63 protein-coding genes, 1 tRNA gene, 2 pseudogenes and 1 riboswitch (1 of these 67 only partly in view) are annotated in these 54,453 nt (G+C 60.8%); of the genes and pseudogenes, 33 read left to right on the top strand and 33 right to left on the bottom strand.

Going from position 1 to position 54,453, the window contains the following annotated elements; all coding sequences use genetic code 11:
• Positions 1-589: TetR/AcrR family transcriptional regulator (locus ELH03_RS03610; RefSeq protein WP_130806789.1), on the bottom strand; the 589-nt coding region annotated here is incomplete at its 3' end.
• A gap of 111 nt (positions 590-700) precedes the next feature.
• On the opposite strand from ELH03_RS03610, the gene ELH03_RS03615 reads away from it, so the two are divergent.
• The 3 genes from ELH03_RS03615 (at position 701) to ELH03_RS03625 (ending at position 5,211) form a co-directional block, all read left to right on the top strand.
• The gene (locus ELH03_RS03615) at positions 701-1,387 is read left to right on the top strand and encodes a PspA/IM30 family protein (RefSeq protein WP_128403150.1); all 687 of its coding nucleotides are present in this window, start codon (positions 701-703) and stop codon (positions 1,385-1,387) included.
• A 53-nt stretch (positions 1,388-1,440) separates the two neighbouring features.
• Entirely contained in the window at positions 1,441-1,722 is a 282-nt protein-coding gene (locus ELH03_RS03620) for a YiaA/YiaB family inner membrane protein (RefSeq protein WP_003546080.1), read from the top strand.
• 93 nt (positions 1,723-1,815) lie between these two features.
• Positions 1,816-5,211 carry an acyl-[ACP]--phospholipid O-acyltransferase gene (locus ELH03_RS03625; protein WP_130766033.1) on the top strand — a complete coding sequence of 1,132 codons (3,396 nt, stop codon included), beginning with the start codon at positions 1,816-1,818 and terminating at the stop codon, positions 5,209-5,211.
• A gap of 220 nt (positions 5,212-5,431) precedes the next feature.
• Here ELH03_RS03625 and ELH03_RS03635 read toward each other — a convergent pair whose 3' ends face one another.
• Complete coding sequence (locus ELH03_RS03635; RefSeq protein ID WP_018495286.1) at positions 5,432-5,839, bottom strand: hypothetical protein; 408 nt, start codon at positions 5,837-5,839, stop codon at positions 5,432-5,434.
• A 261-nt stretch (positions 5,840-6,100) separates the two neighbouring features.
• Between ELH03_RS03635 and ELH03_RS03640 the strand changes: the two genes are divergently transcribed.
• Together ELH03_RS03640 and ELH03_RS03650 are read left to right on the top strand one after the other, a co-directional pair.
• Positions 6,101-6,177, top strand: a tRNA-Pro gene (locus ELH03_RS03640).
• 865 nt (positions 6,178-7,042) lie between these two features.
• Positions 7,043-7,120: riboswitch (ZMP/ZTP riboswitch) on the top strand.
• A 21-nt stretch (positions 7,121-7,141) separates the two neighbouring features.
• On the top strand, positions 7,142-8,443 hold the full coding sequence (locus tag ELH03_RS03650) for a bifunctional folylpolyglutamate synthase/dihydrofolate synthase (RefSeq protein WP_130766034.1): 1,302 nt from the start codon (positions 7,142-7,144) through the stop codon (positions 8,441-8,443).
• 105 nt (positions 8,444-8,548) lie between these two features.
• On the opposite strand, the pseudogene ELH03_RS37830 reads toward ELH03_RS03650, so the two are convergent.
• Positions 8,549-8,756, bottom strand: a pseudogene (locus ELH03_RS37830) (helix-turn-helix transcriptional regulator); the annotation flags it as partial.
• A gap of 414 nt (positions 8,757-9,170) precedes the next feature.
• Between ELH03_RS37830 and ELH03_RS03660 the strand changes: the two are divergent.
• Positions 9,171-9,542 carry a COG4315 family predicted lipoprotein gene (locus ELH03_RS03660; RefSeq protein ID WP_018069172.1) on the top strand — a complete coding sequence of 124 codons (372 nt, stop codon included), beginning with the start codon at positions 9,171-9,173 and terminating at the stop codon, positions 9,540-9,542.
• A gap of 267 nt (positions 9,543-9,809) precedes the next feature.
• Here the strand turns inward: ELH03_RS03660 and ELH03_RS03665 are convergent, their stop codons facing one another.
• The 5 genes from ELH03_RS03665 to ELH03_RS03685 form a co-directional block, all read right to left on the bottom strand.
• Positions 9,810-11,396, bottom strand: coding sequence for a hypothetical protein (locus tag ELH03_RS03665; protein ID WP_128403154.1), 1,587 nt, complete (start codon positions 11,394-11,396; stop codon positions 9,810-9,812).
• A 218-nt stretch (positions 11,397-11,614) separates the two neighbouring features.
• Positions 11,615-12,064 (bottom strand): type II toxin-antitoxin system VapC family toxin, encoded by a 450-nt coding sequence (locus tag ELH03_RS03670; protein WP_130766035.1) that lies wholly within the window; start codon positions 12,062-12,064, stop codon positions 11,615-11,617.
• Positions 12,061-12,312, bottom strand: coding sequence for a type II toxin-antitoxin system Phd/YefM family antitoxin (locus ELH03_RS03675; RefSeq protein ID WP_003546085.1), 252 nt, complete (start codon positions 12,310-12,312; stop codon positions 12,061-12,063). Before ELH03_RS03675 ends, ELH03_RS03670 begins: the two co-directional genes overlap by 4 nt.
• Positions 12,313-12,460: 148 nt before the next feature.
• Positions 12,461-13,483, bottom strand: coding sequence for a LuxR family transcriptional regulator (locus tag ELH03_RS03680; protein ID WP_128403156.1), 1,023 nt, complete (start codon positions 13,481-13,483; stop codon positions 12,461-12,463).
• 9 nt (positions 13,484-13,492) lie between these two features.
• Entirely contained in the window at positions 13,493-13,681 is a 189-nt protein-coding gene (locus ELH03_RS03685) for a hypothetical protein (protein ID WP_128403157.1), read from the bottom strand.
• Positions 13,682-13,863: 182 nt separating this feature from the next.
• Between ELH03_RS03685 and ELH03_RS03690 the strand changes: the two genes are divergently transcribed.
• Complete coding sequence (locus ELH03_RS03690; protein ID WP_018069182.1) at positions 13,864-14,103, top strand: DUF982 domain-containing protein; 240 nt, start codon at positions 13,864-13,866, stop codon at positions 14,101-14,103.
• Between the two features lie 26 nt (positions 14,104-14,129).
• Here ELH03_RS03690 and ELH03_RS03695 read toward each other — a convergent pair whose 3' ends face one another.
• Genes ELH03_RS03695 through ELH03_RS03705 form a run of 3 tightly spaced genes read right to left on the bottom strand, consistent with a single transcriptional unit; the run spans position 14,130 to position 14,859 of the window.
• Positions 14,130-14,354, bottom strand: a complete 225-nt coding sequence (locus ELH03_RS03695) for a hypothetical protein (protein WP_130658515.1) — start codon at positions 14,352-14,354, stop codon at positions 14,130-14,132.
• Entirely contained in the window at positions 14,351-14,584 is a 234-nt protein-coding gene (locus tag ELH03_RS03700) for a hypothetical protein (protein ID WP_128412538.1), read from the bottom strand. The genes ELH03_RS03695 and ELH03_RS03700 overlap by 4 nt, the downstream gene beginning before the upstream one ends.
• A gap of 11 nt (positions 14,585-14,595) precedes the next feature.
• Entirely contained in the window at positions 14,596-14,859 is a 264-nt protein-coding gene (locus ELH03_RS03705) for a hypothetical protein (RefSeq protein ID WP_033181197.1), read from the bottom strand.
• Positions 14,860-15,312: 453 nt separating this feature from the next.
• Between ELH03_RS03705 and ELH03_RS03710 the strand changes: the two genes are divergently transcribed.
• Positions 15,313-15,531, top strand: a complete 219-nt coding sequence (locus ELH03_RS03710; RefSeq protein WP_128403161.1) for a hypothetical protein — start codon at positions 15,313-15,315, stop codon at positions 15,529-15,531.
• A gap of 203 nt (positions 15,532-15,734) precedes the next feature.
• On the opposite strand, the gene ELH03_RS03715 is transcribed toward ELH03_RS03710, so the two are convergent.
• On the bottom strand, positions 15,735-16,382 hold the full coding sequence (locus ELH03_RS03715; RefSeq protein WP_007627142.1) for a S24 family peptidase: 648 nt from the start codon (positions 16,380-16,382) through the stop codon (positions 15,735-15,737).
• A 187-nt stretch (positions 16,383-16,569) separates the two neighbouring features.
• Between ELH03_RS03715 and ELH03_RS03720 the strand changes: the two genes are divergently transcribed.
• The 9 genes from ELH03_RS03720 (at position 16,570) to ELH03_RS03760 (ending at position 19,899) form a co-directional block, all read left to right on the top strand.
• A complete protein-coding gene (locus ELH03_RS03720) occupies positions 16,570-16,761 on the top strand; it encodes a hypothetical protein (RefSeq protein ID WP_028742847.1) in 192 nt (63 codons plus the stop codon).
• A complete protein-coding gene (locus ELH03_RS03725) occupies positions 16,758-16,976 on the top strand; it encodes a hypothetical protein (protein ID WP_128412540.1) in 219 nt (72 codons plus the stop codon). The genes ELH03_RS03720 and ELH03_RS03725 overlap by 4 nt, the downstream gene beginning before the upstream one ends.
• A 239-nt stretch (positions 16,977-17,215) precedes the next feature.
• Positions 17,216-17,494 (top strand): sigma-70 family RNA polymerase sigma factor, encoded by a 279-nt coding sequence (locus ELH03_RS03730; protein WP_128403163.1) that lies wholly within the window; start codon positions 17,216-17,218, stop codon positions 17,492-17,494.
• Between the two features lie 32 nt (positions 17,495-17,526).
• Complete coding sequence (locus tag ELH03_RS03735; RefSeq protein ID WP_128403164.1) at positions 17,527-17,892, top strand: hypothetical protein; 366 nt, start codon at positions 17,527-17,529, stop codon at positions 17,890-17,892.
• On the top strand, positions 17,858-18,253 hold the full coding sequence (locus tag ELH03_RS03740; RefSeq protein ID WP_128403257.1) for a hypothetical protein: 396 nt from the start codon (positions 17,858-17,860) through the stop codon (positions 18,251-18,253). Before ELH03_RS03735 ends, ELH03_RS03740 begins: the two co-directional genes overlap by 35 nt.
• Complete coding sequence (locus ELH03_RS03745) at positions 18,250-18,549, top strand: GcrA cell cycle regulator (protein ID WP_128403165.1); 300 nt, start codon at positions 18,250-18,252, stop codon at positions 18,547-18,549. Before ELH03_RS03740 ends, ELH03_RS03745 begins: the two co-directional genes overlap by 4 nt.
• Positions 18,546-18,743: a response regulator transcription factor gene (locus tag ELH03_RS03750; protein WP_128403166.1), complete on the top strand. Its 198-nt coding sequence runs from the start codon at positions 18,546-18,548 to the stop codon at positions 18,741-18,743. The genes ELH03_RS03745 and ELH03_RS03750 overlap by 4 nt, the downstream gene beginning before the upstream one ends.
• 13 nt (positions 18,744-18,756) lie before the next feature.
• Positions 18,757-19,350, top strand: a complete 594-nt coding sequence (locus ELH03_RS03755; RefSeq protein ID WP_128403167.1) for a hypothetical protein — start codon at positions 18,757-18,759, stop codon at positions 19,348-19,350.
• A gap of 222 nt (positions 19,351-19,572) precedes the next feature.
• Positions 19,573-19,899: an NIPSNAP family protein gene (locus tag ELH03_RS03760; RefSeq protein ID WP_128403168.1), complete on the top strand. Its 327-nt coding sequence runs from the start codon at positions 19,573-19,575 to the stop codon at positions 19,897-19,899.
• Positions 19,900-20,194: 295 nt separating this feature from the next.
• On the opposite strand, the gene ELH03_RS03765 is transcribed toward ELH03_RS03760, so the two are convergent.
• The 3 genes from ELH03_RS03765 to ELH03_RS03775 all read right to left on the bottom strand — a co-directional run bounded on the left by ELH03_RS03765 (position 20,195) and on the right by ELH03_RS03775 (position 23,695).
• Entirely contained in the window at positions 20,195-21,016 is an 822-nt protein-coding gene (locus ELH03_RS03765; protein ID WP_128403169.1) for an aminoglycoside phosphotransferase family protein, read from the bottom strand.
• A 55-nt stretch (positions 21,017-21,071) separates the two neighbouring features.
• Complete coding sequence (locus ELH03_RS03770; protein ID WP_197729977.1) at positions 21,072-22,499, bottom strand: DUF1254 domain-containing protein; 1,428 nt, start codon at positions 22,497-22,499, stop codon at positions 21,072-21,074.
• A gap of 677 nt (positions 22,500-23,176) precedes the next feature.
• A complete protein-coding gene (locus tag ELH03_RS03775) occupies positions 23,177-23,695 on the bottom strand; it encodes a P-loop nucleotide/nucleoside kinase family protein (RefSeq protein WP_326891174.1) in 519 nt (172 codons plus the stop codon).
• A gap of 330 nt (positions 23,696-24,025) precedes the next feature.
• Here ELH03_RS03775 and ELH03_RS03780 point away from each other — a divergent pair, with 330 nt between their 5' ends.
• Positions 24,026-24,790 carry a class I SAM-dependent methyltransferase gene (locus ELH03_RS03780; protein WP_245461722.1) on the top strand — a complete coding sequence of 255 codons (765 nt, stop codon included), beginning with the start codon at positions 24,026-24,028 and terminating at the stop codon, positions 24,788-24,790.
• Between the two features lie 145 nt (positions 24,791-24,935).
• On the opposite strand, the gene ELH03_RS03785 is transcribed toward ELH03_RS03780, so the two are convergent.
• Positions 24,936-25,169, bottom strand: a complete 234-nt coding sequence (locus ELH03_RS03785; protein ID WP_128403173.1) for a hypothetical protein — start codon at positions 25,167-25,169, stop codon at positions 24,936-24,938.
• Positions 25,170-25,519: 350 nt separating this feature from the next.
• On the opposite strand from ELH03_RS03785, the gene ELH03_RS03790 reads away from it, so the two are divergent.
• On the top strand, positions 25,520-26,182 hold the full coding sequence (locus ELH03_RS03790) for a hypothetical protein (RefSeq protein WP_130766037.1): 663 nt from the start codon (positions 25,520-25,522) through the stop codon (positions 26,180-26,182).
• A gap of 22 nt (positions 26,183-26,204) precedes the next feature.
• On the opposite strand, the pseudogene ELH03_RS03795 reads toward ELH03_RS03790, so the two are convergent.
• Both ELH03_RS03795 and ELH03_RS03800 read right to left on the bottom strand, forming a co-directional pair.
• Positions 26,205-26,420: pseudogene (locus tag ELH03_RS03795) on the bottom strand (P-loop nucleotide/nucleoside kinase family protein); the annotation flags it as partial.
• Between the two features lie 329 nt (positions 26,421-26,749).
• The gene (locus tag ELH03_RS03800) at positions 26,750-27,307 is read right to left on the bottom strand and encodes a dihydrofolate reductase family protein (protein ID WP_197729781.1); all 558 of its coding nucleotides are present in this window, start codon (positions 27,305-27,307) and stop codon (positions 26,750-26,752) included.
• A 753-nt stretch (positions 27,308-28,060) separates the two neighbouring features.
• Here ELH03_RS03800 and ELH03_RS03810 point away from each other — a divergent pair.
• A complete protein-coding gene (locus ELH03_RS03810; RefSeq protein WP_130766705.1) occupies positions 28,061-29,635 on the top strand; it encodes a carboxylesterase/lipase family protein in 1,575 nt (524 codons plus the stop codon).
• Positions 29,636-29,706: 71 nt separating this feature from the next.
• Here ELH03_RS03810 and ELH03_RS03815 read toward each other — a convergent pair whose 3' ends face one another.
• Positions 29,707-30,414, bottom strand: a complete 708-nt coding sequence (locus ELH03_RS03815; RefSeq protein WP_130766039.1) for a class I SAM-dependent methyltransferase — start codon at positions 30,412-30,414, stop codon at positions 29,707-29,709.
• Between the two features lie 557 nt (positions 30,415-30,971).
• The gene (locus ELH03_RS03825; RefSeq protein ID WP_130766040.1) at positions 30,972-31,409 is read right to left on the bottom strand and encodes a copper resistance protein; all 438 of its coding nucleotides are present in this window, start codon (positions 31,407-31,409) and stop codon (positions 30,972-30,974) included.
• Positions 31,410-31,747: 338 nt separating this feature from the next.
• On the opposite strand from ELH03_RS03825, the gene ELH03_RS03830 reads away from it, so the two are divergent.
• Entirely contained in the window at positions 31,748-32,551 is an 804-nt protein-coding gene (locus tag ELH03_RS03830; RefSeq protein ID WP_130766041.1) for a glycosyltransferase family 25 protein, read from the top strand.
• Positions 32,552-32,555: 4 nt separating this feature from the next.
• Here the strand turns inward: ELH03_RS03830 and ELH03_RS03835 are convergent, their stop codons facing one another.
• The 4 genes from ELH03_RS03835 to ELH03_RS03855 all read right to left on the bottom strand — a co-directional run bounded on the left by ELH03_RS03835 (position 32,556) and on the right by ELH03_RS03855 (position 37,143).
• A complete protein-coding gene (locus ELH03_RS03835) occupies positions 32,556-33,947 on the bottom strand; it encodes a sensor histidine kinase (protein WP_130766042.1) in 1,392 nt (463 codons plus the stop codon).
• A 59-nt stretch (positions 33,948-34,006) separates the two neighbouring features.
• Entirely contained in the window at positions 34,007-34,690 is a 684-nt protein-coding gene (locus ELH03_RS03845) for a winged helix-turn-helix domain-containing protein (protein ID WP_130766044.1), read from the bottom strand.
• Between the two features lie 61 nt (positions 34,691-34,751).
• Positions 34,752-36,686, bottom strand: coding sequence for an adenylate/guanylate cyclase domain-containing protein (locus ELH03_RS03850; RefSeq protein ID WP_130766045.1), 1,935 nt, complete (start codon positions 36,684-36,686; stop codon positions 34,752-34,754).
• A gap of 100 nt (positions 36,687-36,786) precedes the next feature.
• Complete coding sequence (locus ELH03_RS03855; RefSeq protein WP_164902549.1) at positions 36,787-37,143, bottom strand: antibiotic biosynthesis monooxygenase; 357 nt, start codon at positions 37,141-37,143, stop codon at positions 36,787-36,789.
• A 126-nt stretch (positions 37,144-37,269) separates the two neighbouring features.
• Here ELH03_RS03855 and ELH03_RS03860 point away from each other — a divergent pair, with 126 nt between their 5' ends.
• The 4 genes from ELH03_RS03860 to ELH03_RS03875 all read left to right on the top strand — a co-directional run bounded on the left by ELH03_RS03860 (position 37,270) and on the right by ELH03_RS03875 (position 39,679).
• The gene (locus ELH03_RS03860; RefSeq protein WP_130766046.1) at positions 37,270-38,157 is read left to right on the top strand and encodes a LysR family transcriptional regulator; all 888 of its coding nucleotides are present in this window, start codon (positions 37,270-37,272) and stop codon (positions 38,155-38,157) included.
• Positions 38,158-38,346: 189 nt separating this feature from the next.
• Entirely contained in the window at positions 38,347-38,661 is a 315-nt protein-coding gene (locus ELH03_RS03865; RefSeq protein WP_026188300.1) for an ArsR/SmtB family transcription factor, read from the top strand.
• Complete coding sequence (locus tag ELH03_RS03870; protein WP_130766047.1) at positions 38,658-39,017, top strand: SRPBCC family protein; 360 nt, start codon at positions 38,658-38,660, stop codon at positions 39,015-39,017. Before ELH03_RS03865 ends, ELH03_RS03870 begins: the two co-directional genes overlap by 4 nt.
• 44 nt (positions 39,018-39,061) lie before the next feature.
• On the top strand, positions 39,062-39,679 hold the full coding sequence (locus ELH03_RS03875; RefSeq protein WP_128403185.1) for an ATP-dependent Clp protease proteolytic subunit: 618 nt from the start codon (positions 39,062-39,064) through the stop codon (positions 39,677-39,679).
• Between the two features lie 116 nt (positions 39,680-39,795).
• On the opposite strand, the gene ELH03_RS38460 is transcribed toward ELH03_RS03875, so the two are convergent.
• Together ELH03_RS38460 and ELH03_RS03885 are read right to left on the bottom strand one after the other, a co-directional pair.
• A complete protein-coding gene (locus tag ELH03_RS38460; RefSeq protein WP_281035096.1) occupies positions 39,796-39,924 on the bottom strand; it encodes a hypothetical protein in 129 nt (42 codons plus the stop codon).
• Positions 39,925-40,026: 102 nt separating this feature from the next.
• Positions 40,027-40,818 (bottom strand): SDR family NAD(P)-dependent oxidoreductase, encoded by a 792-nt coding sequence (locus ELH03_RS03885; protein ID WP_130766048.1) that lies wholly within the window; start codon positions 40,816-40,818, stop codon positions 40,027-40,029.
• A 258-nt stretch (positions 40,819-41,076) separates the two neighbouring features.
• Between ELH03_RS03885 and ELH03_RS03890 the strand changes: the two genes are divergently transcribed.
• Together ELH03_RS03890 and ELH03_RS03895 are read left to right on the top strand one after the other, a co-directional pair.
• On the top strand, positions 41,077-41,982 hold the full coding sequence (locus ELH03_RS03890; protein ID WP_127431939.1) for a tyrosine-type recombinase/integrase: 906 nt from the start codon (positions 41,077-41,079) through the stop codon (positions 41,980-41,982).
• Between the two features lie 3 nt (positions 41,983-41,985).
• The gene (locus tag ELH03_RS03895) at positions 41,986-43,179 is read left to right on the top strand and encodes an IS91 family transposase (RefSeq protein ID WP_130766052.1); all 1,194 of its coding nucleotides are present in this window, start codon (positions 41,986-41,988) and stop codon (positions 43,177-43,179) included.
• 408 nt (positions 43,180-43,587) lie between these two features.
• On the opposite strand, the gene ELH03_RS03900 is transcribed toward ELH03_RS03895, so the two are convergent.
• Positions 43,588-44,697 carry a sulfite oxidase gene (locus tag ELH03_RS03900; protein ID WP_130658524.1) on the bottom strand — a complete coding sequence of 370 codons (1,110 nt, stop codon included), beginning with the start codon at positions 44,695-44,697 and terminating at the stop codon, positions 43,588-43,590.
• A 203-nt stretch (positions 44,698-44,900) separates the two neighbouring features.
• On the bottom strand, positions 44,901-45,572 hold the full coding sequence (locus tag ELH03_RS03905; protein WP_130766051.1) for a DUF938 domain-containing protein: 672 nt from the start codon (positions 45,570-45,572) through the stop codon (positions 44,901-44,903).
• A gap of 381 nt (positions 45,573-45,953) precedes the next feature.
• On the opposite strand from ELH03_RS03905, the gene ELH03_RS03910 reads away from it, so the two are divergent.
• The gene (locus tag ELH03_RS03910) at positions 45,954-46,859 is read left to right on the top strand and encodes a tyrosine-type recombinase/integrase (protein WP_130806653.1); all 906 of its coding nucleotides are present in this window, start codon (positions 45,954-45,956) and stop codon (positions 46,857-46,859) included.
• Positions 46,860-46,862: 3 nt separating this feature from the next.
• Positions 46,863-48,056, top strand: a complete 1,194-nt coding sequence (locus ELH03_RS03915) for an IS91 family transposase (protein WP_130766052.1) — start codon at positions 46,863-46,865, stop codon at positions 48,054-48,056.
• A 374-nt stretch (positions 48,057-48,430) separates the two neighbouring features.
• On the opposite strand, the gene ELH03_RS03920 is transcribed toward ELH03_RS03915, so the two are convergent.
• Positions 48,431-48,934, bottom strand: coding sequence for an SRPBCC family protein (locus tag ELH03_RS03920; RefSeq protein ID WP_130766053.1), 504 nt, complete (start codon positions 48,932-48,934; stop codon positions 48,431-48,433).
• On the bottom strand, positions 48,918-49,274 hold the full coding sequence (locus ELH03_RS03925; RefSeq protein WP_128403190.1) for an ArsR/SmtB family transcription factor: 357 nt from the start codon (positions 49,272-49,274) through the stop codon (positions 48,918-48,920). The genes ELH03_RS03920 and ELH03_RS03925 overlap by 17 nt, the downstream gene beginning before the upstream one ends.
• A 267-nt stretch (positions 49,275-49,541) precedes the next feature.
• Between ELH03_RS03925 and ELH03_RS03930 the strand changes: the two genes are divergently transcribed.
• The 3 genes from ELH03_RS03930 to ELH03_RS03940 all read left to right on the top strand — a co-directional run bounded on the left by ELH03_RS03930 (position 49,542) and on the right by ELH03_RS03940 (position 52,276).
• On the top strand, positions 49,542-50,465 hold the full coding sequence (locus ELH03_RS03930) for a helix-turn-helix transcriptional regulator (RefSeq protein ID WP_197729978.1): 924 nt from the start codon (positions 49,542-49,544) through the stop codon (positions 50,463-50,465).
• 201 nt (positions 50,466-50,666) lie between these two features.
• Positions 50,667-51,353, top strand: coding sequence for an alpha/beta fold hydrolase (locus ELH03_RS03935; protein ID WP_130766054.1), 687 nt, complete (start codon positions 50,667-50,669; stop codon positions 51,351-51,353).
• 230 nt (positions 51,354-51,583) lie between these two features.
• Complete coding sequence (locus ELH03_RS03940; protein ID WP_128403192.1) at positions 51,584-52,276, top strand: alpha/beta fold hydrolase; 693 nt, start codon at positions 51,584-51,586, stop codon at positions 52,274-52,276.
• Between the two features lie 214 nt (positions 52,277-52,490).
• Here the strand turns inward: ELH03_RS03940 and ELH03_RS03945 are convergent, their stop codons facing one another.
• From ELH03_RS03945 to ELH03_RS03955, 3 genes are all read right to left on the bottom strand, one after another.
• The gene (locus ELH03_RS03945; RefSeq protein ID WP_128403193.1) at positions 52,491-53,087 is read right to left on the bottom strand and encodes a general stress protein; all 597 of its coding nucleotides are present in this window, start codon (positions 53,085-53,087) and stop codon (positions 52,491-52,493) included.
• A gap of 16 nt (positions 53,088-53,103) precedes the next feature.
• Complete coding sequence (locus ELH03_RS03950; RefSeq protein ID WP_128409869.1) at positions 53,104-53,421, bottom strand: PepSY domain-containing protein; 318 nt, start codon at positions 53,419-53,421, stop codon at positions 53,104-53,106.
• 320 nt (positions 53,422-53,741) lie between these two features.
• Positions 53,742-54,131, bottom strand: a complete 390-nt coding sequence (locus ELH03_RS03955; protein ID WP_128403195.1) for a RidA family protein — start codon at positions 54,129-54,131, stop codon at positions 53,742-53,744.
• 156 nt (positions 54,132-54,287) lie between these two features.
• On the opposite strand from ELH03_RS03955, the gene ELH03_RS03960 reads away from it, so the two are divergent.
• A protein-coding gene (locus tag ELH03_RS03960; protein ID WP_128409868.1) for a TetR/AcrR family transcriptional regulator crosses the window boundary here: on the top strand, positions 54,288-54,453 show its 5' end (the start). The gene runs 428 nt beyond the window's last position; 166 of the gene's 594 nt are visible here — the first part of the coding sequence; the start codon lies at positions 54,288-54,290; its stop codon lies off the right edge, out of view.

A 54,453-nucleotide genomic window follows, 5' to 3' on the forward strand; every position in this document is an offset into this window, starting at 1 on the left:
CCCCCGCCGCGATCGTCTGCACCAGCTCATCCACCTCCCGCGCCAGCCGCTCCAGCGGCAGGCCGACGAAGCGGCCTTCGAGGCTGATGCTGACGACGCCGTGCACGGCGCCGAACAAGGTGCGGGCGCGGATGGCGCGGTCTTCGGGGGGCATGTGGGGCTGCAGTTCGGCCAGCGGTTCGGCGATCACGTCCATCAGGAAGAGGTGCTCGTTCAGATGCCATTGCGGCGTCGGGCTCGATTCCGGCGGGAAGTGCTCGAACAGCGCCTTCCAGAGGTTCCGGTGTTCGACGGCGAAGCTTAGGTATCCCTGCGCCAGGTTGCGCAGCCGGTCGGTCGGGGGCCGGTCCTTGGCCTTATCAAGGGTGAGCCTCGCCTCCAGCGCCTTCAGCGTGGCGGAATTGACGTGGATGACGAGCTCGGCGAGGTCTGCAAAGACCGTATAGAGGCCGCCAAGCGCGCAGCCGGCATCCTGGGTGATGTCGCGGGCTCTGAGATTTGCCAGCCCGTCCCGGGCGATCCGCTCGCGCGCCGCCTCGATCAGCCGGGCCTTCAGGTCTTCGCGTTTTTCTTCTCGTCTGCCGGCCATTAACCATTCCACTTCGATTTTTTGAACGTCGTTCAAAATTTATCTTGAACGACGTTCATGATTCTGGCATAACACCTCTCGTGAACAACGTTCATAAACCGGAGGAAGGAAATGTTCAAACTGATTTCCATTTTGTTGCGGGGCAGGGCGCATGATGCCGAACAGGCTTTCGCCGACTGCCACGCCGTGCCGCTGCTTTCCCAGCAGATCCGCGATGCCGCCCAGTCGATCCAGTCGGCCCGCCGCAGTGTCGCGGTCGCCATCGCCCAGAACGAACAGGAGAAGGTGCAGCACGCGACGATCGTTGCCCGCATCACCGATCTCGAAATCCGCGCTTCCGCGGCGCTGACCAAGGGCAATGAGGGCCTGGCCCGCGAGGCTGCCGAGGCGATCGCCTATCTCGAAGCCGAGCGTGATGCATCGGAAAAGGCGCAAGCCCAGTTCACAGGGGCGATCGACAAGCTGAAGGGCATCGTCCGTGCCTCCGAGGCGCGGCTGCAGGAGCTGCAGCGTGGCGAGCGGCTGGCCCGTGCCACGCAGGAGGCGCAGAAGCTTGATGTTGTCGTTGCCGGCCCGGGCCTGGCGACGCTCGACGATGCCGAAGAGACCCTGGCGCGCCTTCGCCTGCGCCAGAGCCAGAATGAGCTGACGGCCGCCGCCCTGAAGGACATGGAAGGCGCCATCCGCCCGGCCGGTATCATCGAAAAGCTTGCCAATGCCGGCTTCGGCGCGCCGCTGCGCTCATCCGCCGATGATGTGCTGGCGCGGCTGAAGAGCCGCATCACGCCTGCAGCTTAAAATTACATCCATCCATCCAACCATCCATCCATCGAACCATAGGGACCACTGATATGAACGACAGTTTCCAGAAACATTCCGCAAGCTGGGTCAGCTTCTCCTACATCTCCTTCGGCTCGGCCGCCTTCATGCTGGCGCTCGGCCTCTACATGATGCCGCTCGATCTCTGGGGCAAAGGCTATCTCGCCATGGGCATTCTGATGCTGGTGCAGACTACGGTGAATATCACCAAGACGCTGCGCGACAATGCCGAATCCGAGAAGCTGATCCGCAAGGTCGAGGATGCCCGCACCGAGAAACTCCTGGTCAAGTTCAATCGTAACGATGAAGATTGATCTTCGTTAACCGCACTGCAGAGTTGTTACGACACTCAACTTTTGCGTAACAACTCTGTGGCCTTCTCTGCCTGCCGAAAGAGGAACGAGCCCGTGCAACACAATCTGATGACCTCCAGGAAATTCGCGCCGCTGTTCTGGACCCAGTTCCTGACTGCCTTCAACGACAATTTCCTCAAGAACACCCTGGTGTTCCTCATTCTCTTCAAGATGTCGGCGAGTGAAGGTGCCGCCCTGGTGACGCTTGCCGGCGTTATCCTGATCGTACCCTTCCTGCTGCTCTCGGCGCTCGGCGGCGAACTCGCCGACAAGCACGACAAGGCCAAGATCGCCGAGCTGCTGAAGCGCTGCGAGATCGCGGTCGCCGCCCTTGCCGTCGTTGGCCTCGCCTTTTCCTCCATCTTCGTGCTGATGGCGGCGCTGTTCGGCTTCGGTGTCGTCTCAGCACTGTTCGGGCCGATCAAATACGGCATCCTGCCCGATCATCTCGAACGCCGCGACCTGCCGAAGGCCAATGCCTGGATCGAGGGCGGCACCTTCATCGCCATCCTCGCCGGCACGATCATCGCCGCCTTCGCCTTCTCAGGCGGCGACAATGTGCTGATCTTCGGCACGATGATGATGGGGCTTTCGGTGCTCTGCTGGCTGGCCAGCCGGATGATCCCGCCCACCGGCTCCAAGGCGCCGGATCTCGAAATCGACCGCAATGTCATCCGCTCCAGCTACACCCTCGTCGTGGAAATCCGCGCCGATAAACGGCTGTGGCGTTCGGCGCTGATGAACTGCTGGTTCTGGCTGGTCGGCGCCTTCGTTCTCTCCATCCTGCCGACCATGGTGACCGAGCTGCTCGGCGGCTCCGAGCTCGTCGTGCCGGCCTATCTCACCGTCTTTGCCATCGCCGTCGCCGTCGGTTCGGCGATTGCCGCCTGGATGTCCTCCGGCCGCATCGTGCTGCTGCCGGCCCCGGTCGGCACGGCGCTGCTTGGCCTCTTCAGCCTCGATCTCGCCTGGAACCTCTGGGGCTTGGCTTCGGTGAGCCATGCGACGACGATCGCCACCTTCTTCGCCGGAGAGAATACCATCCGCGTCGCTATCGATCTCGCCGGCATGGCGATAGCAGGCGCCTTCATCGCCGTGCCGACCTTCGCCGCGCTGCAGACCTGGGCGCATGAGGATCGCCGCGCCCGCGTCATCGGCGCCGCCAATGTGCTGTCCGCCCTGTTCATCACCGTCGGCCTCGGCCTCGTTGCCGCCGTCCAGGCGATGGGCGCTTCCATTCCTCAGATTCTGATCGGCCTCGGCATCATCAATTTCGCCGTTGCATGGCTGATGCTGAAGACGCTGCCGACCAATCCCTTCCGCGATTTCATCTCGATCCTGTTCCGCGCCTTCATGCGCCTCGAGGTCGAGGGGCTGGAGAATATCAAGAAGGCCGGCCGCGCGCCGATCATCGCGCTGAACCATGTCAGCCTGCTCGACGGCGCCTTGGCGCTTGCCATCACCGAGGAAGAGCCCACCTTCGCCGTCGATTACAAGATCGCCCAGGCCTGGTGGGTGCGCCCCTTCCTGAAAATGTGCAAATTCCTGCCGCTCGACCCGACAAAGCCGATGGCGACGCGCTCGCTGATCAAGGTGGTGCAGGACGGCAACTCGATCGGCATCTTCCCCGAGGGCCGCCTGACGGTGACCGGCACGCTGATGAAGGTCTATGACGGTGCCGCCATGGTCGCCGACAAAACAGGCTCGATGGTCGTGCCGGTGAAGATCGATGGGCTGGAGAAGAGCTATCTCTCCTATCTCGATAACGGCAAGATCCGCCGCCGGCTGTTCCCCAAGGTCAAGGTCACCATTCTCGAGCCGGTGAAGCTCGAAGTGCCGCCAGAGCTGAAAGGCCGCAAGCGCCGCACGGCGGCGGGGGCAGCACTTTATCAGGTGATGTCGAACCTGCTGTTCCAGACCGCCGATACCTCGTCGACCGTGCTCGACCGCGTCATCCAGGCCGGCCACGAATTCGGCATGGGCAAGCTTGCCGTCGAAGATCCGGTCACCGGCCGGCTGACCTATGGCAAGCTCCTGACCGGGGCTGCCGTGCTCGGCGCCAAATTCCGCGCCCGCTTCCCGGAACAGAACCTCGGCGTCATGCTGCCGAATGCCAATGGTGCCGCCGCCACGCTTCTCGGCGTGATGAGCGCGGGCAAGGTGCCGGCGATGCTGAACTTCACCGCTGGTGCCGCCAATATCCTCTCCGCCTGCAAGGCCGCCGAAGTCAAGCATGTGCTGACCTCGCGCGCCTTCGTCACCCAGGCTAAGCTCGGTGCCGTGATCGAGGAGATGGAAAAGCAGGTGACGATCGTCTGGCTCGATGATCTCAGGGCCGAAATCTCACTCAAGGACAAGATCCTTGGGTTTCTCAGGAAGGCGCGGCCGCTGGTGAAGCGTAAGCCGGATGATCCGGCGGTGATCCTCTTCACCTCAGGCTCCGAGGGCACGCCGAAGGGCGTGGTGCTCACCCACCGCAACATCCTGTCGAACGCCGCCCAGGCCGCTGCCCGCATCGATTTCCACAGCGGCGACAAGGTGTTCAACATCCTGCCGGTGTTCCATTCCTTCGGGCTGACGGCCGGCACCGTGCTGCCGCTGATCTCCGGCGTGCCGGTCTATTTCTATCCGTCGCCGCTGCATTACCGCATCGTGCCGGAGCTGATCTATGTCTCCAACGCCACGATCATCTTCGGCACCGATACCTTCCTCAACGGCTATTCGAGGACGGCGCATCCTTACGACTTCCGCTCGATCCGCTATATCTTCTCCGGCGCCGAGCCGGTGAAGGCCTCGACCCGCCAGACCTATATGGAAAAATTCGGCCTGCGCATCTTGGAAGGTTACGGCGTCACCGAGACTGCGCCGGTCATTTCCATCAATACGCCGATGTACAACAAGTCGGGCACGGTCGGCAAAATCCTGCCGGGCATGGAATGGAAGCTCGAACCGGTGCCCGGCATCGATGAGGGCGGCCGGCTGCATGTGCGCGGCGCCAATGTCATGGCCGGCTACCTCCGCGCCGAAAAGCCGGGCGTGCTCGAGCCGCTGGTCGACGGCTGGCACGATACCGGCGACATCGTCACCATCGACGAGGACGGTTTCGTCAAGATCCGCGGCCGCGCCAAACGCTTCGCCAAGATCGGCGGCGAAATGATCTCGCTCGCCGCAGTCGAGACGCTCGCTGCCGAGCTCTGGCCGGGCGCGCTCTCGGTCGTCTCCTCGCTGCCCGACGCCAAGAAGGGCGAGCGCCTGGTGCTCCTTACCGACGCGCCCACCGCCACCCGCACCGAATTCCTCGCCTTCGCCAAATCCAAGGGCGCCATGGACATGATGGTGCCGGCCGAGGTCAATATCGGCAAGGTGCCGGTGCTCGGCTCCGGCAAGGTGGATTTCGTCGCGGCGCGGAAGCTGGCGGAGACTGCGGTGCAGGCGGGGGAGGCGGCGTGAGCGTCGGCCGCCTATGAGATCGCGAACTGCCCCTCATCCGGCTGCCGCCACCTTCTCCCCGCAGGCGGGGAGAAGGGACATGCCGCGCCGGCTTTCCCCAACCTCGACGCCGCGTTTGGCACGTCCCCTCGCCCCGTTTACGGGGAGAGGGCTAGGGTGAGGGGCAGCGCCCGGCACAAACCGGACAGCATCGGCCCCCGCATCTCAAACAAACCGTCCGTTACTTCTGTTCGGGCGCCAAAAACTCGGCGCAATAGGAAGGACCGTCCACGCCCGGGATGTCGGCGACGGTGCGGATGTCGCGGATGGTGTAGTCGGAGCTGGTGGTGATTTCGGCCTGGCAGCGCAGATAGGCGGTGCGGGCGGAGGAAATCTGCTTGCCGCGCTTGCCGTCGGCGCCTTCGGCATATTTCGCCGGAATGCGCACGGTCTTGTAGCCGCCGCGCCAGGTATAGACGGTGGTCGAGCCTTGCTCGCTGTCGCTGATCGGCGGCCCGTAGGCGGCAAAGAAGATGCCGGCCGATTTGCCGACCCAGCGGGCCTCGATCGGATTGCCGGCGGAAGGAATGGTCGTGCATCCGGCAAGCGCAATTGCAAGCCCGGCCGCGGTCATGGTGCGGAAATTCATCGTGTCGTCCCTGATCTCAAGCGCATTGGCTGCGAAGCCGCCGTCGCAGCGGTTTCGCCTGTCCCGTCTGCCCTTTAGCGCGGAACCTGGCAAAAGAAAATTGCTCCTTTGAGACTTCCGTTCGATTTGCGAGAGGTGTGGCTTTTTGCTGCAGCCGCTGACCTCCCGACCTGTCACAACCCCGTCAAAAAATCCGCCGGCTTTTTGGAATTTGGTGCTTGTGCAACCAGATAGGCTGTTCTATAGAAGCGCCGCTGGTCACGGAGTGTAGCGCAGTCTGGTAGCGCACCACGTTCGGGACGTGGGGGTCGAGTGTTCGAATCACTCCACTCCGACCAGCTAGAAACCCCGCTCCGGCGGGGTTTTTCGTTTGTGTCGCTGCTATGCCGATTTTTGCCTGCGACCAGCTCTCCCCGTAGTGAACGCCGCGCCAACGTTGGCTTGGTGATCCGGGTGGTGATGGCCATAGGTCTTCTCCAGCGTCTCCAGGGAAGTCAAGCAGGCTTTTTGGTCGGCGCCGGCCGGGTAGGGGCCATCGAATGGAACCAACCGCGGCCAGCGCCGTTGTACGCGAGGGAGTCCCACCATGAGCAACGCCTGGCAGGCGCAAACGAGATGGTGATGGTCCTCCCAGGAGAACGCACATGGATCTCACAACCCTTCTCATCATCGTTGTGATACTTCTTTTGCTAGGCGGCGGCGGCTGGTACGGCCGGGGACGCTGGTATTAAACGACGGTCGACGTGGCACGCATCACTGGGTTGACGAGCGCTCCGGCTAACTGAGCGCGGCGGGACGGGCCCAATGCGGTTCGATTGCGGTACGGCAATGATTGGCAACGATTGAGCGAAACAGAACGTGTTTTAGCGTCACGTTCGAACGCGAAAAAGCCCGGCAGTGCAGGGGTTTTGAGATTGTTCTCGTTGTTTGGGACGTCGGAGTCGAGTGTTCGAAATCACTCCACTCCGACCAGCTAGAGACCCCGCTTTGGCGGGGTTTTTCGTTTCTGCTGATCTCAGCCAAAATTCCCCAGGATTTCACCGTAGCGAGTTCAACCGGCCGAAAGCCCATCCTTCCTCTGGTTATAATTTTTCTGCAGGAAAGTTATAACCGAGGCGCGGCTGGCGGAAGCTCGGTGCATCGGCATCGCATGAATCAAGTTCGAGCGCCGCTCTGGATTTCACCATCATCTATGTTAGCATCGACGGCCTGCGTGACTGGCGATGAAGGTGGATACCACCGGGGAGCGTGGGAGTTTGGCCGCTCGCCTGGGCATCTGGATCATGTTTGAGAAGGTGCCCCATGTCGTCCCATATCGAAAGTGAACGGCTTTCGAATTTTCTAGCCGAACTTGATCAACTCACGAATTGGGAGCGCCGACCGCGCGGCGATATGCGGGTCGATTTGGAGCCGATGCGCGATCTCGCTCGTCGGCTTGGCAATCCCCAGAACGGCTTCCGTATCGTCCATGTGGCAGGCACCAAGGGCAAAGGCTCAACTTGCGCCCTGATCGAAGCGGGTCTTGCGCAAGCGGGGTTTTCCGTCGGGCGATATGCCTCGCCGCATGTCATGCACATCACCGAGCGGGTCAGCATTGATGGCCGTTCGGTCGGCGAGGAGCGCCTGGCGGACGCGCTTGGGGCAGCGCTGGCGGCATTCAAAGACGCAAGGCGGGAGGCGACGGACGGGCAGAGAGCGACCTGGTTCGATATTCTGACGGTCTCGGCCTTGCTGATCTTCAGGTCTGAAGGGGTAGAGTGGGCCGTTCTCGAAACCGGACTTGGAGGGCGGTGGGACTCAACCAATATCGTTCAAAGCGATGTCGCGGTTATCACCAATATCGATCTTGAGCACACCGAAATTCTCGGCAAAACCCGCGCGGCCATTGCCTTCGAGAAGGCAGGAATCATAAAGCGCGGCGCGACTGTCGTCACACTCCTGCCGCAGGCGGACGAGGCAGGTGCTGTCGTATCCGCCCGGGCAGCAGAACTCGGCTGTGCCTTGCGACGCCCCACCGTGCCGGCCGATGCAACGATTGAGCAGCGGAATGTTGCCCTGGCGGGCGCGGTTCTGGATGTCCTCGGGAAAATGGGCGTGATGACAAAGGGCGCAAGCGCGATGTCGGAGCCTCTTGGAGAACAGCTCCTCAATCCCTCGACGATCGAAGCTGCCCGCCTGCCGGGACGGTTCGAAAAGTTGGCGGTCAACGTCACCATCGGCGGCGACAATGCCAAGGTCAATGTGGTGCTGGACGGCGCTCATGTTCCCTTCAACCTTGCTGCGGTTCTGCGTGACCTCTGGCATGAAGAAAAGTACCGCGCTCCTTGCATTGCCGTCATGTCAATCGCGGACGACAAGGACGCAGCAGGCTTGCTGTCGACGATGACGCGCCACGATATATCGATCATCTTCACCACCGTGGGCGCCAGATCGCTTTCGCCGGAACAGCTGAAGACGATTGCCGACACCCTTGGCCTGCTGAGCATCGTCATCCTCGACCCGCTCGAAGCCTATCAAGAAGCACTGGCAGGGGCCACGGAATCGGGCGCCTGGGTTCTCGTGACGGGATCGCTTTATCTCGTCGGCATCATCCGTGCGGCGTGAGCTTGATCGGGTGTGAATGACGCCATTCCGACCAGCTGGAAGCCCCGCTCCGGCGGGTGAGCACGGTCGAGTTAGCCCGGATGCCGCAGCACCTGGCGGTCGAGCCTATTGGCTCGGAGCCCCAGCGCTCAACAGCACCCGCACCAATGCCGCCTGGCTGCCGACGCCGGGTTTGTCGAAGATCCGCTGTAGCTGGGTGCGCAACGTGTTGATACAGACCCCGAGCAGTTCGGAGGCGGCTGCGAGGTCATGGCCATCGATGATCAGGCGCGCAAGCCGGGTCTGCCGGCGAGAGGCCGAAGACCTCCCGCGCGCGCGGCATCATCGCCAAACCCTGCCCGCGTCCCGGGCCGTCCTCGCGCGTTGCGCGCTATGGATCAAAAAGGAGCCCCGTAGGGTGAGAATATCCCGTTGTGCTCAAGTCTTGGAAGGGACATGAGGAACCCCCCGTATTGGGGCGAGAGCGCTTCGCTCTCAAGCAGCAACTCCCGGTTCAGTGGTGCCGACAAGTCACTCTATCCCTTCAGTTCAATCATGTAATGCAATTTAATGACGCGGAAGACTTTGCCGCTAATAACCGTCATTGGCGCTTCGCGGACGCGATAACCATTGCTGGTCTGTCGTGTTCGTCTCCCGTGGACGGAACTGCTTTCATAGTTGGGCGTTTTTGTCAGTTAGATCGGGTACTGCTGGCATTCCGCCGGCACTGCCGAATGGGAGAAAAATCATGAGAACGATATTGATCGCGATAGGTGCGTTAACTGCTTTAGCCGGGTCTGCTTTTGCGGCCGAGCCTGCCAAGACGGTGGACACGAAAATGGGCAAGGTCTTGGCGACTGAAAAGGGCATGGTCCTTTACACCTTCGACAAAGATACAAAAGGCAAATCCAACTGCGATAAGGATTGCCTGAAGAAGTGGCCGGCGTTCCACGCCGGAGCCAAGGCCAAGGCAGAAGGCGAATGGACTCTAGTCAAAGCTGCGGATGGCAAAGAGATGTGGGCCTATGAGGGCAAGCCGCTCTACACCTATGTCGAGGATAAGAAAGCCGGTGAAGCCAACGGCGATGGCGTTGGGGGAGTTTGGCACGCGGCCAAATAGCTGAACCGGCGACCGTTTGAACGGGCGGTCGTCGGATCGCCTTGAACCGCAAGACCGACCTCTGGAACTACATATCCCTTCTCTACGGCTTTCGCCGACATCCCCGGCCTCCGCCGAATGCTGCACCATTCCTTGCGACATCATCTACTAGATTCCAAATGCTGGTCAGAAGCAGGGATCGGGGACGCAGTGTCGGTAACAATCATCCGACCGGAACGCGGTGGAGAAGAAGCCGCGGCCGATGGAACGTGCGGTGCTGTGCTGCTCTCAGCCGCCGACTGTGATTTCACCATCCGCAACACGTTTGACAAATATCTTCAAACCTTCATGCCTGAGTTTCTTCCAACCGCCGTCGGAAACCATTGATTTAGCCAGATCGGCAAACCCCTTGGTGAGGTAGGGAACCTGCGATGCCGGTCGTTTGCCGAGCGCTTGAATCAAGCAGTCAGTTCTTGGCGGGGACGAGAACGTGTTTCCTGAACGTTGCATGCCGATCTCCACATGATCTGTGCCGTCTGGAAATCTGATCGTCCCATAGCCGCACTTGGCCGCCGCATTCACTTCGGTCTTGGAGAGCTTGTCTTGCAGAACAAATGACAGCTGGCTGAAACTGTTGTCGGTGTAGTCGAACTGACCCAGTATGATGAAGTCCAGCTCGTTCTGCCCCTTCTTGGCGCCCTTGATCTTGCCAAAGAAGTCGGAATTCACCTTGGTGTCTTTGCCTGTCGTCAGGGCGAGCATTTCGCCCAGCTTGATATAGGTCCTCGGTTTTGACGAAACGTCTTCGGTACCAGCCGCGGCGTTGCCCGAAGGCAGACTGGCGGCCTCCGGCTTGGCATAGGCGTCAGCGAAGGCTTGCAGTGTCGTCAGGTTGAGCGCTTGGGGAAGCGAACCGCTCTCGAACTTGCGGCAAGAGAGCGCGGCTTGCCGTGTTGCCTTGTCAGGCTTGCCCTCGACATTCCCTGGCTTGCAGCCCAAATGAGCCAGTTGCTGCTGCAACGTCTTGAGCAAAACTGCTTGTTCGGCGGAATAGTCGCCGACACCGCGGGTCACACTGACATTGCGGACATCGATGCCGATACCATCCGGCTGCACCACGTCAAACTGGGACGTATGATGGTCATAGTTCTTCCATTCATTGCCCCAACCCATCATCACCGGGCCGAGAATGAAGTTGAATGATTTTGGGTCGCGGTTTGATTGCGGCTCGCACTCGTTCGATTCCCAGCAATGCGGCGCCTGGTTGGTTGCTTCGCCTTCGGCGGCATAGATCACCTTGTTGTCGCAGCTTGCCGTAACCCATCCGCTCTCATCGTTTGCCCATCGGATTTTCAGCGAGAATCTCGCCCATTTGCCGAAATCTCCGGGTTTTTGGCACTGGCGGGCGAGAAAGTTCACGCCGTTGCGCGTGTCGGCTTTCAGCATGTAGATGAAATTGTGGATTGCCGGTCCTTCCCAGGACGCGAGACGCAAATGGCTGTCCCAGCCATCGGGATAAAAGCCATTTGCGGAGTTGTTTTGCCAGCCTTTGTAGGCAAAAGTCGGATCGAGCCGGAAATCAAACTTGTATTCGACGCTTTCGCCAACCCTCATGTCTCGCGTATAGCGAATCGTTGAGCGGACGTTGCCATTGCGACAATCATTTTCGCCGCGTCCATCTCCATAGTCGACATTGGAACACTGACGGTCGAATATCTCAAACCGGGTCACGCCGTCCTTGACCTCCGGTCTGACCGATCCGTTGAACTTGTGGCGCTCAAAACCTTTGGGAAGCGGATCGGCAGTCGCTGCTGCGTGGGGCACAAAAACCATAAGCGCGCCAACCGCCAGTCCAACGATGGGATTTTTCAGCATAGCTCCCCCTCCAAATCGGACTCCAACCATATCACGATCTCTTTTGGAGGGTCGGGTTTAGATCAGGTTCAGATCGGTGCGTGAGGCGCTGCGGCCACGAGCAGGCGCCGCGGTCAAAGCTGCCAAGGCTTGTGCTTCCGAGCAGGCGCGACGGGCGTTTATAACGGCAGCCAGGGCGAGCGACATCAAGTGCGGCTCGTCATCGGCGATGGTTCGGATCATTCCGACCGGAACGCGGCGGGAAGATCGACAGCGACGTCAAGCGGTTGGAAATGCCGCAAGTTTTCCGTAATAACAGTGAGGTCATAGGCGCGCGCGGTCGCCGCGATAATGAGATCGCCAAGGCCGGGATGACGGCCATGGCTCGCGGCTTCATCTTCGAGGGCGCCGACGATCCGCGCGACAACGGTATCCATCGGCAATATCCGATCCCCGAAACTGTCGGTGATCAAGTCCAGCCATGCCGAAAGGCGCTTTGCCCGCTCGATCCCGCCGCGACGGTGAAGGCTCCGCATTCCCTTCTCGATCTCAGCGACGGATAGAGCCGACAGAAACAGGCTATCGGCTTCGCCCTGCTCACGAAACCATGCCCGCACCGGATCGGACGGCGGCACCTTGCCCGGCGCGAACTTCGAAATGATGTTCGTGTCGAGAAGGTAGGCGGTCACAGATCGATATCGCGCATTTTCGATGGGTTCCGCTCCAGCTCGACCCCGCCGGGAAACGTCAACAGGAAATCCCCGAAATTCGGCCGTGGTTTCTTCAAAGCCCTTTTCGCCGCCTCGGCCGCTTCGACGGACACAAGCACGGCAGCCGGCTTTCCGTGCCGCGTGATCGTCACGAATTCCCCGTTTGCCGCTTCATCGACCAGACCGGCGAAACCGGCCTTTGCCTCTGCCACGCTGATTGTAGACATCGCTGCCCCGCTTTAAATGACCATATATGGTCAAAATAGACATTGGCGCCGACGGAATCAAGTGGAGGATTTTCCAAGGGTGCAGCGGCTCCGCATGGATCAAGTTCGAGCCTGAACGAATGGCCCAACCAGAGGCCGGCGGTCGCGCCTATTGGCTCGGAGCCCCGGCGCTCAACAGCGCCCGCACCAATGCCGCCTGGCTGCGCACGCCGGTTTTGTCGAAGATGCGCTGTAGCTGGGTGCGCAACGTGTTGACACTGACCCCGAGCAGATCGGCGGCGGCTGCGAGGTCGTGGCCATCGACGATCAGCCGAGCAAGCCGGGTCTGCGCCGGCGAGAGGCCGAAGACCTCCCGCGCGCTCGCGATCCGGCGCACCAGCGTCTCGGCGTCGTCGAAGGAGACCAGCGTCTTGCCGTCCTCGAGCAGAACCCAGCAGTGGAGCGGAATCCCCGCCGCGTCTTCGCCGAGCGCCACCGCCCAGGCCTGCTTCGGCGCGATGTTCAGCGGCCTCTGGCTCTGCAGCTCGCGGAACGCCAGGCGCACGGCCTCGCGCAGCGCAGGGTCGCGTTCGCGCTGCCGGGCACGCAGGCGGCCAGCGGCGACGGCGAGCCCGGGATGGTCATGCATCCGCTCCCGCGCCAGCCGGTTCGTCCAGAGAATCCGCGCGTCTGCGTCGACCTCGATCAGCGGGCAGTTCGCCTCCTCGACGCTGCTCTCCATCATCACCATGCAGCCGATCTTCCAGGCGCCGTCGATCCGGTGGAGGATCCGCAGCTGGCGCTTGCGATCCTCGCCGGTGTCGCTGCCGATCTGATCGAAGGTCATCCAGGCCATGTTGCCGTCGACGACGATGTTGACCTTTTCCCAGCGGACGCGCTCCGAAAAGGCGTGTTTCTCCGGGAATCGCTCGACGATCTTCTTGATCCGCGCGGCGATCGGGTCCCAGCCTTCGTCCACCCGGACGCCGAGCGAGGCGAAGTATTCCATCCGCCGGGTCTGCGGCGACTGCACCCAGTGGCTCGCCAGCGCCTCGAAGTCGCGCTGCAGCCAGGCCTCGGTTTCGGCGCGGATCACCGCCATGATCGCCGCCCGGTCAGCCTCGCTGTCGTCCATCGCGCGGTCCCCCGTGACAACGGATCGCAGCATAGCATGATCGGTCTGTCGGAGCATGGCGGCACCTCATGCCTTGATGACGCCGGCCAGAAGCAGCGTCACGCCGGCGGTTGTTGCGATCAGCCCGAGTAACCGAAGCCTCAGGCGCGGCAGGGTGATCTGATTTCGGTAGTATCGATCCTCGGCCGCGGCGCCCATCTGCGTCGGGCGGCGGCGGTTTAGCATGTGCGCGGCGACCAGACTCTGAAGGTCCATTGTGTTGCCTCCTGGTTCGGGCTTCATCTGCCGCATTCTCGCACGCATCCGAGCCGTGCTCTGTCATGCAGACGGAGGACATCGGGCTCGGCGCCCGGCTGGCGAACGAAGAATCATCTCAACCGGAACGAGTCCCGTCGTGATTCGTTGAGTCGCGTATTTCCAGCGTGAGGGGATGCATCATGAGCAGGCGACGAAGGTTCAAGCCGGTGAAGATCACCATCAATGGCAAGGTGAGGACGGTCTATAATGTCGTTCAGGCCGGCAACACTTTGCTGAACGACTGGCCCGAGCAGACGCCGGCGGCCAAGGCGGCCGAACGGCTTGTGCTTGACGTGTTCAACGATGCCGCCGGACCCGAGCAGGTGCGCCGCGCATTCATCACCGCGGCCAAGGCGAGCGACATCAAGTTCAGCTCCTGAGCGGCGGTGTTGGCAAAAGCCCTGGCTCACTTCCATGACACATGTTCCTGGTTTCGCAGATCCCGGGTTTTGAACTGCGCCTCCATCCAGCCGGCCGAGACGATCGCCGCGAGGAAGCCGAAGGTGAGGCAGGCGATTGCCTGGGTCCGCCACGAGACGAAGGTGACCGGCGCCGGGGTGGTGGACTTTTCCACGCATTCGCCTGGCGGGCAGGCGCAGCCGGAAAAGGCCTTGATCAGGCAATCGCTCATGCTGCGCCGCCTTTCACCGTGTCGATGGCGGCGAGGATCTTCTGGTGAAGCGGGCAGCCGTGATCGTCGCTGCCATCGAAAAAGCGTTCGGCCTCCACCAGCGCCTTCAGGAGATCGGGCGCCTCGGCGGTGAAGCGGGCCTTGGCGCGGGTCTTTTCGGCTGTCCCGGCCCGCCGGGCGGCAGGAAGGCTCTCCGTCGATGGTTCTGGTGCGGGATTGGCGGCAGACATCTCCGTTTCCCTCAGGCGTAAAGCTGATCGGTATCGGTGATGCCCATGATCTCGCGGGCATAGCGGTAATGCTCCGCGACGGAGGCGCTCGCACCGCGCAGCCAGGACGGGCCGCGGATTGAATGTTCGGGACGGCGGAGGAAGGCAAAGCCGAGGGCGCCCATGCGCTGGGCTTCGTTCGCCATATAGGCGCGGCAGTCGTGGGTCGTGCGCGCCGCATTCCAGCGGGCATCCCGCTTGCTCTCCTCGGTCTCGATATTGCGAATGTGCTGCATCGCCTGTCCTCTCGGGCCTCTGATCGGCTTGTGAGGGAAAGGTATATATAATACCTTATCGCGTCAACTACGAAAGGTATAAAAAATACCTCATAGATTGACGAGGTACGAATCATAGGCGTATGTCTTGATCAAGTGATTGGGCGACCGGGTGCAACTCCCGAGCTGACGAAGCCCAGCGGCGCGGGAAGCGAAAGTCCTTAAGTGCGCTGTCAGAAAATCAGGACGAGGGCGAAGCGAATGGCCCCTCTGGCACGTGTCCCATCCCGGCTCCGGCCTTCAGGACTTGGCCAATGCTCTCCCGGCTTCATGGGCTTTGCTCATGGGGTAGGGGGAAGCTTTGGCCGGAACCCTCCCTCACCAGCCTTCAGGAACCTTCTCCTCCTAAGCTGAAGAGAGAGGAATGAGAACTGAAGTTGGAGTATGATGCCACGAGAAAAAAGGAGGCCGGCGATGCGCAGCGAAATCGAAATCACCGACGAAGTGATCGAGGCAGGCCTGGATGCGATCACCGAATTCTACGATCCATGGGAGGAGAAGCTGCCGAAGGACATGTTCCCCGCGGCCATTCGGTCCATCCTGGTGGCGGTGTCGAGGGTGGTGCGCGAACGGCATCCGGAGCATCCGCAATTTGTGGTTTCAGAGGATGAATCCTCCCGATACCCCTCGTGATCCCAGGCTAGAGGATCGGCGAGCTCAGGAGCGAAATCCTACAGGCCGTACATCTCCCGCGCGGCACTGTAGGCCAGGAGCAGCACCGCTATCGTGACGATATAGAAATTCTCCCGGCGCGTGAGGAAGGGCGTATCATCCTGTTTTACCTATTGAAATATGATTGATTCGCGGCATTATTTCCGAGCCTTGAGCTCTCATCCCTACATCTCGATGATCGATCGGCGGACGCGGCCGACGATGGTGACGGCGCCCTGGAATTCCGGCGGCGGCACGTCCTCGTAGGACGCCGGCTGGAAGGGCGGGTTGTCGTTCGGGCGATAGCGCTTGTAGGTAGCGGCCCCCGTTTCGTCGGCGACGACATAAAGCGCGTTCGGCGCCAGGCGCTTGTCGCGCAGATTGACGAAGATGATCGAGCCGGGCGGCGAGATCTTGTTCATCGAATTGCCTTCGACCTCGAGCGCGATCCATTCGCCATCGGGAAGATCGAGGGCGGCGACCGTCGGGAATTCCGAGAAGTCGGTGATCGGCGCCTGCTCGCTCAGCTGGCCGGCGCTGACCCAGGAGATCTTCGGCACATCGGCGACGGAGACCGGCAGCTCATCCGGATCGAGCGCATTGCCGGTGCCGAACTGCAGCCAGTTGAGATTGACCTTGAAAGCGCGGGCATACTTCTTCGCGTCAGCTATGCCGAAGCCGTTGCGGCCGGATTCATGCGCCTTGTAGACATTCGCATTCCAGCCGAACCGATCGACGATCGCCTTCGGCCCGGCAAAGCCAGCATTCTTCCTGGCCATGACGAGGCGCTTTGCGCGTTCTTCGCGTTCAAATTGTTCCTGATCTTTCAACATGATATAAAAAATACCCTAAAATAAGGTACATGTCATGCCCTAATGTGCTTGACATAACGGGTATTAATTGTACCCTAATCGCCATGACAAACACCGACATCATCAACAACGGGCGAGCCTTTCGGATTTTACCGGCCTGCGCGCCGCGTCCCGCGGCGAGGGAGACCGCGGCGAGGGAGACCATGGCATGAGGTTCACCATCTCAAGCGAAGAGAAGCTCGCCATGGACGTCATGCCGACCGGCGTCGTCATTCACCGGCCGCAAGGCCCAAGGGGAGGGCGGATGTCTGCGATATCAGTTCGCAACGAGGATATCCCCTTCCTCGCCAAGGCCCTGCAGCAGGTGCTGAATGCCAACCGGGAGGTGGAGTCGCTATGACCATCTCCACCGCAACACCCGCCGGCGAGTTCCAGCGCCGCAGCGCCCGCTACACCGGCTGCCCGATCTGCGGCAAGGCGCTGTCGATTGCCGAGGTGATCGAGCGCCACTGCGAGAATTGCGATCGGCCGACGCGCCCGGAAGAGATCAGCGAGACCATGATCCCGCCCGGCGCTCTTGTGATCACCAACCCCGATAGCCCAGCCCCTCCCTGACGGCTATCGGTGGCTGGCGTCGCCGCCCTCCCTCGGCGACGCCAGCATCCCCGGGCGCGGCATGCCGTGCCCCCGGCACGACGATGTCGTGCCCGACCAGGCGGCGGCCTGGCAGACGACCGGAGCCTTTGCTCCCAGAGCCGGGGCTCCGGTCGTCATCCGTGAAAAATCAAAGACGTTGTTGGCACCCGCTTCGGCGGCAACGGCGGACCGCGTTCGCGGGAAAGAAGGATCAAGCGATGAGCATCCAGCTCAAGGCCGCCTCGGCGCAGCAAGGCACTGATATGAACGCGCTCGAGCTCTTCCGCACCGGCCGGGATTATATCGAAATCGCTGCCATCCTCGGGGTGTCTGTGCCGTCTGTCGAAACCGAGATCCACACGCTTCGAAGCGCCGAGAAGGGCGACACCGCCCAGCAGGACCATGCCGGCTCGGAGATCCGGCGGTTTCCCCGCCGCACCGCAAGGCCCGGCGCCCCGGTCAATTTTGCCGGCGGGCGACGGAGGCTGCGGGTTTGAAGAGGCCATCTCAACCGGGAAAGGGACATCGCATGGGTAAGGACACAGTGAGCCAGGAGATCATGGAGATCCTCAGCCCGGTGCTGGGGGAGGAGCTCGCGGCAGCGATCATCGAGCACCGCAAGCGCACGCTGAAGAAGCCGCTGACGGCTTATGCCGCCAGGATGCAGGCGAGGGAATATCTGCTGACCGGCGACCCGGTCGGCGCCGCCGAGATGCAGATCTTCCGCGGCTGGCAGGCGATCAAATGCGACTGGTACCTCAAGGAAAAGGCGAGGGAGGCCGGGTCGATCAACAGCAGCACGAGAAGGACGACCGTCGATGCCGCAAGAGATTTCCTCTCCGGTGAAGATCATAGCTGGGATGCTTTCGGGTTTCCCGGCCTCCGCAGGCACTGATCCCGACATGCAGATCCGCGCCTATCTCGTCGCGATCGAGGGCATCCCGCTGGAGGCGGTCTGGCAGGCCGCCAAACTCTTCATTTCGGGAAAGGTGAGGGATCATAACCGCGCCTTCGCCCCGAGCTCAGCCAGTTTTGCCGAGCAATGCCGCAATCAGCAGGCGGCGATCGAGGCGGAGAGCCGCCCGCGCATGGAGGCAGAGCCCGAGGCGCCGCAGCCGAAAGTCCCGGCCTACAAGATGCAGCTGCTGCGCGACGCAGCCAATGGAAGCCGCAGCGCCAAGCGGGAGCTGGCGAAGATGTTTCCCGACAACCCGATCATTGCAAGGGCCGCACGATACGAGGAGGCATTGAGATGACCATCACCTTTTGGACGGAAGACAAGATCGTCAAGGCGGAAAAGCTCTGGAAGGAAGGGCTGTCGGCAAGAGAGATCGCCAACCTCTTCGGCTCGAAGAAGAACACCGTCATCAACATGGCGTGCCGCAACCGCGACAGGTTTCCCTCGAGGCAGGACGCCTGGCATCCGCAGCCGAAGGCGGGCCCGCCCGTCCAGCCGATCCGCCACCCCGACCGCGTGACGCGTGTGACCGTGTCGGGCGCGCATGTGACGATGCCGCGCGTGCCGTGCATCGACGGGCCTGCAGAGCCATGAGCAAAGTCACCCCACGCGAAACCGAAATCATCCACTGGATGGCGGCAGGCAAGACGGCAGCCGAGATCGGCACCATTCTCGGCATCTCCCACATCACCGTGAATACGCACATTGCCAACGCCAAGGCGAGGCTCGGCGTCTTCAAGGATACGGCGCTGGTCGCCGCGGCACTCAGAAACGGCATCATTCGATAGAAGGACGATCAGCATGGGCGGCAAGGCCACCAAGGTGAAGACACAACGGGCAAACAAGGGCGCCGGCCGGCCGCGCAAGGAGAATGTCGAGCGGTTTCCCTGCGGCAAGATCAAGCCCTTCGAAACCGAGAAGGAGAATATCAGCGTGGCGATATCAGCCCGCCGCCGCATCCACGGCTTTGACAGGACGGTTGATGACGAGACGGTCAAGAGCCCCTTTGCCGGCTATACCCTCGGCCGCATGTTCCTCGACGGCCTGATCACCGCCGAGCAGCGCCAGGCCGGCGACGACTATGCCGAGGCGATCGCCCGCTACCATAAGACCACAGGCATCCCGGCCCCGAGCCCCAGGGCGCAATCGCTCTTTACCGTCAAAGGCCATGAAGGCGAGGTCACCGACACCCTCGCCGACCGCGCCCGCAAGGCCAGCAACCGCATGATGGCGCTACAGGGCATCCTGCTGCGCTGCCCTGACGGACCGCAGGTGCGGAGCACGGTCTATAACGTCACGGTGATGGACTACGAACATCTGCGCCAGATGCCGCCGCAGCAGCTCTTGTGGCTGCGGAGAGGGCTGACGGCGTTGCGGGGGGCGAGGGGCGGTTGATGGAGTGGCTCAAGCCGGGGGGCAAGATTGCCACGCCTAAACACAGGCGATCGGATTGACAGAAGATTAGCGGTTCGCACATACCTGCAGGGCCTGTTTTAATAGGGATATTGACGGATCCACCGTGAAATTGACGTTGCTGCAAGTTTTGAGGACATTGTGGGCGCAGGGGAGCAAGTGCCAAACACATGTCGTTCTCAAGGGACATAAGGAAGCAAGACTGTGATCTACGAGCTCAGAATTTACGACTGCCTGCCTGGCCGATTGCCCGCGCTGCTCAACCGCTTTGCCGAACATACGCTGGCAATATGGGACAAGCACGGCATCAAGCAGGCGGGTTTCTTCACCACAATCGTGGGCGAAAGCAGCCAGCGTCTCACCTATCTCATCGCCTGGGAATCGCTAGCTGATCGCGAGGTGAAATGGAAAGCCTTCACCACTGATCCTGCATGGCTTAAGGCCCGCGACGAGTCAGAGCGCGACGGGCAAATCCTCGCCAATATCTCCAGCCAGCTGTTGTCACCGACCGCCTTTTCGGCAGTAAAGTAAGACACCACCGATCCCCGCTTGCCGCCAGTCGGAATTCCACCCGATCTGGTCATCCGCGGAAGCGATGAAGAACGGCAGCTCTTAGGATATCGCCAACGCTGCCCGAACGGCCGGAATGGGGCGCTTCGCCGACGGCTCTTCATCACCGTCGGCAAAATCGCTTAGGTCAGATCTCAGTGGCTTCGGAGAGCGAAAGCGCGCCCGCACCAGATGCCGCCGCCGCTGTTCTCGTGGGCGAGCAGGGCCTTGCGGCGGGGCGAGGGGCGGGTGACGCCGGAGCTGCTCGCCCCGACGCTCATCCGCGTGGGCGCTGGATCAGGTCCATCGCATGCTTTTCCATCCAGGCGACCTCAAGCATCCCCTCGTCAAGCACACCACGGCTGGCCAATTCCATCTCCCATGCAGAACCCGCTGCAGCAAGGTTGCGCATATGTTGCTGCATTTGCCGAACCCGTTCGATTCCGGCCTGCATGATGCCGATCTCGGGCGTTATCCCGTAGGCATCGAGCAACAATTGAAAGCGCCGGGCTTTCTCGCGGACGCCCGTTTGCAAGCCATGCGCCTCGCATTTCTCGTCATGCCAGAACGGCACCCAACGCCAGGCAACAAAGCCAAGGTCCCAGGCGCGCGGTCCCGGCGCTGCCGCGTCCCAATCGATGAAAGCCACGGGGAGCCCTGCTTGAAAGACCGTATTCCACGGCGTCAAGTCATTGTGGCAGACCGTTTCAACAGGGTGGCGGGCGTCAAGTCGCCATTCGCGATCTTTCCATAAGAAGCTGGCTGCAGCATCGTGGTAGGAACGCAGCAATTGTCCCAGGCGCTCGAGGACGTTATCGCGCCAGACATAATCCGGGAGACGGAGGTCAAAGCGGCCGCCTTTATCGGGAAGGAAACCTTCGCCGTTGCCGACTTCACCGTCGATATAGGTGAGGACTTCCCGTCCCTGCTCATCCAGCCCGAGCGCACGCGGGGACCCATCATATCCCTGGCGCTCGACGTGCCGCAACAGGTCGAGAACGGCGGGAGACCACGCACGTCCGCCGCGCCGCACCGTTTCGCCTATGCGCACGACGTTCGAATCCGTGCCGCCGGTCAGAGGAATTTCTGGCTCGTCCATTCCACTAGCTTAGGCGCGGGCGAACCGACGGGTCAACGGACAAGATACAGGCCCCTCACTCAGCGGTTAGGCTCGGCAATCCCTGGACCTTGGTGATCGGAGGGGGATTCCATTTGCCGGTGAGGGCTTCGGCCTTTGGGCTGTAGAGACGCATGGTCAGGTTGAACGCCCCCTTGGGTGCGGGCAGCCAGTTGGCTTCCTTGTCTTTGCCGGGGCTTTCGTTCTGGAAATAGATGTCGAGAGAGCCGTCGGCATTGATCTTGAACGGCATCCAGCTGCTGGCCGCAAACCGGTTGAGCACGCTTGCTACCTGGAAACCTTCCGCGTCGTAGAGGGTGATCGACCAGAAAGCGTTCACGGGCGGCGTTGCTCCCTTCTCGAAATGAATCACATATTTGTTTGCGCCATCGAGCGGCTTGCCGGTTTCGTCGGCGAGGTTCAGCGGGTAGATCGCGTCTTCAGGAAGGTTGGCGCCGAGCCCGACTTGGGTGACGATCGCCCGCTTCAGGTAGTAATTTCCGTAGACGCCCATGGTGTCGGTATTCATCGACCAGCCATTCGCAACGCGCGAAAGGGTCGACAACTCCCACGCCATCAGCTGCTGGGCTGCTTCGGGCACATCTTCCAGCGCCTTCTTGACGGTGGGGGCGAGCTTATCGAAGTCGAAGCTCTTGCCGGGCTCGATACCGATGCGTTTCATCCGGGCGATGATCGGCTGGTCGGTCATGTGGGGCGGGTGCAGCTTCAGCAGTTCGGCAGCGTAGGTGAAGTATGTCGCAGCCGCCATGGTATCGACTTGAATCTTCGGCGGCGTTTTCATATCGACGCTCGGGTCGATCTTGGCCGTGACCGGCTGGGCCGCCTTGCCCCAGTCAGACAGCGGCGTGACCGTGTAGCCTGCTTGAATAGCATGCACGGCAGCGTAATCCGAAGGTCCGTCCGTCTTGGTGCGTCCGATGACCCAGACATAAGGGGTCGGCGCGGCAAGCCGCGTGACGCCGTCCGGAACCGTCCCCGTCCAACCGGGCGGCGTGACGAGAAACTGCCCTGCAGCCGTTCCCGTCGTCCGCCAGCCCGGCGATGCAAAGACATCCGTCCACATGTCGAGCATCGGCAGGAGATAATAGCGTCCGGCCGTATCCGGCGCGGAAATGATCAGCGGCTCCTTGGTAAGGTCCAGCCAAGCAATGGAGTAAAGCGTATCGAAATTCGAACGCACGACGCCTTTGAAATCGGCGGGAGGATATTCCGGAACATTCACGAACATATTCATCGGCCCTTTGCCAAACTCCTTGCCGGGCTCGACGTTGGTGAATTGCTTCCGGGTGATGTCCATCGACAGCAGCGGATAAAAGTAGACGTAGGCATCCACACCGATGTTATGCGCCTCCTGCTCCGAAATCGCCTCCTGAGCAAAAGCGGCCTCTGAAAGGGAAAGACCGACAACAAGTCCTACCGTGAGCGATATTGCACGTTTGATCATCATCATGTCCTCATCGACAACAGTCGGTTCGAAGCCTAGGGCGGCGGTTCACGTAAGCGGCGGTGAGATGCTGAGGCGTATTGACGGCCAGGGCTGTTATTCGCTCATCCCCGGACCGGTCTTGCCACGGACGTTGAAAAATTCGTCCGACATGATCGTGGCACCCCATTTTCCGGCACCTCGGTCATGTCTTGCTCCAGCGTTTTGATCCGGAACGTCCAGCTTGGCGGGAGACTTTTGAAGTTGCTGGCTGCTGCGGCAGTGAACTCTTCGAGCGTGTGCTGAGGCTTCAGCTGGAACCCCTCCATGATCCAGCTATTGCCACCGGCATCGTCGAGAAGAAGCGCCGGTTGCCCTTCTTCCAGCCGAGCCCGCTCCTCCGTGCCGGGCCCGCCGCAACCGGATGATGGCGCTGCAGGGCACTCTTCTGCGCTGCCAGGACGGCCCGCAGGGGAGCACGGTCGATCAAGTCACGGTGATGGACGATGAACGCCATGACCGGCACTGCTACCTCGGACCATAGTGCCTTTACCGAAAGTTGCAATTACCTCGAAGGAGGTAGGCCGTGACCCTATGAATGCGGAATGACCGAGTTGGGGTGGCTGGCTGTCCTCACGAGCGAGCTGGTCCGGACCCGCCTACCACGCAGACTGAGATTACCCCAGCGCTGTGGCGCTTCATGTAAGGGCGGTGATGGCTGTATGGGTTTGCCGATCGTAAAGCGCCAACTCCTCGGCGGTTGGCGGCTCGAACAGCTTCGACCACCTAAGCAAGTCCGCCCGCGAGATGTCGAACGTCCCGGCTGGAAGCGCGGCGTTTCGCCGGGAGACCCGGTCCCAAAGCTCATCAAGGGGAACGTCGAGGAAGCAGAGGACGACGCGGGCACCAGCTGCGCGAGCTTCCTCCCGGCAGGTGTCGCGTTCTGCCCGTGACCACACTCCCCAATCCACGACAACGTTACACTGAAGCCTGATGGCACGCAGGGCGATCTGCCATTGCAGGCTCTCGACTCTCCCTCGGCACGGACCAGTTTCGGCTTCCGGAGTAGAGATGCCGGGGTAAAGCCTGTGCATCCAGTCGTCTCCGGTCAGACGGAGGGCAGATGCTTCATGTTCGATTATCTTGGCGAGCGACGTCTTACCCGAGCCGGGAAGACCGCAAGTGAGGTAGAGCGTGGGCATTGGAAAATCTCTGATTCTGGCTTGGCAAGTGGAAGTGGCCCCGCGGTGTCGTGCAGGACTGCGCTTCGCTCAAGGCCGCAAGGCGCGGCCAATCAGAGGTGTGTTGCCATAGTCGATCTTGTAGGACCGCTCTGTTTCGGGGTCAAGACGGAGCGCATGGGTGAGCTCACAGGTGAGATCGTCTAATCCACTGGCTGCTTTGTGGTATCTCCAGTCGACCTCATTGACTCCCGCCCGAATTGACTCCCGCCCGAATTCTGGCACCGTTGTCGCGCCATTCAGCGGGGGCAGCGAATGTCATCATCTCACTACACGCATGGATCGAGCGAGGCAGAGCAACAGCGGTTGACCGCACTGAACAGGCGGCTCAACGAGCGGTGCATCGATGCCGCGCAGCTCGCCGCCGGTGAACGCGTCGTCGACTTCGGAGCCGGCCTTGGTCAGTACTCGCGAATGATGGCACGGGTCACCGGCGTCCCGGTGCTCGGGCTGGAGCGAAGTCCCGAACAGATCGCTGAGGCGTTGCGCCAGGCGGCGGCCGACGACGAGACCGCAATGATCGAGATGAGGCAGGGCGACGTCCTCGATCCGCCCCTTCGCGACGACGAACTAGGTCAGTTCGACGTCGCTCACGCGCGCTTCGTCCTTGAGCACATACCCGACCCGCTGCAGGTCGTCCGCAACATGGCGCGCGCGGTGCGGCCGGGTGGCCGTGTGATCCTGTCCGATGACGACTACGACGGTCTGCGGCTATGGCCAGAACCCCCGGGGTTCTCGTCGCTCTGGAACGCGTATCAGCGCAGTTATGACAGGCATTGCAACGACCCTATCGTCGGGCGTCGGCTCGTGCAATTGCTTCACCAGGCGGACCTACGTCCTCGCCGTAACACGCTTGTCTTCTTCGGCGGTTGCGCGGGTGATCCCGATTTCGAGGATGTGGTTCGTAACATTGCGAGCATCGTCGACGAAGCGATCGACGACATCGTGGCGACCGGGCTTTCACGAGACGCGGTTACGGCAGGTCTCGACACCTTGATCGAGTGGAGCAAGGCGCCAGATTCGGCGGTGTGGTTCGGCATGTCATGGGCAGAAGGGATTCGGCCCCTCTGACGTCGGCAGCCCGCAGATTACGGCAGGGCTCCCGGCCCTTCGTTGGACGGCTCTTCAGCGTCTGCGCCTGGACGATCATCCGCAGGGCGACGCCAATGCGTGGTGTCAGCCCCCACTGAGGGTGATTACAGCCGTCTGGAAGGCTTCACGAGGCGAATTTCACCATGACACCGCGCTGGCGAAAGTAGGCCTCCATCCGCTTCCTGCCAGAACGGTTATTCTGCACGAGCCTGGCCGGGTCGAATACGGCCTCTTTCAAACCCGCCCGCGTCAACGCTGCCTTGAGGGCCGCGATATGCACGTCGATGTCGGCGTTGTCCGCCTGGAGCGACTCATAAATGCGGTTTGTTGCATCTGCTACGGTCGGTTCGCTCACCATTACACTCCTGTTGTCGTCTGGCTGTCCTGACCGTATTGGGGTGAAACCTGTTCAGGTCAATGGGTAACAATGGATTGGCACATTTCGTCCACTTTCGAAGATGAACCACCAGAAGCAGCCCTGCCGCCGGGTTTGCGGTCGAAACGTCACGGCCATCCGGAAGCTTCTCGACGACGGGTCATGCGGCAGAGGGGGCATACGGACTAAACCTTGAATCTACTCTGTCGAGATCTCATCTTCAGGAGAGCATTCCTAATTGCTTTCAAGCGAGGCACACTGCAACAGCCGGTACTGATTCCGTCCTGCGTGCGACCGATGCAAATCGCTTCTCGAACCCTACGAGGTAAGTGTTGACGCAGTTCTTCGAAACAACTCAGGGCATCATGCTAGTCGGAGCGATGATTGGGGCTGGCTGTTTCGCCGCCGGCACGATCATACCGAGCGCACTGCGGTGGACGAGTGCTGAACGCGCGCGGAACCCAAAAGCCAAAGCGCGCAGCGCGGCGATGCTGACAGCTCTGGCATTAGACGATTTTGTCGGCGCCGCATACGCTGCCGTTCACGATACGCCTGAGTTCAACCCAGTCAACGAAGGCGAATTCGTCTTCCACACAGCGGATCCGGTTCTTGTCCTTCCACGGGCTGAAGATCTGAGCCTCCTCGGCGACGAGCTCTTCCATGAGGCTTTATGGTTATCGAACCGGGTGACGAACCTTGGGAACGCGTTGGATAACCTTGATCTCTCCAGCCCAGGCTTCGACAGCTTTTTCGAGCGGCGCCAGGAGGGTTATGCGGTGATCGCGGCGAAGGCGATGGACCTCATCGAGCGACTGCTTGCCGATTTTGATCTCAGTCTTCCGGAAAAACCTGACTACTACAGGCAGCGCGATGGATTTGCCGCGGCCGTACAAGCTGCTGGCGAACGCAGCAACGGCAACAAGAAGACCGCAGCGAGGGTTCAGACCCCTGGTTCCAATGTCACTCATCTCTTTCCGAAGACAGGTGAAGAGTAAACGGTGTTCCCAGGCCACGTCTTCGAAGCCTGAGGGCACGCAGGGCGATCTGCCATTGCAGGCTCTCGACCTTCCCTCGGCACGGACCGGTTTCGGCTTCTGGAGTCGAGATGCCGGGGTAAAGCTTGTGCATCCAGTCGTCTCCGGTCAGACGGAGGGCAGATGCTTCATGTTCGATGATCTTGGCAAGCGACGTCTTCCCCGAACCGGGAAGACCGCAAGTGAGGTAGAGCGTGGGGCCTGCTTACGACCGTCGGTGATATCTGAGAAACTGAAGCCTTATGCACTCGAGGTTCGTTTGGCTTTCCGAGCCTTCGCCGCTTTCTTCACGGCAGCTCGCGCAAGTTTGGTGTCGATCTTGAGCGTCGAGAGCGCTCCGATCTGCTCGCATCGTCCTGGAGGTCGGCGCGCGTGATCGCGGTCGCGACGACCTCTCCGTGAACGAGGCGAGCAGGCGGGGAAAAGCCGGCGGGCATGTCGAGCCGCTTGATAGGAGCCGATAGTCCATAGGTCCCTCCGTGCCTTGATGCTGGCGACCACAAACGAGTGACGGCTGGGTCGGCGGGCTCAGCGACGGACGCGGTAGCGGATGTGCGTGGCCTCGGGTGTATCGATCACCCGAACGATCTCCAACTCGACGCGCGATGGTAAGACTTCGAACATTCGGCGGCCACATCCGAACAAGACTGGAACCTGGTGTATTTGCAGTTCGTCGAGCACGCCAGCTTCCAGCGCCCGTTGCGCCGTATACGCGCCAAGCATCAACACGTCCCGGTCCCCGGCGGCGGCCTTCGCCTGCGCCATTGCGCTCGCGATCCCGTCGCTCACGTATTTGACCAACGGATAATTCGCGACGGATGGCCCGGGCGGCCTGTGACTGGGTACGAAGATCGAGACACCGTGATTGTCACCGCCCCAGTGATCGACCTGCTCCACGGTTCGCCGACCCGCCAGAATCGCACCTGGCGCGTTCCATTCGTCCCACAATTGTCCGACCGGTCCGGTCGGTCGGGAAAAATCCCCGTACCACTCGTGCAACCGCATAAAGTCGTCGCCGCCGGGATTGCCCACTTCATCGTTGGGCCCCGCGATATACCCGTCCAGTGACATGGACATGAAGAGCACTGATGCAGACACTTTTATCTCCTTTGGTCTTTTTCCAAACTGGGGCGGTGGGAATTCGCTCTGCGGGTGGGCTATTGATGCAAAAGCTCGTTCAGGCAAGCCGAGAGCGCGGGCGGACGGTCTTGATGTTCCCAAGGACGCTCGAGCGACGCTGACGCCGACATCCCGAATACGATTTTAGGTACTGCCCTATCTCACAAGGGGCCGAACCATGCTCGAGCCGACTGGTTTGGTCCGGCCCCATATCCAGCGAACCCTATTCCATCACACAATGGGACCAGACAGCTAGGATATAGGCGGGTCGTTACGCCCGGGATCGGCCCCCGATAGCGTCGCTCACTTATCGCGCCGGCTTGGAGGCTTCCCAGCGAGCGCAAGCCACACCAGCGCCAGTTCTTTGCTCCTGTGGAGATAGAAGGCGATAGATCTTCCGCTTTGAAGCCCATGCGTGAAAGGGTGCGATAATATCGTGCTATATTGAGCAGGCCTTGAACCAGGCTCCGCTCGACGTGCCCGACGTTCACCCCAACGTCGCCGAACTCTACCGCCGCAAGGTCGAGCGGTTGACCGAGGCGTTGAACGATCCCGAGGACCGCGCCGAGGCCGCTTCCGCGCTGCGCGGGGTTATTGAAAAGATCGTCCTGACGCCCGGCGCCAAGCGCGGCGAAATCAGCGCTCTGCGGTCCCTGTTCGTTGCCGCTCTATGGGAGTATTTTGCTTTCAAACTGTCTCAGCTTAGCGGTGGAGAGTGCAGTGTTTGTGGACGGCAGTCGCAAGTTCCTGCTCTTTTTGCTAGTCGCATCGTGTCAGGTGACGTTCGCGCCACGATCAGGTGCGGCAGACGACACCGTCACAATCGACAGCGGAATGCTGAAGGGTGAGAGGTCGGGCACGGTCGTCAGCTTCAAAGGCATACCCTATGCGGCACCGCCGGTCGGTGATCTGAGATGGCGCAATCCGAGACCAATGAAGCCATGGAGCGGGACCAGGGATGCCCGCAATTTCGGTCCGTCCTGCATGCAGACCGATGACCTGCCGAAATCAGAGGATTGTTTGACCCTCAATGTCTGGACACCCGCCAAGCGTTCCAAAATACCCCTCCCGGTGATGGTTTGGATTTATGGCGGCGCTCTTGCCCAGGGAAACACAACTCAATATCCCGGTGGCCAGCTGGCTGCCCGCAAAGTTGTGTTCGTCAGCATGAACTACCGTGTAGGCCGATTGGGGTACTTTGCCCATCCGGCGCTGATGAAGGAATCCCCTGACGAGCCCGTCGGCAATTATGGCTACATGGACCAGCTTGCAGCCTTGAAATGGGTCCAGCAAAATATCGAAGCCTTCGGCGGCGATCCGAAGAAGGTGACGATCTTCGGAGAGTCGGCAGGTGGCGGCTCGGTGATGGCGCACATGATATCGCCGTTGTCACGAGGGCTTTTCCGGGGCGCCATTCTACAGTCACCGGGTCTCCCCACCGCGCGTGCTGAGAGTACGCCTTTGTCACCTCTAAAAGAGGCAGAGAAAACCGCGTTGGACTATGCGGCTTCCCTTGGAATCAATGGGAGCGATGCCGACGTTCTCACCGCCCTTCGGGCGCTGCCTGCGGAAAAGCTGACCGAAGGTGCATCGGCACAAGAGGTGCTGGCGGGAATGTCGACAGGCAAGCCCGTCACCGGCGTCTCCGGCGCGATGATCGACGGACGGTTTTTGCTCGAAACGCCGGAAGCGGCTTTTGCGGCGGGCCGTCAAGCGCCGGTTCCCGTCATCGTCGGGGCAAATGATCGTGATCTCGGTCTTGGTGAGGCCGCGACGAAAGACGATCTCTTCGCACTATTCGGGAAGCATGCGGCCGAAGCCCGCACCCTTTACGATCCGACCGGCCAACAGACGCTCGATGAGCTGAAGCAGCAGGTTTTGGCCGACAAGACGCTTGTTGAACCATCTCGCCACCTCGCTGACGAGATGATCCGCGCTGGTCAGCCGACGTGGTGGTATCGTTTCTCCTATGTCGCCGAGGCTCTCCGCAACGATCCGGCATGGAAAGGCACTCTGCACGGCTTCGAAATTCCATATACGCTCAACATTCCAAACGCACTTGTCAAAGACAAGGTGACACCTGCCGATTGGGCCATGGCCACATTGGCGAGTGACTACTGGGTCGAATTTGCAACGAAGGGTGACCCCAATGGCGGCTCCCGGCCAAAATGGCCTCACCACGACCCATTCGCCGACAGGGTCATCGACTTCACCAATCACGGCGTGACAGCAGGAGCCGATACGCTGAAACCCAGGCTCGACCTCTGGCAAAGCTATTGGGAGGAAAAGAAGTGACGGGGTGGTGCCTGGCGCTTAGCCCTGCCATACGGAGGACTGCAGTCCCGGCCGTAACAGACAGGCTCCCGTCATCCACGCCCCCATGCTTTCACCACTGAAAAGAACAGGAACCGCGGCTTGGTCGTCAGGCTCTGATAGGCCTGCGGAAAAAGCGTGCGGGCTTGAGGGTCGGGCTGGGGCTCGCTGACGGTGTCGATCTGAAATCCGGCCGACTTCAGCGCGTCGAACATGGCGTGGAGCGGCCGATGCCAGAAGCGCATGGCGATATCCTTTCCGCCGCGCTGCCAGGTTTCATCGAAGCTGTAGGTCTCGAAATAATTGTCGCGGCCGGTCGAGGCGTGATCCATGAAGGGATGGTGGGTGGAGAAAACCAGGCGGCCGCCTTCGGGCAGCAGCCGGTTGAATTCCGAAAGGGGCCTCGACCAATCGGGCAGATAATGCATGACAAGCGAGGCAAGGATCAGATCGAAAGCCTTGTCCGTAAACGGCAATGGTTCGTTCAGATCCGCCGGTAGCAGCCGCGCGCGCCCTTGCAGGCGACGTTGCGCGATATCAAGCATGCCCGCACTGGCGTCGATCCCGGTCACAACAGCCCCGCGCTCAAGCAGCGCTGCCGCATGCGCCCCGCCGCCGCATCCCGCATCGAGCACGGAAAGCCCGGCGACGTCGCCAACCAGGGAAAGAATGGCCGGCCGCTCGTAATAGGCATTCCAGGCATTGACCTCGTTATCGGCATCATAAGCCGCCGCGAACGCATCATAATCATTCTCGGCCAAGATTTTTCCCTTTCCAAGGACTGTTCGAAGACGCCTGCGCATCGGCGTTTGGTACCACCGACAGTGACTACCTCGGACCAATTTTCAACCGCATTAACAGCTCATCATAGTATGTGTCGCCGACCTTCAACGCATCGACCTCGACAGCCCACGCCTTAAAGCCCATCGATTGGTAGAGCCGGATCGCCGCCTTGTGGAGGAAACGACGCAAAGGCGGAGGAACGGAGCGTCGAGCCGACATCATCGATGATCGCAGCAAGCAATTGCCGCGAAATGCCGGACTTCCGCGCTATCTGGTTCACGCCGAGGACTGCCCCTCACCCTAACCCTCTCCCCGTAAAAGACGGGGAGAGGGGACGTGCCATGCGAGACGTGGCGGGGAACGGAGAGGTCGCCGCATGTCCCTTCGCCCCGCGAGCGGGGAGAAGGTGGCGGCAGCCGGATGAGGGGCAGGCGGCGATCTCTGAGCGGGGATTGTCGCATGTCTCAACTTTTTACGATAAACGCTGTCGACACAACTGCGCCGGAAGCGGTGCTGCAACAGGCAGTCGCACGCCCTACGGCGTAACCGTCAGCCTGGCTTCCATCCCGGCTTCGTAGTGTCCCTTCATATTGCAAAAGAGCAGGTAAGTCCCCGGCGCCAGCCTGGCATTCAGCTTGCCGCTGGCGCCTGGCTTCAGATCGGAAACCTCGCCCAGGCTTTTCAGCTTCGATTCATCGACGCGATTTTTGGCGGCGTTGAGCGGGATCGGCAGGTCCGGAGATTTCAGGCGGACGACGAGCATTTCATGCTGCTCCGTCATCGCATCATTATGGACTGCGAAGGTCGCGGGGCCGGCCTTCACCGTTGGCGGGTCGAGCTTCAGCGACATCGCACCGCCGCCTTCTCCATCTTCCGTGACATTGATCACCGTGGCGGCCGCAAAGCTTGCTCCGGCCGAGCAGGCGATGGCGGCTCCGGCGAAAAGGGGCAGCAGTCTGGCACGTGGTTTCATCGTTGGTCTCCGTCGGCGTTTGAGAGTGGCGGGCACTGAGCCGGTTGCTCAAGCCAGGGGTTATCCGGCGCGGCACGCAGTGGGGCGCTGTCGTCATCGAAGGCTCGCTGGTTGTCGGTTTCGATCGCGGGAAGGGAGGCGCCCAGTGCGTGCCGCAGGAGAGCTGGTAGCGCGGCATTCTCACGCGCACTTTGCCGGGATCATACCAATCCGTAAGAAATGCAGCCCCGGCCGTTCGGCCGCCGCACTTTACCAAAATGTATAGTTCCAGCGAGGTCCCCGTGAGGTTTGGAGCGCAGGCTTGGCGCCATCATTGCCAAGTCGAGGTCAGCTCTCTCATGAATATGCGCGCCGTACCTGCCACCCTTATGCCGGCCCTTCATCCGGTCAGCCTGCGGGTGAACACCTACCTGATCAATCTCGATCGTGCGCCATTGCGCAGGTTTCGAATGGAGCGCCTGCTGGCAAGCTTCGGCCTTGCCTTCGAGCGCGTGGCGGCGGTCGATGGGGCAGGGCTGAGCCTGCCGCATCCGGGCTTTGACGAAGCATCCTATCTCAGGCGGCACGGCCGCCGGCCGAACCCTTTCGAGATCGGCTGTTATCTCAGCCACGTCGAATGCGCCAAGCGCTTCCTCGGCAGCGATGCCGAGTTCGCGCTCATTCTGGAAGACGATCTCGATTTCGATGACGATCTGGCCGAGCTGCTCGAGGCCGCCCTCGAGCACCAGGCGCGCTGGGACATCCTGCGGCTGTCCACAGTCAATTCCGGGAAAAAGCACAAGGTGGAGCCGCTGACAGCGTCGCGCTCGCTCGCCATCGCGCTCACCCGCGAGAAGGGGTCCGGCGCCTATCTGATCAATCGCAAGGCGGCAGGCTGGATTGCCGATGTGCTTGTCCCCATGCGTCTGCCCTATGATCTCGCCTTCGATCTGGAGTTCGATGATGGGCTGAGCGCCTGCTTCGTCGATCCGCTGCCGGTCAGCCAAAGGGCCGATCCCTGTTCCCAGATCCAGGCAGGGCTTTCGACCTACCGGCTGGGCCGCCGCCGGCCGTGGAGCGTCCTGCCGTATCGCGCCGCCGCCGAGCTGCGCCGCTTTACGGCCCGCTTCAGCCGGCTCGCGGCCTGGCGGATGAGAGGTTAATACCTCAGGCAGAAGTAAGCGGGAAGGCGATCGAAACGATGAGGCCGGGATGATTGTCGGCCATGGTGATCTCAGCCGAATGCAGGTCGGCGATCGCCTTGACGAGGCTGAGCCCGAGGCCGCTTCCCGGCGTCGTGCGGCTCTTGTCGAGCCGGTAGAGACGTCGGAAGACCTTGTCCCTTTCGCCGGCGGGAATGCCGGGGCCGGTATCGGCGACCGAGACGATGGCGCGGCCGTCCTGGCAGCGGAGCGAAACCGTGATGTCGGTTCCGGCCGGGCAGTGGTTGATCGCGTTTTCCACCAGGTTGGCGATCATCTGCGTCAGCAGATCACGATCGCCCCGGATGAGCGCGGGACAGAGCTCCGTGATATCAAGCGCCATCTGCGCGTCTTCCGCGACATCGACATAGACCTCGGAAATTACGGCAAGCACGGCGTCGATATCGGTTGCCTGGAAACGCTCCTTGCGGGCGCCGGCCTCGATCTGGGAAATGCGCAGCAGCGCCTCGAAGGTGGCGTTGATCCGGTCGCTCTCGTGTCTCGCTTCATCAAGCAGCGCCGAAACATCCGCCTGCTGGTCGTTGCCGGCCACCGCGGCATCCAGCGTCAGGCGCAGCCTGTTCAGCGGCGTCTTCAGATCGTGGGCGATATCGGCGCTCACCTGCCGCATGCTTTCGACCAATCTCTGCAGCCGTTCCAGCGCCGCGTTGATCTGGATCGCCACCGTATCGAGATCGTCGCCGTTGCCGGTGATGGCAATGCGGGCGTCGAGCGCGCCGTGCGAGACGTCGTTCATGGTGAGGGCGACCCGGTCCAGCCGCGCCTGGGCGCGGACGGCGAGAAAGACGCCACCGCCGATCGCGGTCGCGACGACGATCGCGGCCGCCCATTCGAAGCTGACCAGCACGATCCGCAGCATCTCGTCGACATCGTTGAAGTTTTCCGCCACCACCAGGCTGTAGGGGCCGATGGTCGAGACCTGCATCCGGTAGCGCTCATGCCCCTTCAGCCCGACATCCCTGGAGGTGACGGTATAGACGCCGTTCGGGATGCGGGGTGCGGCGAAATTGCCGGCAAGCTTGCGCCCGCCTGCATCCGTCAGCGAATAGAGCCCGTCGGAGGTCGACTGGAAGCTCGCATAATTGTTCAGCGTGTTGACCAGATCCTCGGTGTCGTTTGGCTCGTAGGTCGAAACGATCAGCGAATTCATCTCGCCCAGCGACTGTTCGAGATCGCGCGCAAGGCCAAGGCGCAGCATGTGATAGATGATCGCGCCGCTCAAGATGAAGGTGACGACGAAGAGCACGCCGAAGGTGACGGCAAGCCGGAACGGCGTGCTCCTGCGCAGGCTAGAGCATGATGCCGAAAAGTGTGCGCGGTTTTCGGACGACATCATGCTCTTACTCTTTAAATTGCGAACAGAATTTGAGATTTTCAGGCCGAAGGGGCCTGAAATCATCCTGTTCGAGGCGCATGCAGGCTGTATCCGGTGTTGCGGACCGTATGCAGAAGCTGAACCTGGAACGGCTTGTCGACTTTTGCCCTGAGTCGGCTGATATGGGTCTCGACGACGCTGGTCTTCGGATCGAAGTGGAAATCCCAGACCCGCTCCAGCAGCATCGTCTTGGTGATGACCCGTCCTTCGCCGCGCATCAGCACCTCGAGCAGGGTGAATTCGCGCGGCTGCAGCTCGATCACCTGGCCGGCGCGGCGGGCCTCCCGCCGGATCAGATCGAGCTCGAGATCGGCAACCTTGAGCACCGTCCTCTGCTCCTGCACCGGCGGCCGGCGGCCAAGCGCATTGACGCGGGCCAGAAGCTCGGAGAAGGCAAAGGGCTTGACCAGATAATCGTCGCCGCCCGCTTCCAGCCCTTCGACCCGATCGTCGACGCCGCCGATCGATGTCAGGAACAGCGCCGACGTGCCGACCTTGGCAGCCCTCAGTGAACGCACGATCGCCAGCCCGTCGAGGCCCGGCAGCATGCGATCGACGACGATGACGTCATAGGCCTCGCGCTGCGCCTGAAACAGCCCATCGCGGCCGTCGCCGAAAACGTCACAGACATGCCCGGCCTCGGAAAAGCCCTTGGCGATATAATCGGACGTCTTGGTATCGTCCTCGATAAGCAGGATTCGCATCAGCCCGATCGTTCCCGGATGCCTGAGGCAACAATCTAGCGGATAGGGCTTCGGCCACAACTTACGGATTTGTAAGGTGATTGGTATCCCCGACAAGCTCCCATAGATCGACCTTCTCGGCGCGCCCCTTGACCTGCACCAGGCCAAGCGGGCGAAGGTCGAAGCGATCGGCGACCGCCTCGTATATGGCCGCACTCACCAGGATCGAGGTGTTGAATTCCTTGTTCAGCCCTTCCAGCCGTGAGGCGACATTGATCGTATCGCCCATGGCTGTGTATTGCTGCCTGGAAATCGCGCCGAAGCTGCCGACGACCGCCGGGCCGGTGTGCAATCCAAATCGCGTGATGAGCGCGGGACGGCCATTCTGACGGTTGGCTTCATTCAGGTCGTCGACCGCCGCTTTCATGGCTAGCGCGCATCGGCAGCCGTTTTCGGCATGTCTGGCATCGGGAACAGGGGCGTTCCACATGACGAAAATGGAGTCGCCGAGATATTGGACGACAGTCCCGCCATGGCGCTCGGCGATGGTGTTCAAGAGTTCGAAATAGGTCGACAGCGTATCGACCACGTCCTCGGGCGAATGCTGCTCGGATATGGTGGTGAAGTCGCGGATGTCGGTGAAGAGCACCGTCACATCCTGCCGCTGCGCCTTGACGGCGGTTCTTGCCCGGGGATCGATGATCCGCCTGACGACTTCACGCGGAACATAGAGGGCAAACTGGCCGATGGCGTGGCGGCTTGCCGCCAGCGCGCTCGCCAGCGTGTTGATCTCCGATATCCAGGAGTGGGAGACGCCTTTTTCGCCGACGTCGAGATCGCCGATCCTGCGCGCCTCGTCGGCGAGGCGATAGAGCGAGCGGCTGACCATGCGCGACAGCAGCACCGAGGCAGCGACGCCCGCAATCACGAAGGCGCTGGCAATAAGGAGATTGTGCATCAGCAGCCGATTGGCCTCAGCCACCAGATCTTCCAGGGGCACGACGATTGCGGCGACGCTTCCCTTGAACAGACCAGAGACGGCGACGGGGGCGATCTGCATGATCTGGCGTTCGCCATCGAGATCGATCCGCACAACGCCGCCATTTGCAAAGGCCGGATCCCGCCTGAGCCTCGCCACCGTTTCGAGGCTCGTGTCGTAACTGTCCGTCGTCGTATCGACGGCAACCGCGCCATCGGCATTTTTCGACCATATGCCGAGAAGCCTGTTCATGATTGCCGGGTCGGAATGGGCGATCAGATCATCGGCATCATCGATGATGTAGGCGCGCGCCCGCGGCGAAATCTCCCGCGCATCCAGCAGGCGGCTGACAGTCATCAGGTGGATGTTGATGCCGACGACAACCTGATCGTCGTCTCTCATCGGCGCTGCGATCGTCAGCGTTGGAAGCTGCAGCGTTCCCGCAACATACGGTCCGACGGATACTTCCTCGCCGTGCCGGATGACGGATTGGTACCAGGGGCGTTGCCGCGGATCGAATGATGCATAGTCGACGTCACGCTCGGCGATCGGCCTTGCCTGGAGGTCGAGGAAGCGAAACGTCGATATGACGTCCGGGCCCTGTCTGCGTGCTATCGTGCGGATCGCGAAAGCCGTGCCATCGGGTGCTGCCAGGATCCGGCGGACATCCTGCCTTTGCGTGTTGATGACCTGAAGATACGAGCCGTCAGGGTAGCCGGTGTAGACGCTCGTCGCGTTGGGGACGTTTCTGAGAACCTCCAGAAAGAATTGCTGTTTCGCCGTGATATCCTGGGGAGGCGGGGAGGCGAGCAGCGGCAGGGTCGATGCCAGTGCCACCGCCTCGGTGCCGCCCTGCAGCGTATTGCGGTACCCCTCGATCAGCCGCAGGCTCATCTCGCGCATCTGCTGCACGCCCGCACTGACCGCAGCATCGCTTCCTTGCCTGAACGCCAGCCAGATGATCGGCGTCGACGTGCAAAGCAGCGACGCGACGACCAGGACGCCGAGATGCAGTCTGAGGGGTTTCGACCAGTGCACGAGATTTTCCTCGAAATGCGGACACGTCTCAGCACACGAAGCATACTCAACGATGGCAGCTAACCGCTTTTTGAAAACTTACACAAGGTGGTGATATCGGTCACACCGCCGCTGCGCGTTTCGGCAGAACAAGATCGCCGACCGTGTAGGTATGGAACTCACTCTTCGAGACCGCATCGAGCTTCCGGAACTTCTCGACGAAGACCGGATCGGAGAAGAACTCCTCGACGTTTCCGGCGCCCTGGATCGCCTCGACGTTGACGACCGTCTGACCGTCGGCGCTCTTTGCCAGGCTGCTCCACAGAAAGCCTTCTTTCCGGTCGGCGACGTAGTGCACGACATCCTGGATGATGGCGAAGGCTTCCTCCTGCTTACCCGGATGGACGTGGATGACGTTGACTATGAAGGTCGTTGGCGCGGGCGCGCCCGCAAAGGCGGCAATGAGGTTCGTTTCCATGACTGTCTCCATCTGAAGCTCGGGCCATTGCGGCCGCGGCGACATCTGGATATTGGGATTGAGATAGCGGATAAATGGGCGTCTATTCGCAACACACCGGATGAAAATTCCGCAATAGGATGATCATTGGACAAGCTCGGCACGCTCGGCATCTTCATTCAGGTGGCAGAAGTTGGAAGCTTCGTGGCAGCCGGCCACCGCCTCGGCCTCTCGGGCTCGGCCGTCGGCAAGGCGATCGCTAGGCTCGAAGACGAGCTGCATGTCCGGTTGTTCAATCGCTCGACCCGCAGCATGGCCCTGACGGAAGAGGGCAGGTTCTTTTTGGAGGCGTGCTGGCGCATTCAATCGGAATACGAGTCCGCTCAGTCAAGGCTGTCGAACGCGCAGCTCGTTCCGCGCGGGCAGCTGCGCGTGAGCCTTCCGCTGGCCGGCATGCTCCTGATGCCGACCATTTCCGCCTTCATGCAAACCTATCCGGAGATCAACCTCGATCTCGACTTTTCCGATCGCCTGGTCGACGTCATCGAAGAAGGATTTGACGCGGTCATCCGCACGGGCGAGGTGAGGGACACCCGGCTGATGAGCCGAAAACTCGGGACGTTCAGGCACAGGATCGTTGCCGCACCGGATTACCTGATGGCCCATGGCTACCCGAGAGTACCCGAAGACCTTTTGGAGCATCGTTGCCTTCACCATCGCTTCGCCAATTCCGGCAAGCTCGAGCCGTGGCCGCTGGTTCGCAATGGAGATGAGCTCAAACTTGACCTGCCTGTGACGACGGTCGCGAGCACCTTGGAGCCGCTCATCTACCTCGCGGAGCGATCTTTCGGGATCACCTGTCTTCCTGCATTTGCCGTGGCCTCCGAGGTCGCAGAAGGCAAATTGGTTTCACTGCTGGATGATTATCTGGCGGACACCGGAACGTTTCGGGTCCTCTGGCCGACAAACAGATACCTTTCCCCCAAGGTTCGGGTATTCGTCGACTATATGGCCACCAATCTATTCGCCGGATGATCGCTCCAATGAGGGCTAATCGGGGTGCCTTGCCGTTGCGCTTCTGGTTATACCAGGCTGAAACTCTCTCCAGATTCATCCTTCCATGAGGCCCGCCTGTTCGAGCGTTTGGCAATGCTGCTCCTACTTTCAGCTGGAAATGGGCGGAGAAGCCTTGCGAATCGCATAAGTCTGTGCTTATGTGTCGGCATGATAGAGAACGACATCTTCAAGGCTTTGGCTGATCCCACCCGTTGCGCGATCTTTGAGAAGCTGGCGACCGGAAGCATGAATGCCAGCGCTTTGCGCGACGGCATGAAGATCAGTCAGCCTGCCATGTCTCAGCACCTCTCGGTTCTGCGCAGCGCGAGACTGGTGCGGGAGGAACGACAGGGGCGCTTTGTGAACTACGAGGTCGATCCAGAAGGCTTGGCACTCATTGCCGGATGGCTGGCGAAGTATCGCGCCTACTGGCCTGCTCGCATCGACGCCCTCAAGGCTCTGCTGAAGGATATGGATCAATGAACGAGAGTAAGATCGACGATCACCACAAGGGCATCGAGCTTGAGTACGAAATCGACGAGCCGCCGCACAAGGTCTGGCGCGCGATAAGCATTCCGGAGTTTCGAGAGAAGTGGTTGCCGAAAGAGGCATTGGCCGATTCAGAGGCTGCGTCTCTGACGCCGGGGCAAGAGGTCCGCTACAGGATGCGCGAAAGCCATCCGCCATTCCTTGAAAGCGTGGTCATCTTTCGGATTACCCCCAACGCCACCGGCGGAACCAAGCTGCGGATCATTCACGAGCTTACGGACGTAAGGTCCGATCGGATGACCCGCGCAGCCGCAAACAATAATAGCCTGCTCCTCATGCTCGCCGCCTGACGCGGCGAGCTTCCCTTTAAATTCTGGAAGATTGGAGTTCGCCTATGCGCGAAGCGATGCAACTCGTCCCTATGGTGGTAGAGCAATCAAGCAGAGGGGAGCGATCTTTCGACATCTATTCCCGCCTTCTTCGTGAAAGGATCATCTTTTTGAATGGCGAAGTGAACGACACCGTGTCCGCGCTGGTCTGCGCACAATTGTTGTTCCTCGAAGCGGAAAACCCCAAGAAGCCAATCAGCCTCTATATCAATTCCCCCGGCGGCATGGTGACGAGCGGCCTCGCCATGTATGACACCATGCGTTACATCCGCGCTCCGGTGCATACGCTTTGCATGGGGACAGCCCGCTCGATGGGATCGTTCCTGCTGATGGCGGGTGAACCCGGACAGCGGGCAACACTGCCCAATGCAAGCATCCTCGTCCATCAGCCATCCGGTGGCTTTCAGGGACAGGCATCGGACATGCTCATCCATGCCGAGGAAATCAGACGGACCAAGCACCGGATGACGCGCCTCTATGCCGAGCATTGCGGACGCACCTATGAGGAATTCGAACGTGCGATGGACCGCGACCATTTCATGACCGCAGAGGAATCTCTGGAATGGGGTTTGGTCGACCGCATCCTACAGGTCCGGGAAGAAAATCTGGACGCAACGGCATAAGCGTAGCCTCGGATTGCAATGGTCTATTCATGCGTCGATTGGTTGGAAGAACGCTTGAGAGCAAACCTCCTGGAAGCCTCTCCCCGCCCTTCCAGGCTTCCGCGAGGCCCGCCTGTTCAAGCGATCTGCTTGACGCTGGCCGGATAATCCGCCGAATTGCTGATGCGGATCGTATTTGTCACGAGCTCGCTTATCAAAGGGGCGTCCCCGCCAATGGCGAGCCGGATTTCAATCTCGTCGGTCATCGGCAAAGCCTAGGCCAGCGTGGCTGCTTCTTCAATCAATGCTTCGACCCTCCTTGCGACGTGCGCAGGCCGGCAATCACGACGAGCAGGCGAGGGATCACCTCAGAGCGTGTCGATCAGTCCTCCGTCCACGCGCATGGAAGCCCCGGTCGTCGCGGATGCCAAAGGCGACGCCAGATAGGTTACGAGGTTGGCGACTTCCTCGACGCTTGCAGCGCGTTGGATGATCGAACTGCCACGATGCTTCCTGACGAAGTCCGCCGCGACCTCCTCGATCGGCTTGCCCGTCTTTGCACGCTCTTCGGCAAGCATCGCCTCGACGCCTTCGGACAGTGTTGGGCCGGGGAGGACCGAGTTCACGGTAACGCCCGTACCAGCCATGCGCTTGGCGAGCCCGCGGGCAACCGCGATATCGGCGGTCTTGCTGACGCCGTAGTGAATCATCTCCACCGGAATGTTAAAGCCGGATTCCGACGCGATGAAGATGACGCGACCCCAGTCGACGTTCTGCATGCCCGGAAGGTAGGCACGCGAAAGCCTGACGGCCGACATGACGTTTACCTGCCAGTGGCGATCCCACACCTCGTCGCTCGCCTCGAAGAAGTCGAGCGGCTGAAAAATGCCCGCGTTGTTGATGAGGATGTCCACATGAGGAACCTTGGCGACGAGAGCGTCACACCCTTCAGCGGTTGCGACATCGGCTGCGACGGCGGCTACGCTGCCCCTGGCACCTTCGCCTTTCAGGCGTTCGGCGGCATTTGCGGTCTTTTCTTCCGACCGTCCGTTGATCACCACGTCCGCGCCAGCCCTCGCGAGCTGGCGGGCGATCGCGTAGCCGATACCTTCGGTAGATCCAGTAATAAGAGCGGTCTTGCCTGCGAGGTCGATCTGCATCTGCTGCTCCTTGTGAGGTTGGACAGAGAACGTAGGAACTAGCGGTCGGTCTCGCAACAGCCCACGACGTCGATACCCGATCGAATTCCTGGAAGTCGATGGTCTGCTTCGCCATTGACCACGTCCGAAAAGCGCCTCATGCACGAACCCGCTTCGCGGGAGGGTGCGCGCGGTGAGGTTGGTGTGATTATCTGAAGTTCTAGGCAGGCAGAGGCTGTTGCCAGACGATTGAGTTCCCTTCAACGAGAGGAACTTTCCATGGCCAGCTTTTCAAACGATGCCCCGATCACACCGCTTCGCCAGCGCATGCAACAAGACATGGTGATGCGGGGTTTGGGAACCCATACGCAGCATGACTACATTCGTCATGTCCGGCGCTTCGCCGCTTTTCTTGGGCGCACGCCCGACACCGCGACGGCCGAAGACATACGGCGCTTCCAGTTGTATCAGCATGAGAACGGTGTAGGCCCGGCGACGATCAATAGCACGGTCTCGGCGCTGCGCTTTCTGTTCACGGTGACACTGAGGCGGCGGGATATGGCGCGAGCGCTGGTGATAACCCGCAATCCGCGCAAGCTGCCCGAGGTGCTGAGCGTGGAGGAAGCCGCACTGCTGCTCGAGGCGGCACCAGGCATCAAATATAAAGCGGCGCTCGGCGTTGCCTATGGCGCGGGCTTGCGCGTCTCCGAGGTTGCGCACCTCAAGGTCGACGATATCGACTCGACACGCATGCTGATACGCGTTGAACAGGGCAAAGGGCGCAAGGACCGCAACGCCATGCTCTCGCCGCAACTCCTGGAACTGCTGCGACTGTGGTGGCGCGAAGGAAAGCGGCGCGGCGTCATGTTACCCCATGGCTGGCTGTTTCCGGGGCGCAGTTGCACCGATCCGATCTCGTCGCGGCAACTGCATCGCGCGGTGCAGGAAGCAGCCGAGGTTGCCGGCATCCGCAAGCGCGTCAGCCCGCATACATTAAGGCACAGCTTCGCCACCCACCTTCTGGAGGACGGCACCGATATCAGGGTCATCCAGGTTCTGCTCGGACACAGCAAGCTTGAGACAACCGCGCTCTATGCCAAGGTCTCGACCCGGACGATCCACGCGGTCGCGGGGCCGCTTGACCGGCTGATGGCGCTGATGGAAGGCAAGACGCCCGACGGCTGAGCCGTGCGCACCTCGATAGAGGTCGCCGATATCTTCCGTTCCGCCGGACCCGCCTACAGGGCAGCCCATGAAGGACATCTCAGCTTAGCCCAGCTCAAGGTGATGTCCGCGATCGAGCACTGCCGCACCGCTGCATTGGGCGGACATGTCGAGGCCTGCGAGGATTGCGGCCAATGGCGCATCGCCTACAATTCCTGCCGCAACCGGCATTGTCCGAAGTGCCAGGGTGCTGCCGCACGCACCTGGCTCGCTGAAAGAGAAGCCGACTTGCTGCCGGTGGGATACTTCCATGTCGTCTTCACACTGCCCGCCGGGGTCGCCGACATCGCATTCCAAAACAAGGCGCTGGCCTATGACCTGCTGTTCAAGGCCGCATCGGAAACGATGCTGACGATCGCTGCCGACCCGAAGCATCTCGGCGCACGCATCGGCATCACGGCTGTCCTGCATACATGGGGCTCGGCAATGATGCATCATCCCCATGTTCACATGATTGTGCCGGGCGGCGGCATTGCCCTCGACGGGAAACGATGGATCTCGTCGCGTGCTGCGTTCCTTCTGCCGGTGCGCGTGCTGGGCAAGCTGTTCCGCCGCCTGTTCCTCACTCGGCTGCTCCAGCTCCACGACGCCGGCCGGCTTGCCTTCTTCGGATCGGCAGCACATTTGGCTGATCGCCGGGCATTCGTGCGTCACCTGTCGCCGGTCCGCAAGACGCGCTGGGTCGTTTACACCAAGCCACCCTTCGCCGGCCCGGAAGCGGTGCTCGCCTATCTGTCGCGCTACACTCATAGGGTCGCAATATCGAATAGCCGCCTCATCAGCTTCGACCAGAGCGGCGTAACCTTCCGCTACAAGGACTACCGCCGCGATGGAGCGGACCGGCAGCAGATCATGACGCTCACCACCGACGAGTTCATCCGCCGCTTCCTGCTCCATGTCCTGCCGCGCGGCTTCCATCGCATTCGTCACTACGGCCTGCTCGCCGGCGGCTCCCGCACGAGCAGCATCGCACGCGCGCGCGAACTCCTGAACGTCGCTGCGCCGCCCTGTCACGACGCAGCGGACGAACAGACCGACTTTCGCCCGTCATGTCCCTGCTGTGGCGGACGCATGATCATCATTGAGGTATTCGAACGGTGGCGACAGCCGCGCGGGCCGCCAGACACGGCGGCAACGAACCGGGAGAACGCTTCATGACCCGGCATAGCCTGTTCATTCATGTGGCCACCTCACATCAACGTCGGCCAACGGGATGGCTTGCGCCAAGTGGAGTGGCGATAACTCTCAGTCTTGAAAACTCTCTCGGAGTCTCTGCGAAAATCTCTGCGATCACGCCTGCAGACGCCTTCTTCAACGCGCTTGGTCCTACGGACGCTGCTGTGATTGAGTGCCCCTGGGCCGCCCTGAAACACAAAACCCCATAGACCGGAGTGTGCGGACCGCGGGTTCCTGCATGAGAGGCTTTCGTACGCCTGACGGCACCCGAAACCCTAAACCATAATGGTCATCGAGCCACCCGTCGCTGTTGCTGCAAAGCGGACATCACGCAGTGACAACGCGGGTCGCAGTTGCGCCAAAAGCCGCCATTCCGCCCCATGGGGGTGATTAGATCACGAATTCCTCCTCGTACGTCTGTGGCTCGGGAACGACCGTAACCTCCACCGGAACGATCCAATTGGCCGCGTAGCTCTCGCAGTCGGAACGCTGGAGGTCGGGCTGCACGCACCCCGCCCCATCGATCGCGCGACATCGCAGTATAAATCGCCCCACTTCTTCAGGGGTCCACATGTACTCCCACAAGCGCCATGCAAAGGGACGTTCTGTTTCGAGAAGCCTTCCCTCGCGCCAGCCCCTGCCATCTCCGGTGCAGACCTGCACCTGCCGGATAGCAGCCTCTCCGCTCCAGGCGGCTCCGAAAATCCGATACGGTTGGCCGGCGATGAGACGCGCCCCCTGCACGGGACGCGCGATCTGCGCTTTGACCTCCATCTCCGCAAGGGGGACCAGCCTGGGTTCCCCGAGGCTGCGCTCCCAACGGAAATAGTCGCGCGCCTGCCAGTAGCCAAGGAACGGTTGCTCCACAACCGTGATATCAGTGATCCACTTGACCCAAGCCATGCCGAACCAGCCACCCACGACCGCGCGTAGCGGGTAGCCGTGATCGCGCGTCAACGGCTCCTCGTTCATCGAATAGGCAAGGATCGTGCTGTCAGCGATGGCCTTCTCAAGCGGTAAACTGCGCGCAAAAGCGATGGGGCCGGGAGAAGCCGTTTTCTTGTTCGTGTCGACGACGCCGCTGTCTGCGCCTACGAGCAGAACCTCACGTGCGGTTCGCTTAACGCCCGCCATTTCCAAAATCTCGCGCAGAAGAACACCTGTCCACGCAGCATTGCCGACGGCTCCGTTCTGCCACTGCAACCCCTCCTTCGGCGGCTCATAGTAGACGCGGCCGTTCCCTGCACACTCGACGACGGCGGTGAAAGTCGTGCTCCGCATCGCCTTGATGCTGTCGAGGTCAAGTTCGATCGGCCGCTCCACCGCCCCGCCAACGCGCAATCTCCAGTCTCGCGCATCGAGGTCCGGCGACGCGAAATGGTTTCGCACGAAGAACAACTCGGTTGGGATCAGCCAATCGGAGAGCGACGCAAACGGAAACTCGATATTCTCAGGGGATTTCTGTCGAACGATTAGACTGGGTTGCTGTGGTGTCGGCATCGTCCTCGTCTCCCCTGCACAACGTCGGCTCTCGGTCGCGCCAATTCCGGTACGATAAAACCGCCCCGCGCAGTGCGTCTGTCGCATTCCGCCTTCGGGCCGCATTCTAGCACATACCGCACATTCCTCGGATCGACCTCGAACGGCAGCAAAGGGCCCGAATGCTGCCATGGGCCTACGTCTCTTTCGCGCCCGCTTGTCGTTCAGGCACTACCGCTGGAGAAGACCAGCAACATATTGTTGGTAGGCATCTCGATCGTCTCGCGGAGATTAAGTCCAGCGGCCTCACCCGCTTGTTCAAGATCAGCGATATCACGCACACCCCAGGATGGGTTGCGCTCCTTTAGAGCCGCGTCGAAAACAGCGTTCGAGGGGGCGTTGTGTGCCCCGTCGCGCATGAACGGGCCGTAGAGAAGAAGAAGCCCACCAGCGTGAAGCAAACGGCCAGCTCCTGCGAACAATCCTAAGCTTGCCGCCCATGGCGCGATATGGATCATATTGATCGACACGATGGCGTCAAAATGCCCCGTTTGTTCGACGCCCCATTGTCCTGAGCACACATCAATATCCCGCGGTGCCAGCACATTCTTCAGCCCTGCGAATTTGATCCAGCTAGACGTGCTGGTGCGGGCGTCGGCATCCGGATCGCTCGGCTGCCAGGTGAGGTTGGGCATTGCTTCCGCAAAACACACGGCGTGCTCGCCGGTCCCGCATCCAATCTCCAGCACGGCGCCACGTGTTGGAAGGACACGTTTTAGGACCGCGACGATCGGCGCCGAATTTCGCGCAACGGAAGGTGAGAACATGCGCTGGTCGGCGCTTATGTCGCGCTGTTCCAGCGCAACAGGCGAACGATCCTTCTTCTCTGGGGGCATTGGCCTTGAATCCCCTTTGGGCGATGTCTCCCACCTTATAGCGGAAATGATAGGACTGAAACCAAGGACTTCGGACTTACGAAGGGGGGCGCCGGCGCGTGCGTTCGGCCGGGGGCGACCGAACGTCCACTTCGCGTCAGATCACGCGCCCGCCAGGCTCAAGGTCTGCTTTCGAAAATCGGAGCCCGGAAGCCGACCGACGGCTTTCGGCCCCGAAGCGGACTTCTTTCGTTGTCCAGGGATAAGGCTGGTTTGCGCCCCATGCACGAACCCGCTTCGCGGGAGGGTGCGCGCGGTGAGGTTGGTGTGATTATCTGAAGTTCTAGGCAGGCAGAGGCTGTTGCCAGACGATTGAGTTCCCTTCAACGAGAGGAACTTTCCATGGCCAGCTTTTCAAACGATGCCCCGATCACACCGCTTCGCCAGCGCATGCAACAAGACATGGTGATGCGGGGTTTGGGAACCCATACGCAGCATGACTACATTCGTCATGTCCGGCGCTTCGCCGCTTTTCTTGGGCGCACGCCCGACACCGCGACGGCCGAAGACATACGGCGCTTCCAGTTGTATCAGCATGAGAACGGTGTAGGCCCGGCGACGATCAATAGCACGGTCTCGGCGCTGCGCTTTCTGTTCACGGTGACACTGAGGCGGCGGGATATGGCGCGAGCGCTGGTGATAACCCGCAATCCGCGCAAGCTGCCCGAGGTGCTGAGCGTGGAGGAAGCCGCACTGCTGCTCGAGGCGGCACCAGGCATCAAATATAAAGCGGCGCTCGGCGTTGCCTATGGCGCGGGCTTGCGCGTCTCCGAGGTTGCGCACCTCAAGGTCGACGATATCGACTCGACACGCATGCTGATACGCGTTGAACAGGGCAAAGGGCGCAAGGACCGCAACGCCATGCTCTCGCCGCAACTCCTGGAACTGCTGCGACTGTGGTGGCGCGAAGGAAAGCGGCGCGGCGTCATGTTACCCCATGGCTGGCTGTTTCCGGGGCGCAGTTGCACCGATCCGATCTCGTCGCGGCAACTGCATCGCGCGGTGCAGGAAGCAGCCGAGGTTGCCGGCATCCGCAAGCGCGTCAGCCCGCATACATTAAGGCACAGCTTCGCCACCCACCTTCTGGAGGACGGCACCGATATCAGGGTCATCCAGGTTCTGCTCGGACACAGCAAGCTTGAGACAACCGCGCCCTATGCCAAGGTCTCGACCCGGACGATCCACGCGGTCGCGGGGCCGCTTGACCGGCTGATGGCGCTGATGGAAGGCAAGACGCCCGACGGCTGAGCCGTGCGCACCTCGATAGAGGTCGCCGATATCTTCCGTTCCGCCGGACCCGCCTACAGGGCAGCCCATGAAGGACATCTCAGCTTAGCCCAGCTCAAGGTGATGTCCGCGATCGAGCACTGCCGCACCGCTGCATTGGGCGGACATGTCGAGGCCTGCGAGGATTGCGGCCAATGGCGCATCGCCTACAATTCCTGCCGCAACCGGCATTGTCCGAAGTGCCAGGGTGCTGCCGCACGCACCTGGCTCGCTGAAAGAGAAGCCGACTTGCTGCCGGTGGGATACTTCCATGTCGTCTTCACACTGCCCGCCGGGGTCGCCGACATCGCATTCCAAAACAAGGCGCTGGCCTATGACCTGCTGTTCAAGGCCGCATCGGAAACGATGCTGACGATCGCTGCCGACCCGAAGCATCTCGGCGCACGCATCGGCATCACGGCTGTCCTGCATACATGGGGCTCGGCAATGATGCATCATCCCCATGTTCACATGATTGTGCCGGGCGGCGGCATTGCCCTCGACGGGAAACGATGGATCTCGTCGCGTGCTGCGTTCCTTCTGCCGGTGCGCGTGCTGGGCAAGCTGTTCCGCCGCCTGTTCCTCACTCGGCTGCTCCAGCTCCACGACGCCGGCCGGCTTGCCTTCTTCGGATCGGCAGCACATTTGGCTGATCGCCGGGCATTCGTGCGTCACCTGTCGCCGGTCCGCAAGACGCGCTGGGTCGTTTACACCAAGCCACCCTTCGCCGGCCCGGAAGCGGTGCTCGCCTATCTGTCGCGCTACACTCATAGGGTCGCAATATCGAATAGCCGCCTCATCAGCTTCGACCAGAGCGGCGTAACCTTCCGCTACAAGGACTACCGCCGCGATGGAGCGGACCGGCAGCAGATCATGACGCTCACCACCGACGAGTTCATCCGCCGCTTCCTGCTCCATGTCCTGCCGCGCGGCTTCCATCGCATTCGTCACTACGGCCTGCTCGCCGGCGGCTCCCGCACGAGCAGCATCGCACGCGCGCGCGAACTCCTGAACGTCGCTGCGCCGCCCTGTCACGACGCAGCGGACGAACAGACCGACTTTCGCCCGTCATGTCCCTGCTGTGGCGGACGCATGATCATCATTGAGGTATTCGAACGGTGGCGACAGCCGCGCGGGCCGCCAGACACGGCGGCAACGAACCGGGAGAACGCTTCATGACCCGGCATAGCCTGTTCATTCATGTGGCCACCTCACATCAACGTCGGCCAACGGGATGGCTTGCGCCAAGTGGAGTGGCGATAACTCTCAGTCTTGAAAACTCTCTCGGAGTCTCTGCGAAAATCTCTGCGATCACGCCTGCAGACGCCTTCTTCAACGCGCTTGGTCCTACGGACGCTGCTGTGATTGAGTGCCCCTGGGCCGCCCTGAAACACAAAACCCCATAGACCGGAGTGTGCGGACCGCGGGTTCCTGCATGAGAGGCTTTCGTACGCCTGACGGCACCCGAAACCCTAAACCGCTCCGGCCGGAAAGGCCGGTGGAGTCACCTCCGAAGATCAGACGTTCCCCCGAGGCGAGTTTGCCGACCCGCGCTACTCGCTTATGCTGGAAAGCAATTCGTCGAGCTGCTCCAACTGCTCCGGCAATGCGACCGCCGAGCCCTGTAGTGCTTCCTCAAGCGCCTCCTTGGACGGATAGACCTCGTGGAAAGTCACGAGTGTCCTCCCGCCTTGATCCTCGAAGGTCACGGTCGTGATTGCGCCCTCTTCGCCCTCGTCGTTGGTCCAGACGATGCGCTCGTTCGGCACCACCTCGAGATACTTGCCATAGAAGGCCATGGTGTCCGAACCGCCGGCGCCGAATTCCAGCCGATATTTGCCGCCGGTACGGACGTCCATATCGCACGATACGAGCGAAACGCCGGATGCCGATTTTGGCACCCACCAGCGCTGGAACAGCTCGGGCTGGCTCCACGCCCTGTAAACCGTGCTCGGCGGCGCATTGAATGTCCGCGTTACGACGAGTTCGCGATCGCCTCTGCGCTCGACTGATGTGCGATTCTCAGCACCACCTGCACTGTCAACTTGCTGGCTCATCACTTCCCTCCCGGTTCATTTCGCTGATGATTTCGTCCAATGCTTCGAAGCGGGCCTCGAAGAGCTTGCGATGCGCCTCGATCCATTCGGCCTCCGCCTTGAGGCCGCGTTTCCCAAGCTTGCAGGTTCTCACCCGTCCGACCTTCTGCGTGACGACAAGCCCCGCCCGCTCGAGAACCTGGACGTGCTTCTTCATGCCGGTCAGCGTCATCTGGAACTTATCCGCGAGACTGGTGATCGACGCGTCCTCTCGCCCAAGCTGATCGATGATCCCGCGGCGGGTCGCATCGGACAGCGCCGCAAACGAGAGATCGAGGGGAGGGCTTGCATACTGAACCATATAGTTCAGTGTTTACCCCACTCGCGCAGGAAGCGCAAGCGTCCCGAACTTTCCATGCCGTAGGCCCGCGCCGTGCAGGATACGAATGTTCGTATTCCTCAAGGCATTTCCTTGCCCTTATGCCATGATCCCAACTGCAATCGCGCCGTTTAAAAAGGCGGAGCTTTGCAGCAAAGTTGAATGTTGCGCAGCAGGTTCGTAACGGTGCATGATTCTTGCGGCGGTCTCACGCTAAGGAAATTCTGGCCTAAGTAAGGAGCTAAAGACATGAAGAACCAGGGCCAGAGTGAGCTGTCTGGTATCGGTGAAATCCGAGCCCAGCTCGGCGGCTGGCCCATATCGACGGCAGGCATGTCGTCTACCTCCCGCGGCCTGCACTTTGATGTGAGAGATGGGAGCCACGGCGTCGAACTGGTTGTGCCTGGGTGTGATCATCATGCAGTGTTAGTGGCGCTGGGATCATCAAGGCAATTCCGCTTTCAAACGCACATAGCGTCCCGCGAGGTATCTTGCAGAGCAGGGGATCTGATTGTCGTCCCGGCCGGTAGCCCAGCACGGCTTGGAGGCGCTATCCCGCCAATGCTTCGGATCGGGATCGACCCAGAGCAACTCAGCGATGGCTCCCGGTTGCGTGAGCCCCTCCGAGGCAGGGATGATCAGACGGGTTCTATCCTTCACGCCAACGATTTGTTTGCACAATACATCGGCGGCGCGATCCTCGAGGAGATGCGCAAGCCGGATTTTGAATGGCGGATGCCTCTGTTACGTCACCTTGCTGAAGCGCTAACCGTGCATTTCGTGACAATGTATGGTGTTTACACAGTCTCCGATCACACCGGCGAAATCAGCGACAGGGAAGCCATCCGACGGGTAATCGAGCATCTTGGGCGGACAACACACGACTTTCCAGACCTCTCCTCGCTCGCCAAGCGGACCGGTCTCAGCCGCTTTCACTTCATCCGGGTTTTTAAAGCTGAGATTGGCATGACGCCGGCGCGATACGTGGAGCAATGCAGAATTGAGCATGCGAAGTCATTGATCGAGACAGCCGAAATATCGTTGGCCGATATTGCCGATAAGCTTGGGTTTGTCGATCAAAGCCACCTGACCCGACGTTTCAAAAAGTTCGTAGGTAGCACCCCTGCTGCATACGCACGCGCACAGGGCCGCCGGCATTTGTCAGAGATATAACAATAATGTACAAAGTAAGCAATAAACTGCCATAAACGCCGGATAGCTTCTATACCCATCAAGCGAAAAAACAGATTTTTCGTCTTATTGTCCTGATTTAAGCAATAACATCCCAGATAGAGCAATAAAATGCCATGACCTAATCTCAGAAGTAGTGCATATGTATTGACGGAAGACGACATCAAGGCAGGAGATATAAACGTGAGCATTAGAAACGTTATTCTTGTGCACGGATATTTCCTGGACGGTAATGCTTGGAATAAAGTTATACCGTTACTGTCAGAGCGAAGCATTGATGCAATCGCCGTTCAGCTTTCATTGACCTCGTTCTCCGAGGACGTGGCAATTGTTCATCGCGCCATTGAAATGCAGGACGGTCCGGTCATCCTCGTGGGGCAGTCTTATGGTGGCGCGGTCATTACCGAGGCGGGCAACCATACCCGAGTTGCCGGCCTCGTCTACATCGCCGGCGCTGCGCCAGACAGTGGCCAGTCCGTCGACGACTGGTGGAGCGGTTATGCGACTGCGGCTGTTGTGAATGAACTGAGGCCCTGGGGCGACGCGCATGTTACGCTCACCCGCGACGGGGTGCGCAAATACCTCGGCCAGGATCTTCCGACTGCAGAAGCCGATATCGTCTACGCCACTCAGGGACCGCTTGGAACACGCAGTAAATTAGAGAAGATCTCAAAAAGCGCGTGGCACACCAAGCCTTCCTGGTACATGGTCACAACGCTCGACCACACGATGCCGCCCGCGGTACAGCAGGACTCAGCCGAACGTATGGGTGCCGAGATCATGGTTGTTCAGGCAAGCCACTTGCCTATGCTTTCACAACCGAAAGCCGTTGCCGAGTTCATCGCCAACGCCGCCGCGTCTTTTGACTGATAATTCGGTCCCAAGCCGAAGCATCATTCGAAACAACATATTCTGGAATTACCTCGCCACAGCGGCGAAACGACGACCCATTCCTGAGCGGCCCATTCCTGAGCGGAGTGTGTCTGTTCGGTGAAGTTCGACCCGGCACACATCGCCTGGTCACAAAAGCTTCGAAAGAAGCCGTTGGCTCGCTTGCCCCCCAACGGAATTATTTACCCAACCCAAGAAGGAACAGGATAATGCCGAAACCCACCATCGTTTTTTGCCACGGCATTTGGGCCGACGGCTCATGCTTCAGCAAAGTAATCCCTGCACTGCAGGCGGACGGGCACGAAGTCATCGCCGTCCAGTACGGCCTGGACTCCTACGAGGAGGACGTGGCTACGGTTAAGCGGACGCTCAACCGTGTCGGCAGCCCCGTCATCCTCGTCGGGCATTCCTACGGCGGCGCAACGATCACGGCCGCCGGCATCGACGAGCGTGTCGTTGGTCTGGTTTACATCGCCGCGGTCGCCCCGGATGTCGGCGAGACCGTGCAGGATCAGCTCGACAAATATCCTTCGGACATCTTCAACCACGTTGAGGCAGCGGACGGTCGGGCCTGGATGCTGCCGAGCGGAACCAAGTTCTTCGCTGGAGACCTCTCGGAGGAAGAGCAGAAGCTTGTATGGGCCACGCACTATGCGCCGGTCGCCGATCTGTTCAACCAGCAAAAGCTCAGTGCCGGCGAGATCGCGTGGAAGTCCAAGCCAAGCTGGTACGTCTTGGCGACGCAGGACCACACGGTGCATCCCGATCTTCAGCGCTGGGTTTCCAAGCGTATGAACGCGACGGTGACCGAGCTGGAAAGCAGCCACGTGCCGATGCTCTCCCAACCCGACGTGGTCATCGATGTCATCCGCAAGGCAGCGGCGGCCGTCCAGCGTCGCTGATATATCGTGGAAATTGCTTATGAAGAGACCGTCATGAGGCGGTCTTTTCTGTTATTCGCAGATGCACCTGTAAGCGCGTCCGCTAACTGTTCGCCGCGTGAGTGGATCAGGCGCGAATGCCAGCTGAGGGAAGGGGTGCGGGGGAGGCGTGGAGCTCGCTATGGGCCTTCAACCCTCCTTGCGACGTGCAAGGAGGGTTGAAACTCAAGGCCGGTTAGGCGGTCCGCCGATAGCGGTCGCGCTCTTGCGCGATCTGTTCAGGGGAATAAGGATCGAGCGCGTCGTCGAACCGGGTCCATCCCTGCTCGTTATAGGCACGCCGACGTTCGATCGGGTCGACCCAGTTTGAACCCTGGAGAATGGCCTGCGCCTCGGGGGTGCGGGTGTCGTCGACCTTGGCCGTGACCAAGCTGCCACCCCGGCGGACACCCTCGGCATAGAGGTGGGCATCGTCTTCCGAGACGCCGGAGTCGGTGAGGGCGCCGATCAGGCCGCCAGCGGCACCGCCAGCGACGGCGCCGGCGACAGCCCCGGCCGCAGTCGCGGCCAGCCAGCCTGCGGCAACCACCGGCCCGACACCGGGAATGGCCATCAGGCCCAGTCCGGTGAGCAGGCCGCCGGCGCCGCCGACGGCAGCGCCAATGCCGGCGCCGGTCGCGGCATCCTCGCCGACGTCAGAGTCGCGATCGATGCGGCCAGCCTTGTTGGAGACGATACTGATGTCGCTTGAGGGAATGCCTGCCGCTTCCAATTTGCTGACGGCGGAGCGAGCGTCCGAATAGTCGTCGAAAAGTCCGGTTACAGTTCTCATCATGCTTCTCCTTGGGTTACTTGGCGACGATGTTGCCTTGATAATCGAGGGCGATGGCGACGGCTTTGCCGTCCTTCATGCCGGAGGCCATCCAGATCCCCTTGTCATCGAGCTTGAGATCCTTGACGTCGGTGTAGCCCGCTTCCGCAATGCGATCCTTCGCCTGAGCTTCGGTAAAACTGTTGGCGCCCTCAACGGGCGCAGTCGGATTTTTGGTATCTGGGGTTGCAACCGCAGGTGTATTTCCATCTTTGGATGGAGCGGGTGTGGTTTGGGCAAAGGCTGCAATGGCAGACGCGCCGAAAATTGCCGCCGCGAAGACGATCTTCTTCATAGGTGTTTTCTCCATTTGCGGATCAGATGACGATCCATGCGGTCAGAACACGCAGGCGAGATCTTTGTTCCCAGAGATTATGCAATTGATTTTTCTAAATATATGGCAGAGCGGCGCGCTGCGGCTCATTCTCTGCGGCGCCGGGGCAATGTAAGCAGACAGTAACGGTGTGAGGTAACCGACGATCCACGCGCGCCTTGAGGAAACCTCTCGGTGTGAGGTCGGTCCTCTAACTCCTAAAGTTGTGTTGCTATCAAATATCCCAAGGGGTGGGGGCGCGGGGCCGCTCTCGGGATGCGGCCCCGGCAATCTCAGTGACTTCACGGAATACGGGCGATGACCTTTATCTCGAAGTCGAAGCCGGCGAGCCAGTTGACGCCGAGCGCAGTCCAGTTCGGGTAGGGTGGCTTGCTGAAAATCTCCTGCTTGACGGCCATGATCGTTCCGAACTGGTTTTCAGGATCGGTGTGGAAGCTGGTGACGTCGACTATATCATCCAACGTGCAGCCGGCGGCACTCAGCGTGGCCTTCAGGTTGTCAAAGGCGAGCCGCACTTGCTGTTCGAAATCGGGTTCGGGTGTTCCGTCCGGACGGCTGCCGACCTGTCCTGAGACAAACAACAGATCGCCGGACCGGATCGCGGCGGAATAGCCGTGCTCTTCGTAAAGAGCGTGCCGGTTGGCGGGAAAGATTGCTTCGCGTTGGGTCATTCTGATCTCTCTTCATTGTTGACAACGACCGATGAGCGCGGCGTAACGCTTCACAGTTCGCGCTCGATTTGGTATACGGTTCGTATGTGAAATATGCGACGTACGCACCGTATGTCAAGTCCATATACGCTTCGTATATGAAATTTGAGGAATGGAATGGCTAGGAAACGCAGCGAGACGATGCAGGAAAACCGCGTCAAATTGATCGCGGCGGCGCGAAAGGCTTTTGCGGAAAAGGGCTACTCCGCAGCATCGATGGACGAGTTGACGGCTGATGTCGGCCTGACGAGGGGCGCGCTTTACCACAACTTCCAAGACAAGC

Source organism: Rhizobium beringeri (genome assembly GCF_004306515.1).
GTDB lineage: Bacteria > Pseudomonadota > Alphaproteobacteria > Rhizobiales > Rhizobiaceae > Rhizobium > Rhizobium beringeri.

Bases quoted from the DNA above. Each gene is read 5' to 3' on its own strand.
- ELH03_RS03615 (WP_128403150.1), top strand. From the start codon at position 701: ATGTTCAAACTGATTTCCATTTTGTTGCGGGGCAGGGCGCATGATGCC.
- ELH03_RS03620 (WP_003546080.1), top strand. From the start codon at position 1,441: ATGAACGACAGTTTCCAGAAACATTCCGCAAGCTGGGTCAGCTTCTCC.
- ELH03_RS03635 (WP_018495286.1), bottom strand. From the start codon at position 5,839: ATGAATTTCCGCACCATGACCGCGGCCGGGCTTGCAATTGCGCTTGCC.
- ELH03_RS03650 (WP_130766034.1), top strand. From the start codon at position 7,142: ATGTCGTCCCATATCGAAAGTGAACGGCTTTCGAATTTTCTAGCCGAA.
- ELH03_RS03660 (WP_018069172.1), top strand. From the start codon at position 9,171: ATGAGAACGATATTGATCGCGATAGGTGCGTTAACTGCTTTAGCCGGG.
- ELH03_RS03665 (WP_128403154.1), bottom strand. From the start codon at position 11,396: ATGCTGAAAAATCCCATCGTTGGACTGGCGGTTGGCGCGCTTATGGTT.
- ELH03_RS03675 (WP_003546085.1), bottom strand. From the start codon at position 12,312: ATGTCTACAATCAGCGTGGCAGAGGCAAAGGCCGGTTTCGCCGGTCTG.
- ELH03_RS03680 (WP_128403156.1), bottom strand. From the start codon at position 13,483: ATGCTCCGACAGACCGATCATGCTATGCTGCGATCCGTTGTCACGGGG.
- ELH03_RS03685 (WP_128403157.1), bottom strand. From the start codon at position 13,681: ATGGACCTTCAGAGTCTGGTCGCCGCGCACATGCTAAACCGCCGCCGC.
- ELH03_RS03690 (WP_018069182.1), top strand. From the start codon at position 13,864: ATGAGCAGGCGACGAAGGTTCAAGCCGGTGAAGATCACCATCAATGGC.
- ELH03_RS03695 (WP_130658515.1), bottom strand. From the start codon at position 14,354: ATGAGCGATTGCCTGATCAAGGCCTTTTCCGGCTGCGCCTGCCCGCCA.
- ELH03_RS03700 (WP_128412538.1), bottom strand. From the start codon at position 14,584: ATGTCTGCCGCCAATCCCGCACCAGAACCATCGACGGAGAGCCTTCCT.
- ELH03_RS03705 (WP_033181197.1), bottom strand. From the start codon at position 14,859: ATGCAGCACATTCGCAATATCGAGACCGAGGAGAGCAAGCGGGATGCC.
- ELH03_RS03710 (WP_128403161.1), top strand. From the start codon at position 15,313: ATGCGCAGCGAAATCGAAATCACCGACGAAGTGATCGAGGCAGGCCTG.
- ELH03_RS03715 (WP_007627142.1), bottom strand. From the start codon at position 16,382: ATGTTGAAAGATCAGGAACAATTTGAACGCGAAGAACGCGCAAAGCGC.
- ELH03_RS03720 (WP_028742847.1), top strand. From the start codon at position 16,570: ATGAGGTTCACCATCTCAAGCGAAGAGAAGCTCGCCATGGACGTCATG.
- ELH03_RS03725 (WP_128412540.1), top strand. From the start codon at position 16,758: ATGACCATCTCCACCGCAACACCCGCCGGCGAGTTCCAGCGCCGCAGC.
- ELH03_RS03730 (WP_128403163.1), top strand. From the start codon at position 17,216: ATGAGCATCCAGCTCAAGGCCGCCTCGGCGCAGCAAGGCACTGATATG.
- ELH03_RS03735 (WP_128403164.1), top strand. From the start codon at position 17,527: ATGGGTAAGGACACAGTGAGCCAGGAGATCATGGAGATCCTCAGCCCG.
- ELH03_RS03740 (WP_128403257.1), top strand. From the start codon at position 17,858: ATGCTTTCGGGTTTCCCGGCCTCCGCAGGCACTGATCCCGACATGCAG.
- ELH03_RS03745 (WP_128403165.1), top strand. From the start codon at position 18,250: ATGACCATCACCTTTTGGACGGAAGACAAGATCGTCAAGGCGGAAAAG.
- ELH03_RS03750 (WP_128403166.1), top strand. From the start codon at position 18,546: ATGAGCAAAGTCACCCCACGCGAAACCGAAATCATCCACTGGATGGCG.
- ELH03_RS03755 (WP_128403167.1), top strand. From the start codon at position 18,757: ATGGGCGGCAAGGCCACCAAGGTGAAGACACAACGGGCAAACAAGGGC.
- ELH03_RS03765 (WP_128403169.1), bottom strand. From the start codon at position 21,016: ATGGACGAGCCAGAAATTCCTCTGACCGGCGGCACGGATTCGAACGTC.
- ELH03_RS03770 (WP_197729977.1), bottom strand. From the start codon at position 22,499: ATGATCAAACGTGCAATATCGCTCACGGTAGGACTTGTTGTCGGTCTT.
- ELH03_RS03785 (WP_128403173.1), bottom strand. From the start codon at position 25,169: ATGGTGAGCGAACCGACCGTAGCAGATGCAACAAACCGCATTTATGAG.
- ELH03_RS03825 (WP_130766040.1), bottom strand. From the start codon at position 31,409: ATGAAACCACGTGCCAGACTGCTGCCCCTTTTCGCCGGAGCCGCCATC.
- ELH03_RS03830 (WP_130766041.1), top strand. From the start codon at position 31,748: ATGAATATGCGCGCCGTACCTGCCACCCTTATGCCGGCCCTTCATCCG.
- ELH03_RS03835 (WP_130766042.1), bottom strand. From the start codon at position 33,947: ATGATGTCGTCCGAAAACCGCGCACACTTTTCGGCATCATGCTCTAGC.
- ELH03_RS03845 (WP_130766044.1), bottom strand. From the start codon at position 34,690: ATGCGAATCCTGCTTATCGAGGACGATACCAAGACGTCCGATTATATC.
- ELH03_RS03855 (WP_164902549.1), bottom strand. From the start codon at position 37,143: ATGGAAACGAACCTCATTGCCGCCTTTGCGGGCGCGCCCGCGCCAACG.
- ELH03_RS03865 (WP_026188300.1), top strand. From the start codon at position 38,347: ATGATAGAGAACGACATCTTCAAGGCTTTGGCTGATCCCACCCGTTGC.
- ELH03_RS03870 (WP_130766047.1), top strand. From the start codon at position 38,658: ATGAACGAGAGTAAGATCGACGATCACCACAAGGGCATCGAGCTTGAG.
- ELH03_RS03875 (WP_128403185.1), top strand. From the start codon at position 39,062: ATGCGCGAAGCGATGCAACTCGTCCCTATGGTGGTAGAGCAATCAAGC.
- ELH03_RS38460 (WP_281035096.1), bottom strand. From the start codon at position 39,924: ATGACCGACGAGATTGAAATCCGGCTCGCCATTGGCGGGGACGCCCCT.
- ELH03_RS03885 (WP_130766048.1), bottom strand. From the start codon at position 40,818: ATGCAGATCGACCTCGCAGGCAAGACCGCTCTTATTACTGGATCTACC.
- ELH03_RS03890 (WP_127431939.1), top strand. From the start codon at position 41,077: ATGGCCAGCTTTTCAAACGATGCCCCGATCACACCGCTTCGCCAGCGC.
- ELH03_RS03900 (WP_130658524.1), bottom strand. From the start codon at position 44,697: ATGCCGACACCACAGCAACCCAGTCTAATCGTTCGACAGAAATCCCCT.
- ELH03_RS03905 (WP_130766051.1), bottom strand. From the start codon at position 45,572: ATGCCCCCAGAGAAGAAGGATCGTTCGCCTGTTGCGCTGGAACAGCGC.
- ELH03_RS03910 (WP_130806653.1), top strand. From the start codon at position 45,954: ATGGCCAGCTTTTCAAACGATGCCCCGATCACACCGCTTCGCCAGCGC.
- ELH03_RS03920 (WP_130766053.1), bottom strand. From the start codon at position 48,934: ATGAGCCAGCAAGTTGACAGTGCAGGTGGTGCTGAGAATCGCACATCA.
- ELH03_RS03925 (WP_128403190.1), bottom strand. From the start codon at position 49,274: ATGGTTCAGTATGCAAGCCCTCCCCTCGATCTCTCGTTTGCGGCGCTG.
- ELH03_RS03930 (WP_197729978.1), top strand. From the start codon at position 49,542: ATGAAGAACCAGGGCCAGAGTGAGCTGTCTGGTATCGGTGAAATCCGA.
- ELH03_RS03940 (WP_128403192.1), top strand. From the start codon at position 51,584: ATGCCGAAACCCACCATCGTTTTTTGCCACGGCATTTGGGCCGACGGC.
- ELH03_RS03945 (WP_128403193.1), bottom strand. From the start codon at position 53,087: ATGAGAACTGTAACCGGACTTTTCGACGACTATTCGGACGCTCGCTCC.
- ELH03_RS03950 (WP_128409869.1), bottom strand. From the start codon at position 53,421: ATGAAGAAGATCGTCTTCGCGGCGGCAATTTTCGGCGCGTCTGCCATT.
- ELH03_RS03955 (WP_128403195.1), bottom strand. From the start codon at position 54,131: ATGACCCAACGCGAAGCAATCTTTCCCGCCAACCGGCACGCTCTTTAC.